The organism is Kerstersia similis, assembly GCF_965139615.1.
Classification (GTDB): Bacteria; Pseudomonadota; Gammaproteobacteria; order Burkholderiales; family Burkholderiaceae_B; genus Kerstersia; species Kerstersia similis.
Map to the genome: position 1 here is coordinate 1 of NZ_CBCSIQ010000011.1, position 57,671 is coordinate 57,671.

General features: G+C 61.6%; 46 protein-coding genes. 28 read left to right on the forward strand and 18 right to left on the reverse strand.

What is annotated here, in order from left to right:
• On the reverse strand, positions 1–699 hold a 699-nt coding region (locus ACNA1V_RS08520), incomplete at its 3' end, for a TetR/AcrR family transcriptional regulator (protein WP_415833170.1).
• Between the two features lie 552 nt (positions 700–1,251).
• Here ACNA1V_RS08520 and ACNA1V_RS08525 point away from each other — a divergent pair.
• Positions 1,252–2,562, forward strand: a complete 1,311-nt coding sequence (locus ACNA1V_RS08525; RefSeq protein WP_415833171.1) for an MFS transporter — start codon at positions 1,252–1,254, stop codon at positions 2,560–2,562.
• Positions 2,563–2,633: 71 nt separating this feature from the next.
• On the opposite strand, the gene rhuM is transcribed toward ACNA1V_RS08525, so the two are convergent.
• On the reverse strand, positions 2,634–3,440 hold the full coding sequence (gene rhuM / locus ACNA1V_RS08530) for a RhuM family protein (protein ID WP_415833172.1): 807 nt from the start codon (positions 3,438–3,440) through the stop codon (positions 2,634–2,636).
• Here rhuM and ACNA1V_RS08535 point away from each other — a divergent pair.
• Entirely contained in the window at positions 3,426–3,635 is a 210-nt protein-coding gene (locus ACNA1V_RS08535; RefSeq protein ID WP_415833173.1) for a hypothetical protein, read from the forward strand. The two genes, rhuM and ACNA1V_RS08535, sit on opposite strands and share 15 nt — an antisense overlap.
• A 22-nt stretch (positions 3,636–3,657) precedes the next feature.
• Here ACNA1V_RS08535 and ACNA1V_RS08540 read toward each other — a convergent pair whose 3' ends face one another.
• The 4 genes from ACNA1V_RS08540 to ACNA1V_RS08555 form a co-directional block, all read right to left on the reverse strand.
• The gene (locus ACNA1V_RS08540) at positions 3,658–4,497 is read right to left on the reverse strand and encodes a hypothetical protein (RefSeq protein WP_415833174.1); all 840 of its coding nucleotides are present in this window, start codon (positions 4,495–4,497) and stop codon (positions 3,658–3,660) included.
• A gap of 183 nt (positions 4,498–4,680) precedes the next feature.
• Entirely contained in the window at positions 4,681–6,105 is a 1,425-nt protein-coding gene (gene mnmE / locus ACNA1V_RS08545) for a tRNA uridine-5-carboxymethylaminomethyl(34) synthesis GTPase MnmE (RefSeq protein ID WP_415833175.1), read from the reverse strand.
• A 435-nt stretch (positions 6,106–6,540) separates the two neighbouring features.
• On the reverse strand, positions 6,541–7,089 hold the full coding sequence (locus ACNA1V_RS08550) for an SET domain-containing protein (RefSeq protein WP_415833254.1): 549 nt from the start codon (positions 7,087–7,089) through the stop codon (positions 6,541–6,543).
• 598 nt (positions 7,090–7,687) lie between these two features.
• A complete protein-coding gene (locus ACNA1V_RS08555) occupies positions 7,688–10,315 on the reverse strand; it encodes a DNA topoisomerase III (protein ID WP_415833176.1) in 2,628 nt (875 codons plus the stop codon).
• A 61-nt stretch (positions 10,316–10,376) separates the two neighbouring features.
• On the opposite strand from ACNA1V_RS08555, the gene ACNA1V_RS08560 reads away from it, so the two are divergent.
• Complete coding sequence (locus ACNA1V_RS08560; protein WP_415833177.1) at positions 10,377–13,208, forward strand: GDYXXLXY domain-containing protein; 2,832 nt, start codon at positions 10,377–10,379, stop codon at positions 13,206–13,208.
• 71 nt (positions 13,209–13,279) lie between these two features.
• Here ACNA1V_RS08560 and ACNA1V_RS08565 read toward each other — a convergent pair whose 3' ends face one another.
• Together ACNA1V_RS08565 and ACNA1V_RS08570 are read right to left on the reverse strand one after the other, a co-directional pair.
• The gene (locus ACNA1V_RS08565; RefSeq protein WP_415833178.1) at positions 13,280–14,071 is read right to left on the reverse strand and encodes a bestrophin-like domain; all 792 of its coding nucleotides are present in this window, start codon (positions 14,069–14,071) and stop codon (positions 13,280–13,282) included.
• 202 nt (positions 14,072–14,273) lie between these two features.
• A complete protein-coding gene (locus tag ACNA1V_RS08570; RefSeq protein ID WP_415833179.1) occupies positions 14,274–15,260 on the reverse strand; it encodes a sugar-binding transcriptional regulator in 987 nt (328 codons plus the stop codon).
• Positions 15,261–15,450: 190 nt separating this feature from the next.
• On the opposite strand from ACNA1V_RS08570, the gene ACNA1V_RS08575 reads away from it, so the two are divergent.
• The 6 genes from ACNA1V_RS08575 to ACNA1V_RS08600 all read left to right on the forward strand — a co-directional run bounded on the left by ACNA1V_RS08575 (position 15,451) and on the right by ACNA1V_RS08600 (position 21,533).
• Positions 15,451–16,212 carry a 5'/3'-nucleotidase SurE gene (locus tag ACNA1V_RS08575; protein WP_415833180.1) on the forward strand — a complete coding sequence of 254 codons (762 nt, stop codon included), beginning with the start codon at positions 15,451–15,453 and terminating at the stop codon, positions 16,210–16,212.
• Positions 16,209–17,294: an ABC transporter ATP-binding protein gene (locus tag ACNA1V_RS08580; RefSeq protein ID WP_415833181.1), complete on the forward strand. Its 1,086-nt coding sequence runs from the start codon at positions 16,209–16,211 to the stop codon at positions 17,292–17,294. The genes ACNA1V_RS08575 and ACNA1V_RS08580 overlap by 4 nt, the downstream gene beginning before the upstream one ends.
• Before the next feature lie 54 nt (positions 17,295–17,348).
• Positions 17,349–18,647, forward strand: coding sequence for an ABC transporter substrate-binding protein (locus ACNA1V_RS08585; RefSeq protein WP_415833182.1), 1,299 nt, complete (start codon positions 17,349–17,351; stop codon positions 18,645–18,647).
• A gap of 122 nt (positions 18,648–18,769) precedes the next feature.
• Positions 18,770–19,645 carry a carbohydrate ABC transporter permease gene (locus ACNA1V_RS08590; protein ID WP_415833183.1) on the forward strand — a complete coding sequence of 292 codons (876 nt, stop codon included), beginning with the start codon at positions 18,770–18,772 and terminating at the stop codon, positions 19,643–19,645.
• Positions 19,642–20,628 carry a carbohydrate ABC transporter permease gene (locus ACNA1V_RS08595; RefSeq protein ID WP_415833184.1) on the forward strand — a complete coding sequence of 329 codons (987 nt, stop codon included), beginning with the start codon at positions 19,642–19,644 and terminating at the stop codon, positions 20,626–20,628. The genes ACNA1V_RS08590 and ACNA1V_RS08595 overlap by 4 nt, the downstream gene beginning before the upstream one ends.
• A gap of 59 nt (positions 20,629–20,687) precedes the next feature.
• Positions 20,688–21,533 carry a metallophosphoesterase gene (locus ACNA1V_RS08600; RefSeq protein ID WP_415833185.1) on the forward strand — a complete coding sequence of 282 codons (846 nt, stop codon included), beginning with the start codon at positions 20,688–20,690 and terminating at the stop codon, positions 21,531–21,533.
• 120 nt (positions 21,534–21,653) lie between these two features.
• Here the strand turns inward: ACNA1V_RS08600 and gluQRS are convergent, their stop codons facing one another.
• On the reverse strand, positions 21,654–22,568 hold the full coding sequence (gluQRS, locus tag ACNA1V_RS08605; protein ID WP_415833186.1) for a tRNA glutamyl-Q(34) synthetase GluQRS: 915 nt from the start codon (positions 22,566–22,568) through the stop codon (positions 21,654–21,656).
• A gap of 23 nt (positions 22,569–22,591) precedes the next feature.
• Positions 22,592–23,050 (reverse strand): Smg family protein, encoded by a 459-nt coding sequence (locus tag ACNA1V_RS08610; protein WP_415833187.1) that lies wholly within the window; start codon positions 23,048–23,050, stop codon positions 22,592–22,594.
• 309 nt (positions 23,051–23,359) lie between these two features.
• Here ACNA1V_RS08610 and ACNA1V_RS08615 point away from each other — a divergent pair, with 309 nt between their 5' ends.
• Positions 23,360–24,553, forward strand: coding sequence for an acetylornithine transaminase (locus tag ACNA1V_RS08615; RefSeq protein WP_415833188.1), 1,194 nt, complete (start codon positions 23,360–23,362; stop codon positions 24,551–24,553).
• 99 nt (positions 24,554–24,652) lie between these two features.
• Here the strand turns inward: ACNA1V_RS08615 and aceK are convergent, their stop codons facing one another.
• Complete coding sequence (aceK, locus tag ACNA1V_RS08620; RefSeq protein ID WP_415833189.1) at positions 24,653–26,500, reverse strand: bifunctional isocitrate dehydrogenase kinase/phosphatase; 1,848 nt, start codon at positions 26,498–26,500, stop codon at positions 24,653–24,655.
• A 179-nt stretch (positions 26,501–26,679) separates the two neighbouring features.
• A complete protein-coding gene (locus tag ACNA1V_RS08625; protein ID WP_415833190.1) occupies positions 26,680–27,054 on the reverse strand; it encodes a MerR family transcriptional regulator in 375 nt (124 codons plus the stop codon).
• Between the two features lie 221 nt (positions 27,055–27,275).
• On the opposite strand from ACNA1V_RS08625, the gene ACNA1V_RS08630 reads away from it, so the two are divergent.
• The gene (locus ACNA1V_RS08630) at positions 27,276–28,340 is read left to right on the forward strand and encodes an MBL fold metallo-hydrolase (RefSeq protein ID WP_415833191.1); all 1,065 of its coding nucleotides are present in this window, start codon (positions 27,276–27,278) and stop codon (positions 28,338–28,340) included.
• A gap of 80 nt (positions 28,341–28,420) precedes the next feature.
• Here the strand turns inward: ACNA1V_RS08630 and ACNA1V_RS08635 are convergent, their stop codons facing one another.
• The gene (locus ACNA1V_RS08635; RefSeq protein WP_415833192.1) at positions 28,421–28,822 is read right to left on the reverse strand and encodes a helix-turn-helix domain-containing protein; all 402 of its coding nucleotides are present in this window, start codon (positions 28,820–28,822) and stop codon (positions 28,421–28,423) included.
• A 308-nt stretch (positions 28,823–29,130) separates the two neighbouring features.
• Here ACNA1V_RS08635 and metC point away from each other — a divergent pair, with 308 nt between their 5' ends.
• Complete coding sequence (gene metC, locus ACNA1V_RS08640) at positions 29,131–30,291, forward strand: cystathionine beta-lyase (protein ID WP_415833255.1); 1,161 nt, start codon at positions 29,131–29,133, stop codon at positions 30,289–30,291.
• Positions 30,292–30,429: 138 nt separating this feature from the next.
• On the opposite strand, the gene ACNA1V_RS08645 is transcribed toward metC, so the two are convergent.
• The 3 genes from ACNA1V_RS08645 to argS all read right to left on the reverse strand — a co-directional run bounded on the left by ACNA1V_RS08645 (position 30,430) and on the right by argS (position 33,811).
• Positions 30,430–31,062, reverse strand: a complete 633-nt coding sequence (locus tag ACNA1V_RS08645; RefSeq protein WP_415833193.1) for a thiol:disulfide interchange protein DsbA/DsbL — start codon at positions 31,060–31,062, stop codon at positions 30,430–30,432.
• A 343-nt stretch (positions 31,063–31,405) separates the two neighbouring features.
• Positions 31,406–32,116: an SPOR domain-containing protein gene (locus ACNA1V_RS08650; protein WP_415833194.1), complete on the reverse strand. Its 711-nt coding sequence runs from the start codon at positions 32,114–32,116 to the stop codon at positions 31,406–31,408.
• Between the two features lie 9 nt (positions 32,117–32,125).
• Positions 32,126–33,811: an arginine--tRNA ligase gene (gene argS, locus ACNA1V_RS08655; protein WP_415833195.1), complete on the reverse strand. Its 1,686-nt coding sequence runs from the start codon at positions 33,809–33,811 to the stop codon at positions 32,126–32,128.
• A 391-nt stretch (positions 33,812–34,202) separates the two neighbouring features.
• Between argS and ACNA1V_RS08660 the strand changes: the two genes are divergently transcribed.
• Positions 34,203–35,435: an acyl-CoA dehydrogenase family protein gene (locus ACNA1V_RS08660; protein WP_415833196.1), complete on the forward strand. Its 1,233-nt coding sequence runs from the start codon at positions 34,203–34,205 to the stop codon at positions 35,433–35,435.
• 37 nt (positions 35,436–35,472) lie between these two features.
• Here ACNA1V_RS08660 and ACNA1V_RS08665 read toward each other — a convergent pair whose 3' ends face one another.
• Entirely contained in the window at positions 35,473–39,360 is a 3,888-nt protein-coding gene (locus ACNA1V_RS08665) for a phospholipase effector Tle1 domain-containing protein (RefSeq protein WP_415833197.1), read from the reverse strand.
• 153 nt (positions 39,361–39,513) lie between these two features.
• Here ACNA1V_RS08665 and ACNA1V_RS08670 point away from each other — a divergent pair, with 153 nt between their 5' ends.
• The 14 genes from ACNA1V_RS08670 (at position 39,514) to ACNA1V_RS08735 (ending at position 53,962) form a co-directional block, all read left to right on the forward strand.
• Positions 39,514–39,852, forward strand: a complete 339-nt coding sequence (locus ACNA1V_RS08670) for a DUF1840 family protein (RefSeq protein ID WP_415833198.1) — start codon at positions 39,514–39,516, stop codon at positions 39,850–39,852.
• A 146-nt stretch (positions 39,853–39,998) separates the two neighbouring features.
• Positions 39,999–40,742, forward strand: coding sequence for a TetR/AcrR family transcriptional regulator (locus ACNA1V_RS08675; protein WP_415833199.1), 744 nt, complete (start codon positions 39,999–40,001; stop codon positions 40,740–40,742).
• Positions 40,743–40,969: 227 nt separating this feature from the next.
• Complete coding sequence (gene torT / locus ACNA1V_RS08680; RefSeq protein ID WP_415833256.1) at positions 40,970–42,001, forward strand: TMAO reductase system periplasmic protein TorT; 1,032 nt, start codon at positions 40,970–40,972, stop codon at positions 41,999–42,001.
• A 12-nt stretch (positions 42,002–42,013) separates the two neighbouring features.
• Positions 42,014–43,588: a sugar ABC transporter ATP-binding protein gene (locus tag ACNA1V_RS08685; RefSeq protein WP_415833200.1), complete on the forward strand. Its 1,575-nt coding sequence runs from the start codon at positions 42,014–42,016 to the stop codon at positions 43,586–43,588.
• Complete coding sequence (locus tag ACNA1V_RS08690; RefSeq protein ID WP_415833201.1) at positions 43,585–44,574, forward strand: ABC transporter permease; 990 nt, start codon at positions 43,585–43,587, stop codon at positions 44,572–44,574. Before ACNA1V_RS08685 ends, ACNA1V_RS08690 begins: the two co-directional genes overlap by 4 nt.
• Complete coding sequence (locus tag ACNA1V_RS08695; RefSeq protein WP_415833202.1) at positions 44,571–45,569, forward strand: ABC transporter permease; 999 nt, start codon at positions 44,571–44,573, stop codon at positions 45,567–45,569. Before ACNA1V_RS08690 ends, ACNA1V_RS08695 begins: the two co-directional genes overlap by 4 nt.
• 56 nt (positions 45,570–45,625) lie before the next feature.
• Positions 45,626–46,384 (forward strand): maleate cis-trans isomerase family protein, encoded by a 759-nt coding sequence (locus tag ACNA1V_RS08700; RefSeq protein WP_415833203.1) that lies wholly within the window; start codon positions 45,626–45,628, stop codon positions 46,382–46,384.
• A 49-nt stretch (positions 46,385–46,433) separates the two neighbouring features.
• Complete coding sequence (locus ACNA1V_RS08705; RefSeq protein WP_415833204.1) at positions 46,434–47,243, forward strand: alpha/beta fold hydrolase; 810 nt, start codon at positions 46,434–46,436, stop codon at positions 47,241–47,243.
• A 110-nt stretch (positions 47,244–47,353) separates the two neighbouring features.
• A complete protein-coding gene (locus ACNA1V_RS08710) occupies positions 47,354–48,424 on the forward strand; it encodes a M29 family metallopeptidase (RefSeq protein ID WP_415833205.1) in 1,071 nt (356 codons plus the stop codon).
• Positions 48,421–49,044: an isochorismatase family protein gene (locus ACNA1V_RS08715; protein WP_415833206.1), complete on the forward strand. Its 624-nt coding sequence runs from the start codon at positions 48,421–48,423 to the stop codon at positions 49,042–49,044. Before ACNA1V_RS08710 ends, ACNA1V_RS08715 begins: the two co-directional genes overlap by 4 nt.
• A 555-nt stretch (positions 49,045–49,599) precedes the next feature.
• Positions 49,600–50,793, forward strand: coding sequence for a mandelate racemase/muconate lactonizing enzyme family protein (locus tag ACNA1V_RS08720; RefSeq protein ID WP_415833207.1), 1,194 nt, complete (start codon positions 49,600–49,602; stop codon positions 50,791–50,793).
• Between the two features lie 92 nt (positions 50,794–50,885).
• On the forward strand, positions 50,886–51,890 hold the full coding sequence (locus ACNA1V_RS08725) for a Bug family tripartite tricarboxylate transporter substrate binding protein (protein ID WP_415833208.1): 1,005 nt from the start codon (positions 50,886–50,888) through the stop codon (positions 51,888–51,890).
• Between the two features lie 38 nt (positions 51,891–51,928).
• Entirely contained in the window at positions 51,929–52,459 is a 531-nt protein-coding gene (locus ACNA1V_RS08730) for a tripartite tricarboxylate transporter TctB family protein (RefSeq protein ID WP_415833209.1), read from the forward strand.
• 9 nt (positions 52,460–52,468) lie between these two features.
• Complete coding sequence (locus tag ACNA1V_RS08735) at positions 52,469–53,962, forward strand: tripartite tricarboxylate transporter permease (RefSeq protein ID WP_415833210.1); 1,494 nt, start codon at positions 52,469–52,471, stop codon at positions 53,960–53,962.
• A 264-nt stretch (positions 53,963–54,226) separates the two neighbouring features.
• Here the strand turns inward: ACNA1V_RS08735 and leuA are convergent, their stop codons facing one another.
• Positions 54,227–55,930: a 2-isopropylmalate synthase gene (leuA, locus tag ACNA1V_RS08740; protein ID WP_415833257.1), complete on the reverse strand. Its 1,704-nt coding sequence runs from the start codon at positions 55,928–55,930 to the stop codon at positions 54,227–54,229.
• 1,156 nt (positions 55,931–57,086) lie between these two features.
• Here leuA and ACNA1V_RS08745 point away from each other — a divergent pair.
• Positions 57,087–57,662 carry a TetR/AcrR family transcriptional regulator gene (locus ACNA1V_RS08745; RefSeq protein ID WP_415833211.1) on the forward strand — a complete coding sequence of 192 codons (576 nt, stop codon included), beginning with the start codon at positions 57,087–57,089 and terminating at the stop codon, positions 57,660–57,662.
• The last annotated feature ends 9 nt before the right edge of the window (positions 57,663–57,671 follow it).

Genomic DNA, 57,671 nt, shown 5'->3' on the forward strand with positions numbered 1-57,671 from the left:
GTCTGTGTCTGTGCTGGCGCTGGTGGCACGTTTGCGTTTGGCAGGGATGGCAGGCGTTTGGCTGGCGTCTGCCGCGGTCGGTGCCGGGGCGCTGGGCTGCGCCAGCAGGCCCCATAGATAGTCCAGCAGTTCGGTGTCGCTGGGCAGTGCCGCGCCGGTGACAGCCAGGGCGTCGGAGGCTTCGATGTCACTGTGCAGGAAGTATTGGACGAGGCCGCCCATGGTGACGAGCAGCAGGCCCGGTGGGACGTCGGCACGTAAGACGCCAGCGTTTTGTGCCGCTTGTACGACCGGTACGAAGAGTTGATTCAGTTGCTGCGAGCGCGATTTGCGTTCCTGCCGGGGAGCCCCCAGTACTCGCCAGAGCTGGAAGCGCAGGGATTGCGGGTGCGCGCGCCAGTACCGCATGTAGGCCGCCAGCATTTGACGCATGCTGGTGCCGGTGTCCTGTTGCGGGGGCGCCAGCGCGGCTTGCAGGGCTTCGATGAACTCATCGGATATGCGCTGCCCCACCAGGTTCCACAGGCTTTCCTTGTCTTTGAAATGGTGGTGGATCAGAGCGGCGGAAACGCCGGCCTCGGCGGCAATCTCGCGGGTGGTGGCGCCATCGAAACCGTGCTTGGCGAAAACGGTCAGCGCCGCCGCAACAATGCGGTCGCGGGCATCGACGGTTGTGTAAACCTTGCGGAGTTCGGGCATGTGCATCATTCCTGCAAAAACATAGCCAGGGGTGCCGGCCAAGCATTCGTTCCGGCCAGTCTGCCTGCGTGCCAGCGTGCCAACAGGTCGCCCGGCGTGTGTGCCGCATGGCTAATCGGCCGGGTATGCGCTGCTAAGTGGCTCAAGCCATCAATCATAGTGGAGGACGCCGCATTGTCACAGCTGGGGGCGGCCCGCCGATGGCGCGCGAGGCCATGCGCTTGCGCTACTGCCCGGCATGCTGCCGACCTGGGAATACGCCTTGTGGGGCAGCGCCGGGGGCAGGCCATGAATGGTCGGGTCGCTCGTTCTCCCTGATTCGGCAAGACAGGCGTTCCGGAAAATTTGACGATGTGACGATGGCACTGCGATGCGACGCGATTGACGATCTGATTGATTGGTTGATAGACTGATCAAATGATCAGTGCGGGTAATGGAGGATCTGTTGCCGGTATTGATGCGCGGGTTTTAGGCGCAGACGCGGGCAGGCGCCCGGATTTTCTCGGGCGCGTGCCCGGTGCTTTTCACAGTGACTGACTTCACCCGGTTCCCATGACATCCCAGCATCAGCTCTCGCGAACGGATAGGCCGTCGCAGCGTCAGGTCACGCGTGCCCTGCTCAGCATTTACCTTGCGTTGTTTGCGGCAGCGGCAGCCATGTCCTGCGTGTTTGCCATTCTGCCGGCGGTCGGGCGCGGGCTGGGCTTGAGCGAAACCCAGCTGGGCTGGGTGGTTGCGCCTGCGGCCCTGGCGTTTGTGTTGTTTGGGCCGGTATGGGGCAGGCTGGGGCAATATCTATCCGCCAAAGCCATTTGTACCGGTGCATTGCTGACCATGATGGTTTTCAATCTGCTGTTCGGCTACACCATGGCCTGGCGCAGCGCAGGTGTCATTTCGCTGGCGGCCTGCTTTGCCATGCTGGTATTCAGCCGCGTGATGCTGTCGCCTTTTTCCGCTGCCCTATTGCCTACGGCGCAGGCCTATATTGCCCGCGTGACGGAAGGGACGGCCCGTTCGCGGGCGCTGGCAGGGATGGGCGCCAGCTTCGCGCTGGGCCTGGTTGCGTCGCCGGGGCTGGCGGCTGTGGCTACCCGTGCGGGCTTGCTCGTGCCGTTCTATGTGGTGGCCGCCCTGCTCCTGCTGGCTGCGGGCGCGTGCTGGCTGTACCTTCCAAGCGGGGCGCAGCAGGCGGCTGGCGGGCATCAGGCGGTAACAGCCGCAACATCCGAAACTTCTGCTGCGCAGGCGCAAAGGGTGCACGCGGCACCGTCGGCGCAACCGAGGCATACGGCTTGGGCCGATCTTTGGCAGCCGTTGTCGGTATTGACCTTGTTATATGTCATCTACGGCATTCTCATGCAGGTCACTGGCTTTCGCATGCAGGATCAGTTTCATCTGGCTGGCACCCAGGCGACCCAATATGCGGGGGCGGCCTTGATGGCGACCGCTGCGACGCTGGTTGGCGCGCAAATGGCGCTCTCGAAAGTCTCCATTCCCAACCCGCGCACGCAGCGCCGGCTGGTTTTGATTGGCGGTCTGCTCGGGGCGTTGGGGCTGGCCGTGCTGATCACGGATGCCGGATTTACCTTACAGCTGGCCGGCATGGGCCTGTTTGGGCTCAGCCTGGGCACCTTCCTGCCCTTTCTGCTCAGTCTGCTGACCCACCGTGCCCAGGACGCCGGCGATCAGGCGCGAGTCGGTGGTCTGAGCGGCGCCGCGCAAGGCCTGGGCATGATGATAGGCCCGCTGCTGGGAGCGTCCAGCTACCGAATGAGCATGCATCTGCCCTATTGGATTGCGACGGTCGCAATTGTGCTGGCCGGTGCGATTTATGCTCGGACTAGCCGGGTGCGGGGGGCATGATCGCGGGAAGTCTGCTGAGGACGTTTTGCGTCATCTCACGGTGGCGTTTTCGAGTGGTTGTTCATTGATGTTCACATCTTCTCGCCATCCTCGGTCTTAAGCAGCACGAAGTGCTCAATCAGCCGCACCATCAGTTCTTTCTGGTCCGGCAAACTCTCGGCCACCAGCAGCGCCAGCGCCACCAGCGTGTTGTCGTTGATGAGCTGCTCCACCGGCCGCGCCAGCAGATGCTGGTTCAGTCGCAGATACCACAGGAACAGGAACGACCCCGTGCGCTTGTTGCCATCGGCCAGCGGGTGGTTCTTGATGACGAAGTACAGGAGATGCGCGGCGCGGCTGGCCACGTTTGGGTAGAACCATTCGTCGCCGAAACCCTGCTCGATGGTGGCGATGGCGGATGCCAGCCCGTCCCCGCGTAACTGGCCGAACAATTCCGTCGCTTCGCCTTTGGTGATCAATTCCGCCTTCAATTGCGCCATCGCCGTTAACGCATCGTCCAGCGCCAGTCCGCGCATATCATGCTGGCGGGTGTCCAACGCGCTCAGGCTCTGCTCGTCATAGCCTTGCAGCAAACTCCAACTGCGGGCGTAATCGCCAATTACCTGTAATACCGCATGACCTTCATCCGACACCAACTGCTGGTTGGCTAGCGTGCGCGACAGCAGGCTCACCGCCTGTTCGAATTCGATGCCGCGCTCGACCAGGCGGCGCTGGTTGAGTGTGTAGCCATCGACCAAATGCTGGCGCAGCACGTGGGTGGCCCACTTGCGGAACTGCACACCACGCGGCGATTTGACCCGGTAGCCCACCGAGATGATCACATCGAGGTTGTAGAACCGTACTGGCTTGTCGGAGCCAGCAATGTGCAAATTTTGCACATTGCTTATTTCATCCAACTCACCTTCTTTGAAAACGTTGCCGATGTGGCGCGTGATGACCGAACGGTCGCGACCGAACAGCTCGGCAATTTGATCCTGGCGCAGTCAGACCGTTTCATGATCCAAGGAAACGTCCAACTGAATCTGGCCGTCATCCGATTGATAAATGGCAAGGTTTGCTTGGCGCATTTTTAAGGCAGCTCCTGCTTGGGAACCATCAATGAAAATCTTGCTGCATCTTGGCAATCAATCGCTTTGTATATTCCTCGGACTGCCAGTCATATTGAGAACATGGAGATGTCGAAGGATGTTTGCGAGTCCACAAGAAGTGCTGATGATTTTCTTCATAAAAACCATAAATGCCGTCTAGCAGTGCAGAATTCGTCAAAGGGTTGCGCGACACATCCATGGTTTTAGGAAACCAAGTGTCACGCGCCAAAGGATATGCAGAGAAATGGCCTAATAGTGGATCCGGGCAATTGCGAATCAGGCGGCCATGTGAACGGTGCATCAAATCTGCAGGGAGCATGTCGTGTCTGACGCTTTCCAATAGCGCGCACTGACCACTGTCTGCATCGAGTATTTTTGTCATTTGCAGTTCTCGCCATGCTTCTTTTGGACTCTGATCGGAAACAATCAAGTGTCCCACGGCTACATAAGGGAAGCCGACAGCCAGTAAGCCTTTGGCCTGCGAAAATCCGTATTGATTCGGCGATTTTTGCTGTTGCAAAAAACGGGCTCGAATGATTTTCACCTCTATGGCGAGCGTATGCGAAAGCACTAACTGATCCCCTTCGTAGGGGATCACCAGGACATCTATATCGCCCGGAAACCGAAGGCCGGGCAATACTTTTTCACTGGGGATGAAGGTTCCAATCATAACCCCACTGTCTATTGGCATGTTCTGGAAGAAGGTTGGAAGCAAGCCGCGGTACACCTCACCAAACAATGGCCGATTGCCAAGCCACGCGTAGGTCACGCAACGTTCGTCATGCTTGGCCGACTGGCCCGAGGCCAGCGCATGCGCCATGCAGCTCACTTCCGGCACCAGTGCCATCTCATCCTCCGTATGTCCAGGTAGAGGGAAGAAAGCAATCCGCCAGCTACTTGGAGCGGAACTTGGACATAAAAATGAGGTGTCTTGACTGTATCACCGAATCCGTTAGAGGAAAAAAATCCCTCTATTTATCAGGCTTACAGGCACATCAGCAGACTTCAGTGGATGTCCCTGGACCCCACATCACTTCCCGATGCAGAAGCTGGAGAAAATCATCCCCAGCAAGTCATCGCTGCTGACTTTACCGGTGATTTCCCCCAGCGCGTCGTGCGCCAGTCGCAATTCCTCGGCGAACAGGTCCAGTACGGTGTCGTTCTGGGCGGCGTGCAGGGCTGCTATTTCCAGGTGGGCGCTGGCGAGATTCAGGGCTTCTACGTGGCGGGCGCGGGCGAGCCAGGGGGAGGCTTCGCCCGGCGTCCAGCCGGCAAGCTGCAGCAGTTGCTGGCGCAGCGCGTCCAGGCCGTCGCCACGCTTGGCTGAGATGCCGATGGTAGTCAGGGCATGGTGCGTGCCTGTCTGGCCGTTCTCGGGCTGCACGGGGACTGTGTCCGGGGCGGGCTGCCAGGCCGTGCCGCTTTCCTTTTCCACGAGGTCGATTTTGTTGAAGACCTGCAGCACCGGCACGCCCGGACGACAGTGGGCCAGGATGCGCGCGCTGATGGCCTGTATCGGCAGGCGGGCATCCTGCAGGTGCAGGACGATGTCGGCGTTGGCGATTTCGTTCCAGCTGCGCTCTATGCCCAGACTTTCCACGATGTCGTCGGTGTCGCGCAGGCCGGCAGTGTCGATGATGTGCAGCGGGACGCCATCGAGGTGGATTTCCTGGGTGACTTTGTCCCGCGTGGTGCCGGCGATGGGGGTGACGATGGCGATGTCTTCGCCCGCCAGGGCGTTGAGCAGGCTGGATTTGCCGACGTTGGGTTCCCCTGCCAGCACGACTTTCAGGCCGTCGCGCAAGGCGACGCCCTGGCGGGTTTTGGCGAGAATGTCCGCCAGCTCCTCGCGCAGGCCCGCCAGCGTGGCGGCGGCCTGGTATTTTTCCAGGAAGTCGATTTCTTCTTCAGGGAAGTCCAGCGTGGCTTCCACCAGGATGCGCAGATGAGTGATGCGGTCAGCCAGATCATTGACCTTGGCCGAGAACACGCCAGATAGCGAGGCGACGGCGCTGCGCGCCGCTGCTTCGGAGCTGGCGTCGATCAGGTCGGCGACGGCTTCAGCCTGCGCCAGATCCAGGCGGCCATTGAGAAAGGCACGCTGGGTGAATTCACCAGGCGCAGCCAGCCGCAAGCCATGCACCCGGCCTGCCTCCAGGCAGCGTTGCAAAAGCCGGCGCAGCACGGCCGGCCCGCCGTGGCCTTGCAGTTCCAGCACGTCTTCCCCCGTGTAGGAATGCGGGCCGGGGAAATGAATGGCAATGCCTTCGTCGATGGTGCCGCCGTCGCCATCCCGGAAAGGCAGAAAGTGCGCGTGGCGCGGTTTCAGATCCTGCCCCAGCAGGGCGTGAATCAGGGGCCCGAGTGCCAGACCAGACAGGCGGATGATGCCGATACCGGCGCGGCCTGGCGCAGTGGCGATAGCGACTATGGGCTTGGCATCGAGAATAGACATGGCAATGGCTTGTGGATAACTCTGTTGATAAAGCGTCTGGCCTGCTGGCGGCCTGCATATTTCCGCGCCTGGCCCCGCTTGATACGGCTGGATTCGGCCAGCGTCCTGTGCCGGATCAAACCCCCATGCTAGAGGCGAGTTCGGCTTCAGACGCTGCCAGAACCAGCATTGACGCGGCTTGGCGGCGTGATGACGAGGCCGGGACAGCTCGCATCGTACCCGGCAAAAGCCGGTCTTGCACGTTTCGCCTTTGCCACGCGCTGTCGTCGCCGGCTGTTACAGCAGCGGGAGAATTGTGGATATGTTTGTGGACGACCGGAAGATCGGCCTCGGTTGGCACGGCAATTTGCGCTGCGGAACCCGGCAGAATTCTACGAAATTTCCGGGCCTTGCCGCTATTTTTGAAAGCGCGTTCTTAAGCCAATCATGGACGGGCTAGGCGGTGGGCGCTGCCGGTTTGCCGTCCACTTTCTTGCTGCGTTTGCGTTGTGGGGGGGCGAGCATGGTGCCGCGGCAGTTGGCTGCGCCGCAGAGGCAGTGGTACTGCTCCTTGAGCTTGCGCGTCTGCCGGCCTTCGATCACCAGGCCATAATCGTAGTTCAGCTCTTCGCCGGCACGGATGTCGCGCAGCGTGACGATATATACCCGTTTGCCGTGGCGGCCTTCCTGGGTTTCGCAATTGGGCGCGCAGGCATGGTTGATCCAGCGGGAATCATTGCCACCGACACCACCGTCGATCACGATGCCGCTGCTGAGGGCGAAAAAGAAGGTATGGAAGGGGTCATCGGGATTGACGGGGTGGCGGCGGTCCGCTTCGTCCTGGTCAATGCGTTCACCCTGGTATTCGAGAATTCTCGTGCCGGCAGGGATGTCTCGGGCAGCGAATACGCCCTTGCCATGTACCGGAGAGTCCGCCAGGCGATGCCAGGCGGGCGCTTCGTTGCCCGTTCGGCCAGCCGTCCGTACAGCCGCTGGTGTATCCAGGCGCTTGTCCTTGGCTGGGGAACGGGGCTTGCTACTCACGCAATCTGGCCGTTCTTGCTGCTCGGCTGCCGGGCATGCTCATGCCCGTCTTGCGGCGTTTCATTACGAGGATTACAGGGAACAAACTCACGGCGGCTAGGACGCCAGCCCAGGGATGTACGCGACGGCGCGCGGTGCTGAATCATGATGATGAGGAACGTGAAAGACAGGCAATGCCCGACCGGGCGAATTATAGGCCTGCGTTTTTGCACTTGCAGCATTCGCGGTTCGCAGGGAGTCAGACCGTTCCGAAAAGGCAACAGATCACAGGCCGGGGTACTGATTTGCCTAACCGGTGTTGTTGCGTGCGTGGCCCTGTCGGCGCTGGCAAAAAGCCAGCTGCGCCAGATCGCGTAAGTGCCGCTACGCGTGTCAGTTCCTCATCCGATCCGCTTGCATCCGGTGCCGGGCAAGGCACGCCCTCTTCCTGGCTCTGCGCATGGATGTGTCCGGGCGTTCCTGGCTCAGCCGGGGCCAGTTGCACAAGCCCCGCGTGCATGGCAAATAAAAAAGGCGTGGGAATATTTCCCACGCCTTGCTGGCACGACACAAGCCGTGTTTACTCGTCAGCGGCGCTCTTCTTGCTTGCAGTCTTGCGGGCAGTCTTGGTGGCGGATTTTGCCGCCGTCTTGGTTGCTGCTTTCGTTGCAGTCTTGCTCGCCGTTTTCGTTGCCTTCCCGGCCGTCTTGGTCGCTGTCTTGGCGGCAGTCTTGCCCGCCGCCTTGCCGGCTTTCTCAGGGCGCGGCTCGAACTCGAACCCGACCTTGCCGTCCGGCTGCAACACTAGGTACGCCTTGAACTTGCGATTCGTCCGGCTGGACACAAAACCGTCAAGCAAATCGGTCCGGCCATCGCGCAACAGCTTGGCGACCTGCTCGCGGGAAATCTCCTGCTGCAGAATCACCTTGCCGCAGCGGAAGTCCGCCGGGTTCTTGTTCGGGCCGACGCCATGTTCGCTCACGTAATACATCCCGTGCTCGTACACCTTGCCGCCGCTGATCGGGCTGACCCCTACCGGTTCCTGCTGTGAAAAATCAGCTTCTTCTTCGTCATCGTCGTCATTCTGGCCGAAATCAAAATTCAGTTTGAATTCGTCGTCGATACGCAGAATGGCGGCAAACGGGCGGCCCATCTTGCTGATGAACCCTTGCAAGGGGCCGATCTCCCGCTTTTCCAGCAGCGTTTCCACTTCCGGCAGTTCGAACGTTCGGCCACCGGGGTGCTTGCTGATGGAAAAATCGCATTGCGTACATGCAAACCGGCGGTAATTCTCTTTCACGACCCCGCCGCACTTCGGGCAGGGAGTCGTCAGGGTTGCGTAATCACCCGGTACCGTGTCGCGCTCATATTCCTTGGCGCGCTTGACGATGACCTGCGTCATCTGCGCAATTTCGCGCATGAAAGCATCGCGATCCAGCTTGCGCTGCTCGATTTGCTTGAGCTTATGCTCCCATTCGCCGGTCAGTTCGGGCGAAGTCAGCTCGCGCACATCCAGGCCGGCCAGCAGCGTCATCAGCTGGCGCGCCTTGGCGGTTGGAATCAGATCACGGCCTTCACGGCGCAGGTAGCCTTCATTGAGCAGGCCTTCGATAATGGCAGCACGCGTGGCGGGCGTGCCCAGGCCGCGCTCGGACATCGCCTCGCGCAACTCTTCGTCATCGACCAGCTTGCCTGCGCCTTCCATGGCCGACAGCAGCGTCGCTTCGTTGTAGCGGGCGGGCGGCTTGGTGGCCAGGCCGACCGCTTCCACCTCTTCGGTGCGAACCTTCTCGCCTTCCGCGACGGCGACCAGATTGGCTTCATCGCCTTGTGCCTGGCGGCCGTACAGCACCAGCCAGCCGGGCTGCACCAGCACCTTGCCTTCGGTCTTGAACCGGTGGCCGTTGACTTCTGTCAGGCGGGTTGTCACGCGGTATTCGGCGGCAGGGAAGAATACGGCCAGGAAGCGGCGTACCACCAGGTCATAGATCTTGGCTTCGGCTTCGCTCAGCTCGCGCGGCACTTGCAGCGTCGGGATGATGGCGAAGTGATCCGACACCTTTTTGTTGTCGAAAATGCGCCGGTTCGGGCGAATCCAGCCTTCCTTCAGAATGCGTTGCGCATGCGGATGCACGCCGGCTGCGGCGGATTCGCCCTGGGACAGTGCATCGACGACCTCGCGGCTCGTGGCGACATAGTCTTCCGGCAGGTAGCGCGAGTCGGTACGCGGGTAGGTCAACGCCTTGTGGCGTTCATACAGCGACTGGGCCAATGCCAGCGTGGCCTTGGCGGAAAAGCCGAAGCGCGAGTTGGCTTCGCGCTGCAGAGAGGTCAGGTCGAACAACGCCGGCGACAGCTGCGTGCTGGGGCGCGATTCTTCCGTTACGGTGCCAGGCTGGTCGCGGCAGGCCGCCACTACGCTTTGCGCGGCCGCCAGCGACCACAGGCGCGACTCGCGCTTCTCGGGGTCGCGTTCGTCTTTCTTGAAGTCCGGGTCTATCCAGCGGCCTTCGTACAGGCCGGCGGCAGCCACGAATTGCGCGCGCACTTCCCAGTAGTCACGGGACACGAAACGGCGGATGCGCTCTTCCCGCTCGGCCACGATGGCCAGCGTCGGGGTTTGCACACGGCCTACCGGTGTCTTGAAAAAGCCGCCATCCTTGCTGTTGAAGGCGGTCATGGCACGGGTGCCGTTGATCCCGACCAGCCAGTCTGCCTCGGCACGAGAGCGTGCAGCGGCTTCCAGCGGCTGCAGGTCCACATCGTCACGCAGGTTCTCGAAGGCTTCGCGGATCGCGGCCTGGGTCATGGACTGCAGCCACAACCGTTTGATCGGCTTCTTGGTGCCCGCATACTGGGTGATGTAACGGAAGATCAGTTCGCCTTCTCGTCCGGCGTCACAGGCGTTGATGATGTCACCGACATCCTTGCGCTTGATCAGCTTCACCAGCATTTTCAGCCGTTCCGTCGATTTTTTGTCGGCGGGAGCCAGTTCGAACTGGGGAGGGATGACCGGCAGATGGGTAAAACTCCATTTGCCCCGTACCGGATCATTGGGCGCGACCAGGCCCAGCAGATGCCCGATGCTGGAACTCAGCACGTAACGATCGCTTTCGAAATAATCGCCCTCACGCTTGAAACCGCCGAGGGCGCGTGAGATATCAAGGGCTACCGAGGGTTTCTCGGCAATAATCAGCGTTTTTTCCATGTGTTTCCAAGGAGCGCCTGGCGCCAGGTTGCGGGGAATCATACGGTTGGAGAATCAAGACATGCAAGCGATCCGCCAGGATGAGATTGACACAGCAGGCTGGAATTGGCAGAAACTGCTGTCCTCGCAGGCGCTTTGGCTAGGTGCCATCCTGCTTTCCAGCGGGTTGATTTGTCTGTTGGCCGCCAACTGGACGTCCTTGGGCAAATGGACCCGTCTGAGTGGTTTGCAAGTGTTGCTGATTGCAACGGTCGGTCTCGCATTCTGGTGCGCCCGGCGGCGCGGAACGCAAGGAAATCTGTTCCTGGCGCTGGTGATGCTGGCGGCGGTCGGGGTCGGTGCCTTGCTGGGACTGGTCGGGCAGACGTATCAGACGGGCGCCCAGAGCTGGCAGTTGTTTGCCTGGTGGACGGTATTGCTTCTTCCCTGGGCATTGACGCTGCGGCGTCCGGGCCTGTGGCTGTTCTGGCTGGTGATCATGAATTTCGCCCTGATGCTCTGGTTGGCAGTGGGCAACAGTTTCCTGATGATCGGCGTGCTACATGACAGCCTGGGAACCTGGCAGCTGGCTTTGCCGAACCTGGTTTGCCTGGTGCTCTGGCATGCGTACGGAGAGCGTTTTGGCGCCTATGGCAAAGCCGGCATGCGTTTGCTGACGGCGCTGGCGCTCTGGCCGCTGGCGGCGGAGGTTGCAGTGGGTATCGCCCAGGCCCAGGACTACGGATATGGCTATCCGTTGAGCCTGTTGGCCGTGTTTGCAGCCATCTGGCTGCTGGCGTCAGTGGTGCTGTGGCGGCACTTTGGCCGCAAGGAACAGGCGGATCTCTGGGTATTGGCGATTGTCGGTCTGGGGGCAATCGGCGTGAGCCTCACGCTGGTGCAGACCATTCTGTCGGATAGCGGCTCGCTGGAAGCCACGTTGAGCATGCTGAGCATCGTCGTGGTGCTGGAGGCGGCCTGGGTGGCGTGGCGCCTGTTGCGCCTGCATGAGGCCGTTACCGGGCAGGCAGCCCGCAGCGGTGAAGACATTCCATTGTCCGTTCAGATCATTCTGGGCATAGGCGCATGGCTGGTGACGCTGTTCGTCCTGGGTTTGCTGTTGTTGCTGGGGATAGTGGAAAGCGAAGAAGGCGCCTTGGTCTTCGGTTTCGTCCTGATGCTGGTTTCGGCATTGGTTCTGCGCCTGGGGCAGGCGGCGGAAAAGAGCCGGCAACAGGCAGGGACCGAGACTGCGCAAGCGGAGGCAGGCAGCCGGGCGGCGCCCGTGCAGCGTGGCGGCCAGTTGGCCAATATGGTGGAACAGATCGGCGTGGCCGCCGGTGTGGTCGGAATGGGATTTTTTGGTTTCGGGCTGGTGATGCTGGTCCCGGATCCCTACGGCTATATCGGGCTGGGCCTGGCCGCCAGCGCGCTCTATGCCGCCGGGACGGGCCGCATCATCCGGTTCCTGGCCGCGCTGGTGCAGGCCGCCTGCCTGATGGTGGTCGTGCAGTGGCTGTTCTGGGTGAAGTTGCAGGGGGAGGATTCGCTGGGCGACATCATCTGGTGGCACATGGAGCAGGGTTGGAGCAGTCTGATGCCTTTGGCGCCCGATGTCTGGCTGCTGACGATAGGTGCGGTGCTGGCTTTCATCCTGGCCTATGGCGCCAGGCGGCAAACCTGGCTGTTGCCGGCTGCACTGGCCTGGATGCTGGTGGCTCAGGGCACGATTTTCGGCATGGGAGGTGTGACCTTGCGGAGCCTGCCCACCCTGCTTGGCCGGGACGCTTTGTTTGGCGGCATTACCCTGCTGTATGCGATCCTGCCCGCTGCCGTGGCCCTGATGGTGCTGCGCAGCCTGCCGCAGCGGCCCACGTTGGCATGGCGCTCAGGCCTGACACTCATGACTCTGGCGATATCGCTGGTCTGCCTGTCGGCGCCGGCGGTATTGATCGCCTTGATCTGGGTCTGGCTGGGCATAGCGGTGCAGCGGCGCTGGCTGCGCGTTTTTGGAACGCTGGCGCTGCTGTTGGGCCTGTTCGATTATTACTATGGCTTGCACGTGCCCCTGCTGGAGAAGGCGCTATGGCTGGTTGTGGGAGGCTGCCTGGCACTGGCGGTTGCAGCGGCGCTGCAGCGCAGCTATCACCGCCTGGGCGTGCTGCAAGTGCATGACACCGGCGTGCAGGCGGGTGGCAGCCGAGGGTGGCAGGCCGGCCTGGCAGGTGGCTTGCTGGCCGTGCTGGTCGTGGCCAATGCCGGGGTGCTGCGTTACGAAAACATCCTGACGCATGGCAAACCGCTGTTGTTGGAACTGGCGCCGCTGGATCCCCGCGCATTGCTGCAGGGCGATTATATGGAGTTGGCCTATGCGGAAGACCGAGGCCTGCGTTGGGGCTCGGGGGACGAGGCGCTGGCTGGTTATGCCGTATTTGCCGCAGGTGAGAGCGGCCCTGCGCAGGTATTGCGCCTGCAGCCGTCAGCGCAGCCCCAGGCCAGCGACGAAGTGGTGATTCCCTTGCGCGCTAATCGCTGGGGCACGAGCAGTCTGGCCTTGACCGGCGCCTATTTCTTTGCCGAAGGGCTGGAACCCTACTTTTCTCCGGCCCGTTATGGTGAGTTCCGGGTCGATGAGGCGGGCCGTTCCGTGCTGCTGCAATTGCGGGATGAGAACCTGCAGCCCATGTCTGCCGCCAACGCCAGGGAGCATGCGGATGCGGTGCGCTCCGCACCACAGGCCTTGCCGGCACCGGTCAATCCTGTGTCTGATGGCGATGAGGCCGTGTCCAGGCCCGCCGCCTTGCCTCAGGACAAGGCAGCGCAGCAGGCGGAGCGGGCGACGGCCGCCGCCGTGGATGCGGCTGCCGCGGCGACGGAAAGCATGCAAAGCGATGGGAATGCCGCCGATAGATAAGGCTGACGGATGGGGCGACGCTGGCAGGGCTGGCGGGGGCGCGAAGGCTGCCCCCTGCCGGCCAGGCTGGCTCAGGGGGCCAGCCCCCCATGCGCCAAGGTGACGGTGATGGCCTCCAGGTTGCTGGGCACAACCTGGATCAGTCCGCGGCCGGGTACGTCGATTTCCGCGATGAGGAACAAGGCCAGTGCGGTAATGACGGGGAAGGTCAGGATCAGCAGATTGCTGCCTTCCCTGCCCCGGATGTTGTAGCCGATCATGAAGCTGGAGCACAGCCCGAACATCAGCAGGATGGCCCAGGCGGCATTGGGGACCTGGCGCCGCCAGCTGGACATGGTTTTTTGTTGCGAGGTGTAGAGGTTGCTGCTGGCGTCCAGGGCGGTTTTGAAAATGGTATTCGGGTGCGCCAGTGCAATCTTGCTGATCGCGGTCCACATCCGTGTCTGCAGCTGGATAGCTTGCAGGCGCAGTTCCGCACGCTGTGCATCGTCGTTGGTTTCAAAGAACTGAATGCGCAGCGCCAGGTACTGCCTGAGCATGGCTTCTGCCTGTTCTTGCTGAGACTCGTCCAGCAGGGTCGTATGCTGCAGGGCATTGCCGATGGCGATCGCCTCGTTTTCCTCCGACATGACACGCTGGTTGTAGCCATTGATGGCAAACGACAGGATGAAGCCGATCAGGAGTGCAAACAACGATAGCGCGGCACCCAATACGACTTTCAGTTCGTCGTCGGTGGTATTGGTATGTTTGAACCGGCGTCCCCAGGTGTACTTGCCCAGCAAGGCAGCCAGCGACAGGCTGCCCAGCAGGGCGAGCAGTGTGGCCCAGGAATAGATGTCAACGGCAAGAAGGTTTTCGAACATGTCGATGCGGGAATCTTCCAGAAGGCGGCGAGCGGATGCAGGCAGGCCGGGATGGCTTGGGCCATCTCTCGTATTTTAGGTCGGCTGGCGAAAAATAGCCGGTGCTGCACGCTTGTCCGCCCGGCTGTTGGCTGGGGGCCACAACGCGCCGCAGCGCTGCCCCGGCTGTAGGGAGTGGCCCGGTCTGCGGGCGTTTGGTGGCTCAAGCCGCGCCGGCCAGCCTCAACATGGCGCGAGCCGCCGTTTCATCCACGATCAGCGTGTGGGCGCGGGTGGCGGCAATGCCGGCGATTATGGCCTGTGCTTTGCGTGCGCCGCACGAGGAAATGACGGTGCGCGGGACATCGGAGAGGCTGGCGGGGGGAATCGCCATGACGCGCTGGTTGGCAGGGTGATCCACGATCCGGCCGGCGGCATCGACGAAATGGCACAGCACATCGCCGACGGCGCCGGCCGCCTTGAGACTATCGGCCGTATCCCAACTGAGCAGGCCGCGCCGGAAAATGGAGGCCTGGCGGCTCAGGTCTCCCACACTCAGCAAGACCAGGTCCAATGCCTGCGCACGGGCCTGCAATCTGGCCATGTCGTCGATGTTCCAGAGTGCCTGCGCCAGCGCCGGATCCGGTACGAAAACGGGTGCCGTGATCTGATACAGCTCGGTGCGATAAAAATGGGCCAGCTGCCAGGCCACCGCAGAGGGGCTGTCGGGGCCGGCATGCGTGACTTCGCCCAGCAGGGAAACGACGGTCGCATCGCGCACATGGCGCCATGCCAGGGAGCGGATGGCGTGATGCAGGGTCGCGCCCCAGCCGACGCCGATGGAAATGCCGTCTTGCATTTGGTCTGACAGATAGCGGCCCGTCGCATGGGCGACGGCCTGGATGGACCGCGCTTCCGACAGGCCGGAGACTGGCACGACGATGGCCTGTTGCAGGCCGAAGCGCGCCGTCAGCGCCTGTTCCAGCTGCAGCATGTCGCTGCCGCGGCCATTGATGGAAATCTGCACCAGCCCTTCTTCCCGTGCCGCAGCCAGCAGCCGCAGCACCTTGCTGCGGTTCAGGCCGAGCTGGCGGGCGACTTCTTCCTGGGTGAGCTGCTCCACATGGTAGAGCCATGCTGCGCGCAGTTTCACATCATGGGTATCGGGTGACAAAAAATCGCTGGCAGTAAGAGGGCTGGTTTCGGACATCGCTGCGGGAGGCAAGGGAATGGAAGCGCAGGATAACCTGCTGCATATGTCATTTTCCAGCACGGCCGGCAGATCGGGAACGGTGTCGTTGGGAATGAATAAATGTCATTTTAGAGAAACTTTTGTTCAATAGACTTGCTTGCATTGCCGGGGAGTTGCCCTGGGAAATCCACAGACGAAAAGCGGATATATGCGAGTTCTCATTTCTAATGACGATGGTATCGACGCGCCTGGCCTGGCGTTGCTGGAGCGCGCAGCGCTGCTGTTGACCGACGATGTCTGGGTGGTGGCGCCGGATGGCAATCGCAGCGGCTATGGCCATGGCATCACCCTGCGCCGCAGCTTTGAAGTGACGCAACGCGGGCCACGTCGCTATGCATGTAGCGGCACCCCGGCTGATTGCGTGATTGCGGGTGTTTCCTGGCTGTTCCGGAACGATAGGCAGCCGGATCTGGTGTTGTCCGGCATCAATGAAGGCCGCAACGTGGCTGAGGATGTGGCCTATTCCGGCACCATGGCGGTGGCCCGCGAAGCGGCGCTGTGCGGCATTCCCGCCGTGGCTTTTTCCCGGCCCCGTGACAGCAGCGGTGACGAGGACGGCGAACGCTGGCTGGCCGACCGCCTGCATGGATTCTGGCTGGCGCGAGAACAATGGTCGCGTGACGGCCATTGGCTCAATGTCAACCTGCCGCGCCGCTTGCCTGCTGCCTTGCGTGCGGCACGACGAGGCAGCGACAAGGTCGCAACGCAGGTCATTATCCATTCCGAACGCGAACGTGAGCATGCCCTGATCGAACCCCTGGCGCTGCGCCGCTACCTCGCTGGCGATGGGGATGAAAACGCCTTGATCGACGCGGGTTTCGCCACGGTGACTTGCCTCAACTGGCATGGCCACTCGCCGGTGCCGGCGGAAATCCTGCATGAAAGCAGCACGCTGGAGCAAATCCGATGAGTGCCTTGTCGATCCGGTCGCTCAAGCGTGGCTGGGGCGGCGAACTGGCGGTTAATGATGTGTCTTTCGAGGTGCCGGCAGGCAGCATGACGGTATTGCTGGGGCCTTCGGGGTGCGGCAAGTCCACGACCTTGCGCCTGCTTGCCGGGCTGGAGCGCCCGGACAGTGGCCGTATCCTGCTGGGAGGCCGTGATGTGACCGACCTGCCGCCGGCAGCACGTGGCCTGTCCATGGTGTTTCAGAACTATGCCCTGCTGCCGCATCTGAGCGTGGCGGAAAATATTGTCTTTGGCCTGAAGATCCGGCGCGTGCCGCCCGCTGAGCGCGCCCAGCGCCTGCGCCATGCGGCGGAAGTGCTGGGGCTGGAAGCCTTGCTGCTGCGCAAACCCGGGCAGCTTTCGGGTGGGCAGCAGCAGCGTGTGGCCTTGGGGCGTGCCATCGTGGCGCGTTCTTCCGTGTGCCTGATGGACGAGCCGCTGTCCAATCTGGATGCGCAACTGCGCCATGAAATGCGCCGCGAGATCCGTGACCTGCAACAGCGCCTGGGCATGACCATGGTGTATGTCACTCATGACCAGACGGAAGCCATGAGCATGGCTGATCAGGTGATTCTGATGCGTGGCGGCCGTATCGAGCAGCAGGCTGCGCCGGGCGAGCTGTATCACCGTCCCGCCACGCATTTTGCGGCTCGCTTCATCGGCGTGCCGCCCATGAATCTGGTGCCGCTGGAAAGCCGCCTGGCGGGTGCATTCCTGCCTGGGACGGACATCTGTCTCTGGCCAGGCCAGGCGCCGCAGTCCGTGACGCTGGGCCTGCGGCCGGAAACGATCCGTCTGGTCGCGGCAGGGGGCATCCCTGCGGTGCTGGATCACGTGGAGTACCACGGCGCCGACCATATCCTGAGTTGCCGCATTGGTTCGGCCACGTTGGCGGTCAGGCATGACAGCCAGTTCTCGGGCAAGCCGGGTGATGCGCTGCTGTTGTCCTGGCCGGAGCAGGCCTCCCACTTTTTCGATAGTGCATCGGGCCTGCGTCTGGCCGGCCCCGGCACGCTGGATGTACGGCAGTCGCTGGCAGCCTGAGCGGCTGGTGCGGATGCCTGTGTATTTTCCCTCAACGTTCCCCTGGATACGTAAATGATTCTGCATATTTTGAAGAAGCGCGCCGGTGCTGCCGGGCTGGCATTGGCCGGCTTGATGGCGGGTGCCCCGGTCATGGCTGCGCCGGTGGATATTTCGTTTTACTTCCCGGTTGCCATTGGTGGCCCGGTCACGAAGATCATTGATGACATGGTGGCGGATTTCCAATCCGAGCATCCCGATATCCGTGTGCAGGCGGTGTATTCCGGGACCTACAACGAGACGGCGGCCAAGTCGCTCACGGCGGCGCGCAGCGGCAAGCCGCCAGCGGCAGCCATCATGCTCTCGACGGAGATGTACACCCTGCGAGACCAGGATGTGCTGGTGCCGATAGATGCGCTGGTGAAAACGGATGAGGATCGTGCCTGGCTGCAGGGCTTCTTCCCTGGTTTCATGCGTAACAGCCAGAGCGACGGGCAGACCTGGGGCATTCCTTTCCAGCGTTCGACATCGGTATTCTTCTGGAACAAGGATGCGTTCCGCGAAGCCGGGCTGGATCCGGAGCGCGGCCCGCAAACCTGGGACGAAGTGATCGAATTCGCCGGCAAACTGACCAAGAAGGACGACAAGGGCAATGTCGTGCGCTGGGGCATGCAGGTGCCTTCCTCATTGACGGCTTACTGGCTGCTGCAAGGCTATGTGGCGCAGAACACCGGCAAGATCGCCAGCGACGACGGCACGCAGACTTATTTCAATTCCCCCGAGGTGGTCGAGGCCATGCAGTTCTGGGTGGATCTGGGCAGCAAGCACAAGGTCATGCGCCCCGGTGCCATCGAGTGGGCCACCACGCCCAAGGACTTCTTCGAGGGCCGTACCGCCATGATGACGACCACGACGGGCAACCTGACCAATGTGCGTACCAATGCACCCTTCCCGTTCGGTGTGGCGATGCTGCCCGCAGGCAAGCAGCGTGGCACGCCGACAGGGGGTGGCAATATCTATCTGTTCAAGGATGCAACGCCCGAACAGCAGCAGGCCGCGTTCACCTTGGCCAAATGGCTGACCTCGGCAGAGCGTGCGGCGCAATGGGGTATTCGCACCGGTTATGTGGCCGTACGCCCGGATGCCTGGGAAACGCCGGCCATGCAGGCTTACGTGTCTGAATTTCCGGCCGCTGCCGTGGCGCGTGATCAGCTGGAATATGCCGTGGCGGAGTTGTCCACGCATGACAATCAACGCGTGGCGCGCCTGATCGACGACAACATCGAAGCTGCCCTGACGGGCCGCAAGACGGCGCAGCAGGCCATGGACGACGCCCAGGCGGAGTCTGAACGCATTTTGCGCCGCTATCGCTGACACCGGGAATCGGCGCGGGCCCGGTGCCTGCCGCACCGTGGCCGGAACACCATGTTGCGGCATGGGAACCGGCCACGCAACGGCAAGAGACATCCGGCCCGCCTGCCTGAAAGAGACTCTCCATGAATTTGCGCTTTGCTCCTGTTCAGGGCTGGCTGCTGTTGTTGCCGGCAGTCGTGCTGCTGGTGGCGTTCACGCACTATCCGGCAGTCGCCACGTTTATCCACAGCTTCTTCAGTACGCCGGTCGGCGCACGCCCGGCGGTGTTTGTCGGGCTGGAAAACTACACCGTCATGCTGGACGATCCGGTTTTCATGACCTCGCTCTGGAACAGCACTCTCTACGCGCTGGTGACGGTGCCTGCCGCGATCGTGCTGGCGCTGGGGCTGGCGCTGATCGTCAATAGCGGCATGCGCGGCCGGGCCTGGATGCGCTTGTCCTTTTTCCTGCCCACGATGTTGCCGATGATTGCCGTCGCCAATATCTGGCTGTTTTTTTATACCCCTGATTATGGCCTGCTGGATCAGCTGCGCGGCCTGTTCGGCCTGAGTGAAAAGAACTGGCTCGGGGATCCTTCCACGACACTGGCGTGCCTGATGGTGCTGGCGGTCTGGAAGGAAGCTGGGTTCTTCATGATCTTCTACCTGGCTGCGTTGCAGCAGATGGATCCTGCGCTGCGTGAAGCCGCGACGCTTGAAGGGGCCAGCCGCTGGACTTTTTTCCGTCGCGTGACCTGGCCGCTGCTGATGCCGACCACCCTGTTCGTGATGATCAACGCGTTGATCAACTCATTTCGGCTGATCGACCATGTCATCGTCATGACGCGGGGCGGCCCGGACAACGCCAGCAATCTGTTGCTGCATTACATCTACAACGTCGGCTTCAAGTACTGGGATACGGCCTATGCATCGGCCTTGACGGTCGTGTTGCTGGCCTTGATGGCGATCCTGGCATTCGTGCAGTTCGCCTGGTTGGATAAAAAGGTGCATTACCAATGAAGATAAGCACGCAAATCGGCGCGCAAACCGGGCCAGGTGCCGCCCTGGCTCAAGGGGCAGCCGCCACCGTGGATGCCGGCCTGCCGGAGTCCGCAAGCCGCCGCCTGGGCCGGGCTGGCCGTGTGGGCGATGCAGGCCATCCAGGTCATACGGGCGGGCTGGCGCGCCTGCAGGCCGTGCTGACGGCTGCCTGGTTGGAAACCGCTGGCGCGTGGCTGCTGGCGCTGTTGTGGCTGCTGCCTTTTGCCTATGTCGTCTGGACCGCCATTCACCCGGTTGCCTATGAAGTCCGCTTCAGCCTGACCGCGCCCCTGACGCTGGAAAACTTCCGCGCGGCCTGGAATGCTGCACCCTTCGCCACGTACATGGTGAACACCGCGTTGCTGGTGACGGTCATCATGGCGGTGCAGTTCGTGCTGTGCACCCTGGCGGCTTATGCCTTTGCCCGCTTCCGGTTCCCTGGCCGCAATCTGCTGTTCTACCTGGTGCTGCTGCAGCTCATGATCATGCCGGAAATGCTGATGGTGGAGAACTACCGCACGATCAGCAATATGGGTCTGCTGGATACGCTGCTGGCCATCGGCATGCCCTACTTTGCATCGGCCTTCGGGATATTCCTGCTGCGCCAGACCTTTCTTGCAACGCCGCGTGCGCTGGAAGATGCCGCACGCATCGAAGGGGCCAGCACGCTGGGCATACTCTGGCGTGTTTATGTGCCCCTGGCGCGGCCGGTTTATGTGGCGTACGGCCTGGTGTCCATCAGCTACCACTGGAACAATCTGCTGTGGCCGCTGATCGTCACGAATTCGGTTTCCACCCGGCCGGTAACGGTCGGACTGCAGGTGTTCTCTTCGCCGGATCAAGGCACCAGCTGGGCCATCATTTCGGCCGCCACCCTGCTGACTTCTGCCCCTTTGCTGGTGGCATTCCTGCTATTCCAGAAACAGTTCATCCAGAGCTTCATGCGCGCCGGCATCAAATGACCGGGCGTTGCCGTCTTGCCGTTTCTTGAACTCTACCGTCAATCAGGAATTCTCTTTCCATGTCTTCCGCTGCTTCTTTCCCGCCCATTACCTTCATCCACCTGACAGACCTGCACATCGGTGATCAAGGGGCCGATCCAGGGCTGAAGTCAGACACGGCGAGTCGTTTGGCTGCCGTCGTCGCAACGATTCAGGCCATGCAACCGGCGCCTGCCTTTGTCCTGGTCAGCGGTGATCTGAGCAATCGTGGCGATGCGGCGAGCTATCGCAAGCTTGCCGGTTTGATGGCGCCGCTGCCTATGCCGGTGCTGTATGCCGCCGGCAACCATGACGAACGCGCAGCATTGCGCGCAGAGCTGCGCTTGCCGCATGCTGAATCCGGGGCCCAGGCGCCCTGTCACTATGATCAGGTGGTGGCAGGCGTGCATGTGATCGTGCTGGATACCAGTGTGCCCGGCCAGATTGGCGGTGCGCTGGATGACAGCCAGTTCGGCTGGTTGCGCCAACGCCTGGATGCGTATCCTGCCATGCCGCGTTTGCTGGTGGCGCATCATGCACCGGCGCTGGATGAAGCCGATGAAACCGGGCAATGGGAAACGCTCAGCCTGGCCGATACGCGCCGCCTGCGCGACCTGCTGCGAGGGCATCAGGTGGCTGGCATGTTCTGCGGCCATATCCATTACGACCGCGTATCGAACTGGTATGGCACGATGCTGGCGGTGGCGACCGGCCTGCATCATGCCAAGGATATTCTCTGTCAGGACCATCTCAGCCTGGTGCAAGGGGCAGGCTTTGCCGTCTGCACCTTGCGGCCCTCGGGACTGACGGTGGAATATGCGCCCTTGCCCGCCACGCGGCAGGAGGTGCAGGCGATAGACTGGGCGCGGCTGCGCGCCAAGCGATAGCTTGCATATGGCGCCAGAACGGGTATGGGGCAGAACGGGCCAGGTTCGTGTGGGCCGAATCGGCTAAATCGGCCAAATGGGCCAAGTGCGTCAAGTGGCCTATCCTGGCAGGTGTGGCGTTCAGCGGGCGATATGCCAGCGTGCTGCCCAGCGTGCCGTGGCGGTTGACCAGAAGGTGGCGACATCGGTGACGGACAGGGTCTCGAAGCCCAGCGCGCGCCAGGCGTGCATCAGGGTAGCCAGCGGTTGCGTGAGATCCAGTGCCGGCGCATGGTTTTGCTTGGACAGCTTGAGGCCGGTGGCAGGGTCGAGCACCAGTGGTACATGCATGTAGCGCGGTATGGGGTAGCCCAGCAACCCGGCCAGCTGGATCTGGCGCGCCGTGCTGGTGAGCAGGTCTGCGCCGCGTACGATGTCGGTGATGCCCTGCTCGCCATCATCGACGACAACGGCCAGTTGATAGGCCCACAGGCCGTCTGCGCGCCGCAAAACGAAGTCGCCGACATCGGTTTCCACATCTTGCTGCTGCGGCCCCAGCCAGCGGTCTGTGAAATGTACCGTACCGGGATCGACTCGCACGCGCCAGGCGCGCGCGCTGCGTCCAGGGGCCAGGCCGTGGCGGCACATGCCCAGGTAGGGACGTTCGCCATTGTCGCCCAGGCGGCCGGCTGCGCTGGCGGCGTCTGCAATCTCACGGCGGGTGCAAGCGCAAGGGTAGAGCCGGCCCTGCGCACGCAAGCGCGCCAAGGCGTCAAGATAGGCCGCTTCGCGCCGGGATTGCCAGATGACGTCGCCATCCCAGCGCATGCCCAGCGTTTGTAGCTGCTGCATGATGCAGTGATCGGCGCCGGGGATCATTCGGGGGGTATCGACGTCTTCGATGCGTAGCAGCCAGCGGCCTTGGTGTGCACGCGCATCCAGCCAGCTGGCCATGGCAGCCACCAGGGAGCCATTATGCAGCGGCCCGCTGGGGCTGGGTGCGAAGCGGCCGACATAGCCGCCGGCAGCCTGCTTGCAGGGTGGCGTGGCGCCCATGGTGTTTGTGCGGTGGCGGATGCCTAGTGCAGCAGCCGGGCGCCGCCCTGCTCCAGCAATTCTTCCAGGATGAAGCGGTCAATCTCGGCTTCCTGGCTCCAAAGCACCATCAGCGCAATGATCTTGATGGTTTCCAGCGAAACCGGGGATTCCGAGCACACCATCGCGCGGTCGATAACAATCTCGCGCAGCGCGGCAGGCAGAACCCCTGCGCTTTCCAGGAAGGAGATGAAACCGATGGCCTGGGTACCCAATGCCTGATACTCCGCATCGCTGTAGATGCGGGTGCCGGTGATGGGGCTGTCCGTCAAACCAACACAGCGAGCCGTGCTTTCCGCCAGGCCGCCCAGCCATCCCAGGGCCTCGTCGATGTCCTCGTCCTCGAAGCCGGCCGCCGCCAGACGGCGTGCCAGTACATCCGCGGCAGGACAGGCCTGGGGGGTGTAGTAGTTCTCGAACAGATAAACCAAAATGTCGTACATGAGCAGCGTAGTTCGCCTGTATGGGTCCGGATCCGGGCCGAGATAGCCATGGCGGGGGTGCCGCCGCTTTCCGTAATCGTATAGGCCAAGCCTGAGGCCCAGTTTACTCCAAGAGATGAGTACGTATGCCAGCGGCGGTATTTTCGCCCTGCGGGCAGGGCTCAGAGAGGGTGGTTTTGCCCGCATGAGACAAGGCTGGGCGCTTCCGCGGAGGAATGTCGGGCAGCACATGGGTTTGTCGCGAAAAAACCCGGTAAATGCGGCATACTGTCGGCTCCCCTTTACTACTTTTTGCGGCAGGTGGCCGAAATGGAATTTTCTCAGTTCAGAGTGCAGGCAGTCATGGAAATCACGCAACGTCCCGAACTCGTCTTCGTGCGAGGTGAGGGTTCGTGGCTGGAGGACCATGCCGGCAAGCGATATCTGGACTTCGTTCAGGGCTGGGCCGTCAATGCGCTGGGTCACAATCCCGAAGCCATCCGCACGGCGCTGCATCAGCAAGTGGATCGTCTGATCAACCCGTCGCCGGCGTTCTACAACGAACCGTCGATCGCACTGGCCGGCCGTCTGACGGATGCCTCGTGTTTTGACAAGGTCTTCTTCGCCAACAGTGGCGCGGAAGCCAACGAGGGGGCGATCAAGCTGGCCCGCCGCTATGGTCAGATCCACCGCAACGGCGCCTACAAGATCATCACCTTCACCAACGCCTTCCACGGCCGCACGCTGGCGACCATGTCGGCCTCGGGCAAGCCGGGTTGGGATACCCTGTTTGCGCCCCAGGTCGATGGGTTCCCCAAGGCGACCTACAACGATATCGCCTCGGTGGAAGCGCTGATCGACGACCAGACCGTTGCCGTGATGCTGGAGCCTGTGCAGGGCGAGGCCGGTGTCGTTCCGGCAACGGACGAGTTCCTGCAGCAGCTGCGCGAACTGACGCGCAAGCATGGCCTGCTGCTGATCGTTGATGAAGTGCAGACCGGCATGGGTCGTACGGGCAAGATGTTCGCCTACCAGCATGCCGGCATCGAGCCGGACATCATGACGCTCGGCAAGGGCATCGGCGGTGGCGTGCCGCTGTCGGCATTGCTGGCGCGTGAGGAAGTCAGCTGCTTCCAGCCCGGCGATCAGGGGGGGACCTATAACGGCAACCCCTTGATGACGGCAGTTGGCGTGGCGGTATTCGATACGCTGGCGGCACCGGGCTTCCTGGACAACGTCGTCAAGCTGGGTGAGTTGCTGTCGCAGCGTTCGCTGGCGTTCTCGGCCAAATGGGGCATGAATGGCGAGCGTGGCCGTGGCTTGTTGCGTGCCCTGGTGCTGGATCGCGATGATGGCGCGCAGATTGTCGAAGCGGCTCGTGATATGTCGCCGGTCGGGCTGCTGCTCAACTCGCCGCGCCCCAACCTGCTGCGTTTCATGCCTGCCTTGAACGTGACGCCGGAAGAAATCGACCTGCAATTCGAATTGCTGGAGCAAGTGTTCCGTCAGGTGCGCGGCGCGTAATCCTGCGGTCAATCCGCTGCCTGGCGTTGAGCCGGGCAGCGTGCCTGAGACATCGCCCGCCGGCCTTGCCACCGGCGGGCGATCTTGTTTCTGGCGGATTCAGCGCTGTTGCGCCAGTTCATCCGCTGCCGGCGCGGCATGGCTGGCGAAGCGGCTGCCGGGGTCATAGGGAAAGATATCGGCGACGCCGCCACGCGCGATCCTGGCCTGGCACGCGCGCCACCATTCCGGTTGCAGCAGCGCGGCATGTCTGGCCACGAAAGGCAGGCGCAGTGCCGGATCGCTGAAAAGGAAGTGCTCGAATTCCTCCGGGAAGACATCATTGGGGCCGGTGGCGTACCAGGTATCGGCACTCATCTCGGCGTCGTCATCCGGGGCGTCGGGGATATGGCGGAAATTCATTTCAGTCATGGACTGGATTTCGTCGTAATCGTAGAACACCACCCGTCCCAGGCGCGTCACGCCGAAATTCTTGAAGAGCATATCGCCGGGGAACAGGTTGGTTGCCGCCAGTTCCCGGATGGCGTTGCCATATTCCTCCAGGGCGGCCGCCCGCGCTGCGGCGCCCGCTTGCCAGAGATAGAGATTGAGCGGCGTCATGCGGCGCTCGATATAAACATGGCGCAGTATCAGCGTATCGCCCTGCTCTTCGAGCTGTGAGGGAATGTGGGTGCGCAAGGCCTGCAGCAACTCGTCGGAAAAACGGTGGCGCGGCAGCGCGACTTGCGAGTATTCCCAGGTATCGGCCATGCGTCCGGCGCGGTCGTGCAGTTTGACCTGCTGGTATTTGCGGCGCACGATGCTGGCCGTCATGCCGTCTTTTTCTATGTGATCGCGGATGATCTTGAACACATAGGGATAGGACGGCAGCGTGAACACGAACATCACCATGCCAGGAATGCCGGCGGCGGTTTCAAAGGCGTCGCCGGATTGCGCCAGATGCTGCAGAAAGTCACGGTAGAACAGCGTCTTGCCCTGCTTTTGCAGGCCTATCATGGTGTATAGCTCGGCCAGCGGCTTGCGTGGCAGCAGCGTGGAGAGAAAGCGCACGGTGGCCGAAGGCGCTTCCATGTCCACCAGGAAATAGGTACGGGCGAAGCTGAATACGCGGCTCAAGGCGTCTTGCCCATGCAGCAAGGCATCGGCATAAAGCTGCCCGGATGGCAGCCGCAGCAGCGGAATGCAAAACGGATAGATGGCGCCCTGGTTCACCAGCCGGCCCAGCAGGTAGGCGCCTTTGTTGCGGAAAAAAAGCGTGCCATGCACATGCACCTGGCAGTCTTGTCCCAGCCGTGGCCCTTGGCCCTTGGGTAATGCCTGGCGCAGCAGACGGGTGGCAGCGCGTGCCAGCAGGCGCACATCGCGCGGCAAGTCCTCGAACGGCGCAGCCAGCCCGAAATCACCCAGCATGCGCCGGAACGTGGCGCGCAGGCCGGTGCGTGTCGGATAGTAGGCGCGGAAGGCAGGACGTTGGCCCTCCAGGTAGTCGGTGGCGACGGCCGGGCGCACGAACAGGCAGGCATTGTTGAAGTACTCACGTCGCAGCACGCGGCAGGAAACGGAGTTGAAGAAGGTTTCCGCGCACTCCGGCTGCGGGTGCCCGTCGAGCAGCGCCACAAATTCCTGCTTGATGGCCTGCCAGTGCGGGCTGGGATCGGCATCGCTGCCCTGCCCGTCCAGGCGCTGCGCCAGGGTATGCGCGCATTCCCGCACGCGTTGATCGTAGTAGTCGATGCGTTCGCGGGAAAGTTGCTGCATGCCGCGCCAATCCCCGGCTTCGAACAGGGCTTTGGCGCGCTGCGCGCTGTAGCGGAACAGCGCGTAATGCCGATTGAATCCTTGCAGGATGCTTGCCGCTGCCTGGCGCGCCGGCAGGAGCCGGGCTATGGGTTCGACACGCAGGGGCGCGTCGCTGACGGGAAAGGGCATGTGGCGATTGCTGGACATCGTGGCCGGGTTCCTTTCTGCCATGTCGCTGCCTGAACGTGTGGCCGGAGCCGGAAGATGGCGGCTTCTCCGGTGCTTCTCCGGCACGGGCGGATTTCCAAAATTACCGCTGTTTTCCTGATGGAATTGCCAGAAAATTATTTTACGTTAACGTAAGCGGCTATTGAGAGAATCTGTACTTATTTGTCTATTTTGTTCAGGCAATCCTGAATTTGATCTTCTACACGCTCCAGCATCAGTTCCAGTTCCTGACGTTGGGACAGCAGGAACTGCCTATGCAGTTCCAGCTTTTCAGCGCAGGCGCGTATCTGGGCTTGTGTGCTGTCCGGGCCGGTATAGATATCCAGCAGGCTGCGGATATCGTCCAGGGCCAGGCCTACTGCCCGCGCGCGCAGCGTCAGGACCAGCCTGGCCCGGTCGCGGGCGCCATAGATGCGGTGGCGGCCATGGCGGGTGGGTGCGAGGATGCCCTTGTCTTCATAGAAGCGGAGCGTGCGCGGCGTGATGCCGAACTCGCTGGAAAGCTCGGAAATACTCCAATTGGGTGCGGGCATGGGAATGAAACTTTAATTTCCGTTTACGTCAACGTAAGGTATAGTAACCCAGCTTTACTGTCTGATTTGTTATCTATGCTGTCTGTCGTAGCCGCCGTTGCCGGAGCGCCAGTCATGCTCCGGGCCTGTAATGCCGTCATGGTGGCAGCGCAGTGCCGGCGCCTGGCGGCATGTTGACGGCAGGGGTGCGGGAGGTGGCCTGGATGCTTCCCGGAGTCCCGATGAATAAGAATGAAATGGCGCTGTCCTACCCCTGGAATGATGCGCTGCCAGAACCCGGACGGGCCATTACCCTCGTTGACGGGGTGAAATGGGTGCGCCTGCCCTTGCCGTTCGCGCTGGATCACGTGAACGTTTGGCTATTGCGCGATACGGTGGATGGCCGCGACGGCTGGATGGTGGTGGATTGCGGCATTGCGCGCAGCGAGGTACAGGCCCAGTGGGAGTCGATTTTCGAACACGAACTGGAAGGCTTGCCCGTTCTGCGCGTACTGGTGACGCATATGCACCCTGACCATGTCGGCCTGGCCGATTGGCTGTGCCGGCGCTGGGATGCGCGGCTGCTGATGAGCATGAGCGAATACACCCAGGCGGTCATTGCATCCGGGCGGCGCGATGCCAGTGCCGGTGCCGGGGGCGCAGCCGCCGCTGCGCATTTCCGCCGTAACGGACTGTGTGATGAGGCCTCTCTGGCGCAAGTGCGTGAGCGTTCAGGCTACTACGTCAATATGGTGCCGGCGGTGCCGGCGACCATGTACCGGTTGCTGGGGGGCGATACGCTGCGCATCGGCGGCCGAGAATGGCTGCAGATCGTCGGCTACGGCCACGCGCCTGAACATATCGGCCTGTACTGTGCGGAATTGGATGTGTTGATTTCCGGCGATATGGTCTTGCCGCGCATTTCCACGAATGTCAGCGTATTCGATTTCGAACCCGAAGCGGATTCTCTGCGCCTGTATCTGCAATCGCTGGACGCGTACCGTGATATGCCGGAGGACACGCTGGTGCTGCCGTCTCATGGCAAACCCTTTCGTGGTCTGCATGAACGCATTCGCCAGCAGCGCGAACATCATCGCGACCGCTTGCAGGAAGTGATGGACGCCTGTACGGCGGCGCCATGCAGCGCGGCAGATATCGTGCCCATCATGTTCCACCGCAAACTGGATTTGCACCAGCTTACATTCGCGCTGGGCGAAGCCCTGGCCCACCTGCACCTGCTCTGGCACGCGGGCCGGCTGGCGCGCCACATAGATGACAACGGCGTCTTCCGCTTCGCTCCGGCCTGAATGAAGCGCATGCGGACGGCCGTGGTGCTGGCCGCTGCGCTTCAGCCCAACTGCCGCCCGCACTTTTACCGTCGCCGCAGTCAGCCCTTGTGCTGAGTCCGCACCAGGGTTTTGATCAGTTCCACGGCGACGCGCTGGTTCTCTGGTGTCAGATTACGGAACCAACGGCGCAATTCCATGTAGTCATCGCCTGCGGCAGGTTCTTGCTGCTGTCCCTGGCCCTGGGCATAGCTGCGCAAGGCCTGGTCATTGTCGGCGACCACCTGTTGCGCGGTATCCGTATCCGGGGCGCCGGCAAACAATTCACCGATGCCGACTTGCAGGCTATTGGCGAGACGAGTGAGCATATCCAGCGAGGGCGTGCGCTCGTCATTTTCGATGCGGGAAACGGTACTGGCGGCAGTGTCCAGTTCCAGGGCCAGCTCTTCCTGCGTCAAACCGCGCTCGCGCCGGAGTTTCCGTATTTTTTCACCTATTTTCATGTAATCCATTTTCCGGGGCATTTTGCCTGAGGGGCAAAGCCTTCAAGGCAAAAATGGCAGGCTTTCATTTGCCTGAATGGCACGTTGCCGCAGCATGGATCGTCATGGATGGATTGCCGTAGTGGCAGAATCGCAGCAATGGCTGTGCTGATGCATACAAGCGGCAGGCACGCGATAATGGCAGGGTTGCCGTGGCGTGTACCGCCGCTTTTCCTGGAGCTTCAAGAATGTCCAAACCTGCAAGTGCCGCACCGGAAGATCCCGCTGCAGCCGTCCCCGCGTCCGAATGCAGCTTGCGTACCCGCCTGATGCATATCGGCAGCGCGCCCTTCGACGCCGATGGCGTCGCGCCTGTCAGCCTGCCCCCGATGCGTGCCAGCACGGTGCGTTTTGCGGATCTGGCGGCCTTGGAAAATGCGCAGCGGCGCAAGGCAGCAGGTGAACGCGCCGTGACATACGGCCGTTCCGGCATGGATACGCATCGGGCGCTGGAAGATGCCTTCATGGTCATGGAAGGCGGCAGCTATTGTGTGCTGGCGCCTTCCGGGCTGGCCGCATTGACCTTGGTGTTTTTCACTTTGCTGGGGGCGGGCGATCATGCCCTGGTGGTGGACACTGTCTATGGGCCGGTGCGTCATTTCGACAACGTTCTGTTGAAGAAGCTGGGTGTGGAAATCACCTACTTCACCCCTGGTGTCGATGATCTGGAAAGCCTGATCCGGCCCAATACCCGGCTGCTGTACCTGGAATCGCCGGGTTCCCTGCTGTTGCGCATGCTGGATCTGCCCGCCTTGGCGGCGATCGGGCATCGCCATGGCTTGCTGGTCGCTGCGGATAATACCTGGGGGTCTGGCCATGCCTATCATCCGCTGGCCTTGGGCGCGGATATTTCCATGGTGGCTGGCACCAAATACGTCGGCGGTCATTCGGATTTGATGCTGGGCGCCGTCGTTACCCGTGATGCAGCGCTGGGCGACCGTCTCAGCCGTACCCAGTATGCGCTCGGCTATGCCTTGAGCGCGGATGATGCCTGGCTGGCTTTGCGCGGCTTGCGCACCCTGCCCTTGCGCATGACCGAACAGGCTCACAGTGCCTTGCGTATTTGCGAATTCCTGGCTGCCCGCCCGGAAACGCGAGCCATCTATCACCCGGCCTGGCCTGGTGATGCCGGCCATGCGCTCTGGCAGCGTGATGCCAGCGGCTCGAACGGTTTGTTGAGCGTCGCGTTCAATCTTTCCCATGACGCCGGCCGGCGTTTTGTCGATGCCCTGACTTTGTTCGGCATCGGTTTTTCCTGGGGGGGATTCGAGAGCCTGGTGCAATGGGTGGAGCCATCCCTGGCTGCCTTGCAAAGTGATGGTGCCGTCTTGCCTGGTGACACCTTGATCCGCTTGCAGATCGGCCTGGAAGAGGTGGACGATCTGATCGCGGATCTGGGCCGGGCGCTGGATGAGGCGGGTACGGTCTGAGTGCTGAACCCCTGATTCCAGGCGTTTGCAGCAGGAAAAAGGAAATGGCCAGCGGCAAATGCCGCTGGCCATTTTTTTGCTGGTTCGCATCAAGGCATACGCCCTAGCATCGCGGTGCTGGGGCGTATGCCTGCCGCTTTACTTGGCGAGCTTGGCGCGTTCCTGCTGTACCAGGCGGTCGGTTTCCTGCACGCTTTCCTGGTAGCCGCCAGCCTGCGCGGGCGAGGTCTGGTAACGGCCGTTGACGATGATGGTGGGTGTGCTGTTGACGTTGTAGGCCTTGGCCAGTTCGTCGGCGCGGGAAACCTGGCTGCTGACGCCCATCGAATCGAAGGCGGCTTCAAAGGCCTTGCGATCCACGCCCTGCTCGACGGCCCAATCCGTCATGTCCTTGCGGGTGAATACGCGTTTGCGTTCATCGTGCAGGGTGGTGAAATACTTTTCATGCAAGTCCGGGCGGTTCAGGGCTGCCAGCGTGTAATACATCTGCTGCATGGGGCGGCTGCGGCTGTCGCCGCCCAGCGGCACGTGTTTGAAATTCACATCCTGGGGCAGATCCTTGGCCCAGGCGTTGATCATCGGATCGAGCAGTTTGCAGTGGATGCAGGTGTAGGCGAAGAACTCCAACACTTCAACCTGTCCCGGGCTGTCGGTACGCTGGGGTGACTGAAGCTCGACGGAACGGGCGGTTTGGGCCTGGCTCAACGGAGCAATGGCAGCGCCGAGCATGAGCGTAGCGGCGGCAAGCAGACGGGAAAACGAGAAGGTCATGTTGGACAGTTCCTGGCTGAGTGAAGGAGGAATGATACGACAGGAATATGGCGGCACAAGTGGGGGGTGCGTGCATGCCGGAGGCAATTGGACAGCCGCTGCCAGCCAGGGTTCCCATTGAGGAGGCCGCCTGTGGCCGTTGTCACGGTGGCGAACGGCCAGGGAAATCCATGGCGGCGAGGTATGCAGCGGTTCAGCCCTTGGGTGCGGGCGTGTTGGGCGGCAGCCGCCTGGCGTGGCCGCCGTGCTGCGACGCCAGGCGTGGGTGTGGCCGACGCCGCGCGCGTACGGTGCTGAGCGTTGTTGCCGGTGTTGCGGCCAGCGCCTATGGCTACTGGCGCTGTTATTGGCGCACGACGGTCGAACTGACGTTTTCTTCCGTCAGGCGGGCCCGGGTGAGATTCATTTCATCCAGGCGCGTATAGGGGCCGACTCGCACACGGTTGACCTGCAGGCCGTTGACTTCGGCACGCTGGATTTGTACCGGCAGGCCCAGCAGCAGCATGCGGGCGCGCAGCGCCTCGGCATCTTCGAGAACCTGGAAGGAGCCGATCTGCAGGAAATAGGCGCTGGCGGCTGCGCCGTTGGCGGGCTTGGGCAGCGGCGGAGCGGGTGTCGGGTTCGGTTGCCGTGCCGCGGATTGGCTGGGTAACGAGGCGATCAGCGCGCCCAAGTCATCGCCATTGCCGTTGGCAGCAGGCGTGGCTGGCGCCGTGACAGGGCCTGGCGTTGCCGGGCGGATGGCGGCGGTCTGGGTTTCGTCCGGCGTCGTGACGCTGGGCGGCTGGATACGGATATCGGGTGGCGTCAGGTTCCCGTTCTGCAAGGCCCGGTTCGGATCGGGCAGGTTGAGGCTGCCGCCAGGCGTGGCGGTTTGCAGCGGCGTCGCGGCAGGTGCGGGCGCACGCCCGGCACGATCAACGAAAGGTACGGGGGCCTTGGTCACGTAGAACGCGACGACAGCGGCCACGACCAGACCCAGCAACAGCCCGGCCAGCAGCCCGTAGATGGTGCTGCCGCCTTGGCCGGAAGAACGGGAAGAGCGTTTTGCCATGAAGACTCGTTACATGCGTTTGGGGGCTTCGACACCCAGCAGGGCCAGGCCATTGGCCAGTACCTGGCGCGTCGCATCGGCCAGGCGCAGGCGGGCGTCGCGCAGCGCCGCGTCATCGACACGGACGCGTTCGGCGTTGTACCAGGCGTGGAAGTCTGCAGCGCAGTCGCGCAGCCAGAAGGCGACCAAGTGCGGAGACAGCTCCTGCGCAGCCAGGGCGACCAGCGCCGGAAACTCGGAGAGCCGCTGCAGCAAGGCGATTTCCGTGGGCGCGACCAGCGGTGCCACATCGGCCTGTTGCAGGGTGCTGGCGTCAGCCTGAGCCTGTTCCAGCATCGAGCAGATGCGTGCGTGGGCGTATTGAATGTAATAGACCGGGTTCTCTTCGCTTTGCGAGCGTGCCAGGTCGATATCGAAGGTGAATTCGGTATCCGCGCGGCGCTGGATCAGGAAGAAGCGCACCGCATCGCGGCCCACCCAGTCGATCAGGTCGCGCAGCGTCACGTAGCTGCCGGCACGCTTGGAAATCTTCACTTCCTGGCCGCCACGTACCACTTTCACCATCTTGTGCAGGATGTACGCAGGGAAATCCTTGGGGATACCAATATCCAGCCCTTGCAGGCCGGCCCGTACCCGGGCCACGGTGCCGTGGTGGTCGCTGCCCTGGATATTGATGGCCTTATGGAAACCGCGCTCCCATTTGGCCTCGTGATAGGCCACATCCGGCACGAAGTAGGTATAGCCGCCTTCTGCCTTGCGCATGACGCGGTCTTTGTCGTCACCCGTGCCCAGTTCGGTCGTGCGCAGCCAGAGCGCACCATCCATTTCATAGGTGTGGCCTTTGTCGATCAGGCGCTGCACCGTGTTTTCCACCCGGCCGCTGGTGTAGAGCGAGCTTTCCAGGTAGTAGTTGTCGAACTTCAGGCCAAAGGCCTGCAGGTCGAGATCCTGTTCGTTGCGCAGATAGGTAACAGCGAAGCGGCGGATGGCGTCGAGGTCATCGAGGTCGCCCTTGCCTGTCACGGGAACGCCGTCGGACGCTTGCACCGTCTTACCGGCCAGGTAATCGTTGGCGATATCGACGATGTAATCGCCGCGGTAGCCGTCTGCCGGGTAGCTGGCATCATCCGGAGAGATGCCACGGGCGCGGGCCTGCACGCTGATGGCCAGGTTGTCGATCTGGTTGCCGGCGTCGTTGTAGTAGAACTCGCGGGTGACATCGTAGCCGTGGGCATCGAACAGGCGGCACAGGGCATCGCCCAGCGCAGCCTGGCGTGCGTGGCCGACGTGCAGGGGGCCGGTCGGGTTGGCGGAGACGAACTCCACCAGGACTTTCTCGTCGCGGCGCGGTGCGCGGCCGTATTGTTCACGCTGCCCGGCAATGGCGCCCAGCACGGCCTGATGCGCGGCCGGCGACAGGCGGAAATTGATGAAACCGGGGCCGGCGACTTCGGCGCCAGCCAGCAGTTCCGCAGCTTGCGGATCGGCCAGCAGATGATCGACGATGGCTTGTGCCAGTTCACGCGGATTGCGGCGCGCCGGCTTGGCGAGCTGCATGGCGACGTTGCAGGCGGCATCACCGTGCGCGGCGACTTTCGGACGCTCCAGCTGGATGCTGGGCTGCGCTTCGGGCAGCAGCGCGCTGACGGCTGCCTGGATGCGGGAGATCAGTAGATTCTGTTGCTCGGGGAGCATGGGAGCGGATTCGAAAAAAGAGAAGTGCAATCCGGGAATGATAGCCTGATTCCCGCAGCGGGCGTGAAACAGGGAAAGACAGAATGCCAAGGAGCGTAAGGAGTGTGTGGTGGCTTCAGACGTTCATGCGTGAAATGTGAATGATCAAATACAAAAAGCATCGTTTGAAATGCGGGCAGGTGTTTCTACTATGGAGAGCGATACGCCCATGCATGCATCCGGCCTGCAGGGCGCGGCTGGCGTTTGCCTGACAAGCGCAGGCCAGGCGCTGTTGCGGGCCGGTGGTCATTGCGTGCCCGTCATGGCGCGCGACTTGCAGGGATTTTTCGGCAGGGCATGGGTGGATGGCTTGGTGATGGTCGGCCCGATGCTTCATTCTTGGATATGTTCTATGTCTTTTCTCCCGGCTTCGAAACCTGCTGGCAGTGCTGGCGACGCCACGACGGCACCTTTGGATCTGATCGAGTTGCGCCGCCGCACGGCGGCGTTGCTGCCGGCGTTGCGCGCAGCCGCGTCCGGCAGGGAGCGTGAGCGGCAGCTGCCACATGAACCGGTCCGCCGCATTGCAGCAGAGGGCCTATATACCTTTCGCATTCCCCGGTCTTATGGTGGCACCGGTGCGACGGTGCAGGATGTGATCCGGTTCGTGATAGATGTGGCTGCCGTGGATTCGAATGTCGCCCAGGCGCTGAGGCCCGGTTTCCTCTTTATCGAGAACCTGTTGTCCAGTGACGACGAAACAGGACGCCAACGTTGGTTTCCGCGCTATCTGGACGGGGCTGTCGTGGCCAATGCGGGCTGGGAACGGGGCGGCGCGAGCGGCGCCATCAGCAGCATACTGGTGCGCGAGGATGGGCATTACCGGGTCAGTGGCACCAAGTACTACAGCACGGGTGCCCTCTATGCCGACTGGATCCAGGTTACGGCACTGAACGAAACCGGGCAGGAAGTCCGGTTCATCGTTCCCACGGACCGCGAGGGGGTGGAACGCCTGGATGATTTTGATGCCATGGGGCAGCGCCTGACGGCCAGCGGCACGACACATCTGCGCAATGTCCGTGTGGAAGAAACGGAGATCATCCGCTCACCCTTGTTCCGGGATGGCAAGGCGCAGCGTACCATCGTGACGCCGTTTGCTCAGTTGTTCCTCGGGGCGGTGGAGGCGGGCATTGCCCGCAATGCGCGGGACGATGCCGTGGATTTTGCCCGCCATCATGCGCGGCCGATCAAACACAGCAGCGCCAGCCGTTCGGTGGACGATCCTTATGTGGCCCATGCGGTCGGGGAGATTGCGGCGCAGGCGTTTGCCGCAGAGGCCGCGGTGCTGCAGGCGGCGGCGTCGATAGATCAGGCCTGGGCGCTGGGCCTGCCCCATGATGCCGTATTGCAGGCATCCATTGATGTTGCTCAGGCGCAATACATTGCGGCGAATGCCGCGCTCAAAGCCGCAGAACGGGTGTTTGATGTCGGCGGTGCCTCCGCCACGGCACGCACCCATAATCTGGATCGCCACTGGCGTAATGCTCGTACGGTGGCCAACCACAATCCACGCGACTGGAAGGCGGCCGTGGTGGGAAGCTTTCACTTGACCGGCGCGGAGCCGCCACTGTCCGGCCTGTTCTGAGCTTGCCGCACAGACCGTCATGGCGCAGCCTGGCGGGTCAGTGCGGCATCTGCTGCTTCAGCCATTGTTCATAGGCCGCCATGTCCACGGTGCCGACGACGTTCCCCGGTGCGTGCATCCAGTCCGGCAGGCGTTCGATGAAGGCTTCCACCGCTTGCCGTGAGGCCTGGCCCAGGCGGGTATGTTCAGCCTGGCTATCGAGCCAGGCGCTGCCATCGGCCCGGTGGACCGCCCTGTCCTGGCCGGTCTTGCGATAGAACACGTTGCGCTCGTCGTGCAGCAGGGGCTGGGTGATGCTGGCGTGTGCTGAGGGCAGCGGCGCCAGCGGCACGCCTGCCGCCAGGGCTTGCCAATGCATCCAGGCCAGGGCGACGTCGGACAGGTCTCCCTGTGAGTGGGCGGGCGTGGCGGATGACAGATAGCCGCCACCGATATCGGCATGAGCGCCGATGAACGGAAGCTCGACGACATTGCCTTGTCCCTGATCCAGACTGTTGAGCGGAAACAGATAGCGTTGTTCATTGAGCGCCACGGCATGTGCAATCCATTGCCAGGCCGGGCTGGGACCGAGCTGGTAAGCGCCATTGTCGCGCCCGTTCACGCCGAATTGAGCCACGGTATCGAACAGGCCCATGAAACGCAGGTCAACGCAGGCGGACACGGTGCCCATGACAGGGTCATAGGCCCAGAAACGCTGATTGCTGACATGCGCGGCGATCTGGTTGGCGAAATGCTGGGCCAGTGCTGCGCCGCGGGAGTAGCCCAGCAGGTCGATGGCTGCGGGTTCTTGTTGCCATTGCCGCCCTGCGGCGGCGAGGTCGGCCAGCAAACGTTCCCATTGCGTGTTGATGATCCGTGTGGCGCGGCTGGCGGTGGCTGCATCCCAGGCGGTCTGACCAGGGCCGGGCTGGTAATGGCTGTCGCCAGGATACAGTTGATGCAGCAGCCAGACGTTGGTGCGTGATGCCGGCGTATTGCGGGTACCGTCAAAGGCGTACAACAGCATGCCGCTGGGGTCGGCATATTGGCGCGGGCGCTGGGCGGCATAGCCGTAGGCAGCATGGCCGGGCAAGGGCCCTAGCGGGTCGGGTTCAAGAAAGCTGCCGGTAAGCGGGTCATAGGTGCGCATGCCGTTGTCATACCAGGGCAGGCGCGGATCGGCATATTGGCCAGGATAGCGCAGGGCGGGCCCTGTCCCGCCCTCCTCACGCAGCAGCAGGCCGAAGGCGTCGAATTCTGCGCGCCAGCTCAATTGGCCACGTGTGTCGCTGAGTGCACGCGGCAGGCCTTGGGCATCGGCATGAATGAAGTACAGCCGCGCTTCGCCGGCATGGTCATAGCGCAGCCAGGCGACCGGCACCTGGCCGGCATACAGATAGCGCTCGGTGACTTGCATATGCTGGTCGGAGCGGGTGCGTGCCTGTGCGAGACGCTGGCCCTGCTCGTTATACAGATAGTGCGTGATGTCAGGCCCGTCGGCGCGAAGGATGCGCTGGCCGTGAGCATTGTGGCGGTATTCGATGCGTTGGCCGCTTGCCGGATGGACGGCGAGTTGCAGACGGCGTTGCGGGTCGTAAGACAGGCGCCAGCCGTTGTGGTGCCGTGGCAGGCCGCTGGCGTCCGCGCTGGAGATCGGCTTTGGAGGAGTGACATGGGCAGCAAGTTTTTTTCCCGATGGCGCAGCGGGATCGGATGCGGTGTGACGACGCTGCAGGCTGCCATCAGCCGACCAGGCCAGATAGGTGCGCGGCTGCTGGTGCGCAGGTAGGGCTGGCGCAGGTGTATGGGTATGCGCAGTGAGGTCTGCGGTGTGTCGGGGTGATGCTGCGGCATCTTCAATCATCGCCAGCCGACCTGTTGCATCGTAGCCATAGCGCTGGTGCTGGCGCCAATCGCCGGTCTGGATGTGTTCTTCGGCAATGCGTCCCAGGCTGTCCAGGGTGATCGCCTGTGCCAGCAGCGGGGAGCCTGCGCCGGGCAGCGCGCTGACCAGCGCGCGCAGGCCGCGTTCGTCGCGCAGCCCCAGGGTATGTACGCCATTGCCGAAGACATAGCCCGCCTCTCCGGGTAATGCGCGCAGGATGGGATGGCGCTGGCCATGGCGATCCTGCCAGTCCAGGCGGTGCAGGCGTCCGTGTTGCCATTGATAGGCCAGCAAGCCTCCCTCCGGCAGATAGTGGTGAGCCAGCCGGCCATCAGGGTGGTAGTCGTAGCGATCGGTCAGCTGGATGGCCGGTGCATGGCTGTGATCGGGCCGTTGGATATGGCGCGCTTGCAGTCTGCCAGCCGCGTCGTAGTCACGCTGTTCGGCTTCATGTGGGTGTGTCAGGGCGAGCAGGTGGCCATGTTGTGGATGCCACTGAAGGCGTGCCTCCAGGGCCGCGGGCGGCGGGGTGGCTGTGCCCGGCGCGCCGGCATTCGCCGGGAAGCGGGATGCCGTGACCTGTACGGGCCGGCCCAGGGCATCATGCATGGCGTACCAGCGGTCGCCATTGGCATAAAGGATGGATTGTTGCGAGAGTTGCGCAGCCTGCGGCTGGATGGAGGTGGGCGAGTGGTGCCGGGCATATTGCCATCGGGTCAGGCCGGTGCGTTGGCTGTACCAGGCAGTTTGCCGGCCATGGTCATCAAAGCGCAGGCGCAGGCCGGGCCAGCCGCTGTCCGGTACATCCAGTTCGCGCACGGCGCCGCCAGGGTGGCGGGTCAGGCGCAGGTGGTTGAGCGCGGCCAGACGGCCAGCGCTGTCGTATTGCGCATGCAGCCCGGGGGCGGGGCAGCCTGGGCAGCCGGTACCGGCAACCTGGGCCAGCAGGTAACGGCCCCCGTGCTGGATAAAGCGGATGTCGGTAGCGCCCTGAGGGCCATGCACACGGGTCAGGCCGGCATGGATGCCGTAGGCGGGTTCCAGGTACTCCAGTTGCCAGGAAGCACTGACCTGGCCGTCTGCATCCAGATGCTCCAGCCGTACGACACGGGCATCGTGATCGTAGTGCCAGCGTCGTTGCCAGCGGACCGGCTGCCCGGAGGCCGCTAGCCCGCTGGCGGTGATGGCGTGAGGATGACCGGATTGCAGGGACGGGTCATGCGCGTAATGGCGCTGCATGCCATCAGGGCGCTCGACGCGCGTTAGTTGCCAGCCTTCGGGCCCGGCAGCGTGATGGTAGTGAAAACGGCCCATGGGGGTTTCGACACTGTGCAAGCGGGGGGAAACGTATGGGGGGTGTGCATGTTGTTCGTAATGGAAGACCAACTGTCGCTCGGGCGCCATGCTGCGCACGATCAGCAGCCGGCCATCCGCAGCGCGCGTGATCCGTGCCAGCGGTACGCCATCCGGCCTGCGTATGGCGACCAGCCATCCATCCTGGCGGAAGTCCAGCTGTGAACCATCTGGCCAGTGCCACTGCCAGCCATCGGGCTGGGCATGCAAGCTGCCTTGGCCCTCATGTTGGCAGAGGGTCTGGCCAGGGAGGCAGGGGAAGCGCAGGCGGCTGCCATCGGCCTGGATCAGTTGCAGGCTATCGCCGAGGCGATACAGCCGCAGATCATAGGAAAACTGCCAGGCGGTGCCGGGGCCGGTATGGCGGCGGGGATCGGCGCTGTTGTAGTAGCGGACAAGCTCCAGGCCGGGGGCAAGCGGATGGGCGGGCAGATCCGTGTCACGCAGGAATTTCCGTCCGCTGGCGAGATGGACGGGATTATCCAGCCCCAGATTGAGCGCCGGTTCGGCAGTGCCCGGCGAGGTCAGGCCTGGGCCGGCGCAAGGCTGGCCCAGCTGCGTGGCTGTGCAGGACAGCGTGGTGGCATCTTGCGCGTGGCTGGCGTGGAGGACGACGGACATCAAGGCGCATTGCAAGCCGGTCAGGATATGATGGCTATATCGGGTGCGGCGGCGCGGCATGAACCGGATGACAGGCTGGCGAGGCATGGTGATGTCGTGAGAACTGGGCTGAAGGGGCGTGCCACCGATCATCAGGCGGCAACTGCCGGTGCGGAATGTGGCGACGCATGCACATCATGCGGCCGCGGTGCCTGCAGCAGGTTCATGAATGAATGGATTCATCCACGGAGGAAAATACCCATGCTGGTTACATTTCAATCAAAGGCGGCATCTGATGTCCTGATGCTGGATAAGCACGCGCTGGAAGTCTTGCAGGCGGCAGGGCGTCAGGTCAGCGATGCCGACCTCAAGCGCGGCGTATTCAGCGTGGAACAGTTGCCGGGCGCGATTGCCGCGCTGGAAGCCGCCATCGCTGCCGAGACGCCTGCTCCCGAATCGGAGGATCCGGACAAAGAACCCGTGCATCCGCTGGCCCAGACCGTGCACTTGAAGCAACGGGCTTTCCCGTTGCTGGATATGTTGCGCAAGGCCAGGGATACCGAAGTTCCGGTATTGTGGGAGGCAGGTTCAGCCTGGTAAGACCGGGCTGGACAGTACTGTCGGCAGGAGGCGGCGGCACCGTCGTAGGGCGGGGCCGTTTCCTTGCACACTATCGGTGCGAAATCTGTGGATATTCGCTACCATGCGACGTTATCCATACTCCGGATGCACTGAAAGATAGCGACATGACGACTTCAACTCACCGTCGAGGCCCCGGGCGTCCGGCAGGCGAACGTGATACCCGTTCCCTGATCCTGGATGCGGCTGAGCAGTTGTTTGCCAGCCAGGGCTATGCATTGACATCGACGCGCGAGATCGCTGCGGCGGCTGGCGTTCGCCAATCCATGATCGCCTACTACTTTCAGTCCAAGCAGGTGCTGTTTGAAGAAGTGTTCACGCGCCGCGGTAGCTGGCTAGGCGAGCAGCGCATGCAGAATCTGGATGCGTTGCTGGCACGGACGGGCGGGGTTCCGGCAGTCCGAGAACTCCTGCATGCCTATTTGCAACCACAGTTCGACATGAAAGCCAGCGGCCCGGGAGGATTGGCTTTTGTCAGGTTGCAGGCGCGTTTGCACAATGAGCCGGAAGAGCTGGCTTTCCAATTGCGGCGCAAAGTCTATGACGCCTCTTCCAAGCGGTATATTGCATTGCTGGAACAGCTCCTGCCGGATGTGGACGCTGAAGATCTGAATTGGCGTTTTGTGTTCCTCATCGGTGCTTATCTGTACATGCTGTCAGATGTGGATCGTCTGGCAGATTTGTCTGACGGACGTTTCCAGCATAAGGGCGACAACAGCGAGTTGCTGACGCGCTTAACGAATTTCTTGTCTTCCGGCATGATGGCGCCTACGACGGTCTTGCCAGCGCAGGCTGGTGCGTCTGTTGTCCGCGCCAAGTCCAGGCGCAGTAAGGCGACACTGGAAGGTTAAGCAAGCGTCGCTTATTTTCCTATACCTACCTGTCTGTAGCGTCAATGCATGCATATCCGTAATGAGCTCGCCGGCATTTTGGCTTTTAATTGGTCGTTCGAATGAACAATTAATTGCGAGGCCGTATCGCTAAGCTGCATCGCGGCCGGCTCTCATCCTTTTGTTTCCTGTCTGTCTTGATGATGAAGGTGAACACGATGATAAGAAAATGGCTTGCTACGACCGCGATGCTGCTTCCAGGTTTGGCCTGTGCTCAGGCCGGGGCCAATTGGTGGCCGGTGACAGTGGAGGATCTGAGTGCTGGACAGGCGCGTCAGATGCAATATACGCCTCAGGAACATGCATCCCGTCCCTGGAAGATTTGCGCGTTGTTCCCGCACATGAAAGACACCATCTGGCTGGCAGTGGATTACGGCATTGTCGAAGAAGCAAAACGGCAAGGCGTTGGCGTGACGGTGTACCAGGCTGGCGGATATGAAAATTTGCCCAAGCAATTGTCGCAATTTGATGATTGCATGGCTTCTGATTTCGATGCCCTGATTGTGGGGGCGATTTCCGAGGCAGGGCTGGCACGCAAGTTCCGGGAGGCGCAACGAGCCGGAAAGCCGGTGATCGCCGTGTTGAATCCGGTGGACAAGGCGCCAACGGCAGCCAAGGTATTTGCCGATAACACCATCATGGGCGAGCAGACTGGCCGCTATCTTGCCAATAGCCTGGGAGATGCGAAGGCACGTATTGTGGCTTTGCCAGGCCCGGCCGGCTCTGGCTGGGCAGAGCAGTTTGCCACGGGTTTCAAACGTGTCGTTGATGCCAGCCCCAATCTGGAGTTGCTGGACGAAAAATATGGGGATACCGGGGTGGCGGTGCAGTTGCGTCTGGTGCAGAACGCTTTGCAGGCCTCTCCGGATTTGAACGTGTTGTGGGGCAATGCAACGATGGTTGAAGCTGCCATTGGCGCAATACGCGAAGCGGGCAGGGCAGATGTGAAATTGCTCTCTGCTTATGAGAACCAGGCCATGCTTGATGCCCTCAATAAGGGCGAAATCTCGGGTTTTGCAACGCAGTATCCGGTGCTGCAGGGGCGCATGGCAGTGGATCTGGCGGTACAGGTTCTGGAAGGGAAAACGGTACCTGCCTATCTTAGTCCGATTCCTCGAATGGTGTCGCGTGAAAGCCTGCCAGATATCCGGATGGATGAGGTTCTGGCGCCAGCCGGTTTCCGTGCGGAATATTCGGTGACTGCGCCAGCAGCCCGCTGACAGGACAATGTCATGAGCGAAGCCGAAACCAAGGCCGAGACGCCCCTCCTGCGTTTGGAGGGGATTGTCAAAACCTTTCCGGGCGTACGTGCGCTGGATGGTGTGGACTTTGAACTGCATGCCGGTGAAGTCCACGTGCTATTTGGTGAGAATGGCGCGGGTAAATCCACAATCATCAACATCATTGCCGGTACGTTCGGGCAGGATGCTGGACGCTACCTGTTTGATGGTGCAACGCTGGCGCAGCTGACGCCGGTGCGTGCGCGGCGCCTGGGCATTCAGCCGGTATTCCAGGAGTTCAGTCTGGTGCCGGAACTGAGTGTGGAGCAGAACCTGTTTCTGGGACGGGAGCCTGCCCGGTGGGGCATGCTTGACCGTGCAACCATGCGCAGGCGCGCCGATGAGGTGCTGTCGCGGCTGGGGTTCGAATTAGATCCCGCCTGCCCAGTCAATCGCCTGTCCCGTGCACGCCAGCAGATGGTCGAGATTGCCAAGGCAATGATGGTAGCTGAGCCTGGCGTTCAGGGGGGCGTACCAGGTGGCAGCGCGACTCGTGTGCTGATTCTGGATGAGCCGACAGCGTCATTGACGGATGCCGAGGCTGAGAACCTCTTCGGTTTGGTAGATCAGTTGCGCGAGCAGGGCGTAGCGATTATTTACGTTTCGCACCGCATGCGTGAAATTGCGCGTTTGGCGGATCGTGTGACGGTCTTGCGGGATGGGCGGCACATTGCAACGGTCCGCTGGCAGGACACCAGCGAAGAGCAGTTGATCGAGCTGATGACCGGGCGCAAGGTAGGGGTGCTGTTTCCGGAAATTCCCGCAACGCCTGGGGCGGTGACTCTGCGCACAGAGGGGCTGACGCTGGAAGGTGATCGGGTACAAGGCGCCAGTATTGAAGCACGATCTGGCGAGATTGTTGGTATTGCGGGCCTGGTGGGGTGCGGCAAGTCCGAGTTGATCCGTGCGGTGTATGGCCTGGAACGCATCACCCGAGGCAGGGTCATGCAAGGCGATACTGTCATTGTGGCTCCAGATCCGGCCAGTTCACTGCGTCGGGGTGTGTGCTATTTCCCGTCAGATCGGGCGCGAGAGGGGTTGGCGTTAAGTCGGCCTATCCGTGAGAACGCGTCGATGGCGGCGCTGGATACCCCCGCGTACGCCCAGAGCGGTGTTTTGAGGCTGGGGGAGGAGCGCAGGAGCATCAGTGACATTCTGACGCGGTTGCGGTTAAGGCCGCCACAGATTGAACGAGCCGTCGGCGGTCTGTCTGGGGGCAATCGCCAGAAGGTTCTGCTGGCGCGTGGCATGACCCGGCCCATGGAAATTTTCATGTTTGACGAGCCAACCGTCGGCATAGATGTTGGCGCCAAGCTTGAGGTGTATGGCTTGATGCGCGAACTGGTGGAAGCGGGCAAGACGGTGGTGCTGGTGTCGTCTGAACTGCCGGAGGTCATGGGGCTGGCGCATCGTATTTATGTCATGCATGAGGGACGGGTGGTGGCGCATTTGCAGCGCGATGAATTTTCGGAGGCTGCAATCCTGGCGCACTTTTTTGCACGTTCCGCGCAACGGGAGGCAGCATGACTGCGATCGCACTGCAGGGCGCCTGGCGGCGTGCCGCGCGTATGGATCTGTTGACCATGGCAATGGTGCTGGTGGCAATTGTGCTGGCCTTGGCCGAGCCACGATTTTTAAGTGGCCAGAATTTGCTGAACCTGCTGCGCGGTGCCGCCTTGCTGATGATCGTTTCCATCGGCCAGATGCTGGTGCTGGTATCTCGTGGCTTTGACCTGTCTGTTGGATCGGTGATGGCATTGGTCAGTGTGGTCAGCGCCAGCGTGATGGTACATGCCACGGCGGTGCTTGGGCCGGAAGTCGGCGTGTTTGTAGGCGTGCTGGCAGGGCTGGGCGCAGGGGCGGTGGTCGGCCTGGTAAATGGGCTGTGCGTGGCCTGGCTGGGCATTGCGCCGTTCATGGTGACACTGGCGACGGCGTCTATGGCAGGTGGCCTGGCCTTGCTGCTGACCAATGGGATTCCGGTGTATGGGTTGCCAGAAGGATTCGTGGAGTGGGGGCGCTCTTTGTGGTGGGGAGTGCCGGCAGCCGTTTATCTGGCGGCCTTGGTGATCGGCGTGGTGAGCTGGGTACAGGGCCGGACGGTGTTGGGTCTGCATCTGTACGCCGTAGGTGGCAACACACAGGCGGCGCGGGTGTCGGGTCTGCCTGTGCGTCGCTGTCAGGTGCTGGTGTATGTCGCCTGCTCACTGCTGGCTGCAATCGCCAGTTTGTTGCTGACTGCACAGCTGGGTTCAGGGCAAGGCTCTTTAGAGGACACCATTGCCTTGCAGAGCATAGGGGCAGCAGTGATTGCAGGCGTCAGCCTGCAGGGTGGGGTCGGCAAGGCCGTGCGTGTGGCCCTGGGTGCACTTTTTCTGCTGTTACTCAATAACGCGATGGATTTGCTGCGTATCCACAGCAAGGCACAGGCCATTGTGATGGGTATTTTCATTGTGCTGGTCGTCGCGTTGGAAGAGTTACGAAAGCATCGCGCTCAAGGAGGTCGTTCATGATTCGCACCTTGCAAACGGGCGGTGTGGCCCAACGCTGTCGCGCAGGTGTGGCGTGCGCCAGCAGGAATCTGTTCTGGCTGCTGGCGCCTGTACTGTTGCTTGGGCTGGCCCTGGTTGAACCGCGCATCGTGTCTGGCCGAAATCTCTTGAATCTGCTGATGCAGACCAGCTATATGGCGATTTTTGCAACGGCACAGATGGTGGTCATTCTGGCGCGCGGCTTTGATCTGTCGCTGGGCGCTTGTGTGTCGCTGGTCAGCGTATGTGCCGCCCTGGCGATGAGTGCGCTAGGCAGTACCGGCATTCCGGTTGGCTGGGTCGTCTTGGCAGGCGTGGCAGCGGGGCTGGCGGTGGGCGGCTTGCTGGGCTTGTTCAATGGCTGGTGTACGGCACGACTGCGCGTGAATCCGTTCATTGTCACGTTGGGCTCAATGAGTGCAGCCTTCGGCATTGCTTCCATGGTGACTGGGGGGCGGCCTGTCTTCGATCTGCCGGACGCATTCAGCATCGTGCTGTATGAGGCGAGTTGGATGGGGCTGTCGGTACCGGTCTGGATCGCCGTCTTGCTATGCCTGGGTACACATCTGATGCTGCGGCGTACCGTTTTCGGACGCAGCATTGTTCTGGTAGGTAGCAATCCGGTGGCAACGGCCGTGGCGGGCATCGCTGTGCGGCGCACAACGGTGCGGGTGTACTTGTATGCCGCTTTGTTAACAGCGGTAGGCGCTCTGATGTTGACGGCGCGCACGGGATCGGGTGAGCCGGGCATGGGTAGCAGTTTGCTGCTACCCAGTATTGCAGCCGCCGTAGTTGGTGGGCTCAGTTTGCAAGGCGGGGTGGGCGGTGTGTTGAATGCCGTGATGGGGGCGTTGTTTATTTCCGTGCTCTCCAACGGGATGAATCTGATCGAAGTCGATGGCTATTTGCAGGACATCGTGCTGGGAGCGGTGATTCTTCTGGCTCTGTATCTGGATCGTTTTCGGAGTCGCGCCTGAGATCCCAACGTTTCGCAAGCTGAAAACCGAACCATTCCTTTTGAAAGGAGTAACGCATGTCAGTCAAGCAATACCGGATCGGCCAGATCGTGCCGAGTTCTAACACCACCATGGAGACGGAAATTCCCGCGATGCTGCGTTTGCGTGAGCAAATCAGGCCAGCTGAGCGTTTCACCTTTCATTCGGCACGTATGCGCATGAAGAAGGTGACCAAGGAAGAATTGGCGGCGATGGATGAAGAGTCTGATCGCTGTGCGCTGGAATTGAGCGATGCACGGGTGGATGTCCTGGGCTATGCCTGCCTGGTGGCCATCATGGCGACGGGCAAAGGCTATCACCGTCAGTCAGAAGTTCGGTTGCGCCAGCGTACGGCGGATAACGGAGGAACGGCACCTGTGATTACCAGTGCGGGTGCGTTGGTGGATGCGTTGCGCGTAATAGGTGCGCGTCGCATTGCACTGGTAGCCCCTTATATGGTGCCGCTGACGCAATTGGTGGTGGATTACATCGAACACGAAGGCGTGGAAGTTGTGGTCTGGCGGGCTTTGGAGATTCCCGACAACCTGGACGTCGGTCGGCATGATCCGGCTCGCTTGCCGGGCATTGTGGCGGAAATGGATACCAGCGATGTAGATGCAATTGTGCTGTCGGCTTGTGTGCAGATGCCCTCGTTACCGGCTGTGGCGATGGTTGAGGCACAGACTGGCAAACCGGTGCTGACAGCGGCTATTGCGACGACCTACGCCATGCTCAAGGGCTTGGGGCTGGAGGCGGTTGTGCCAGGGGCGGGAGCATTGTTGTCTGGCGCGTATTGAGTTGATAGCAGCCTGGCCGTTGGGATGCCAGGCAAGTGAGGAGGATGAGATGAATCAAAGCCGCATGCTGTATGGGGCAAATGTCCGGGCGAACGGGATACGTCAGCACTACTTGCGTTTTGGTGGTAAAGGACAAGCGCTGGTACTGGTGCCTGGCATCACCAGCCCGGCAGTGACATGGGCATTCGTGGCTGAACGTCTGGCCCGTGATTTTGATACCTATGTGCTGGATGTGCGCGGACGGGGCTTGTCGGAGACGACACCCGGTATGGACTACAGCATGGAAGCCTGCGCGGCAGATGTTGCGGCGTTGACCCAGGCGCTCGGGCTGCAGGATTACATATTGCTGGGACATTCGATGGGAGCACGCATTGGCGCATTGGTCGCTGCTCGGCCAGACTGTGTGGCCGAGCGGCTGGTGATGGTGGATCCGCCGGTATCGGGTCCGGGGCGACGGCCCTATCCGGCTGCGCTGCCTTGGTATATGGACTCTATCCGCTTGATGCGGGAAGGCCAGCCTTGGGAGCGGCTGAGAGAATTTTCGCCGACCTGGACACAAGAGCAGTTGCAGTTGCGTGCCGAGTGGCTGCACACCTGCGACGAGGAGGCTGTGGTGCAGGCCTTCCAGAGTTTCCAGACCGACGATTTTCATCGGGGGCTGCCTGATATTCGGATTCCCGCGCAGTTGGTGGTGGCTGGTCGCGGAGGCGTGATTCAGGCCGATGACGCAGCGGAACTATGCCGTTTGATGCCTGGGTTGGTGGTGACGCGGGTGGAAAACGCGGGACACATGATTCCGTGGGATGACTACGAAGGCTTTTTTTCGGCATTGCGCGAGTTCCTGCCCGTGGCGGGGTGAGCGCTGCCAGAGCAGGGCCGCAGGCCTGGCGCTTTGGCCCTTGGTGGTGCAGGTGCTGATGATGCCGCTGCAACTAGGGCGGCCGGTGACATTTTTTCTAGGAGTATGACATGGCTGTTAGCGATGCCGATCTGATCCGGGCGTGGACCCGTGTATTGACGCTTTCCCGCGTAAAAGCCGGGACGATGGTGACGGTCCTGACCAGCGACGGGACTCATCCGCAAACCCTGCGCACAGCGGAAACTGCGTTGGCTTTGCTGGGTGCCGTGAATAGCCGCTTGTATTTGCCGCCGGTAAATGCGGAAAAATCCCTGAGCCGGGATCCCCTGGCCTATCTGGGCACGACACCGCTGACCGGGAATCCGGCAGCGATCGCTGCATTGAAGGCCAGTGATCTGGTGCTCGATCTGATGACCCTGTTGTTTTCACCCGAGCAGCATGAAATTCTGGCGTCTGGCACACGGATCCTGCTGGCGGTCGAGCCGCCCGAAGTGCTGGTGCGGATGGTGCCAGACGAAGAAGACTACCGTCGTGTGAACGCCGGTGCTGATATCCTGCGTGGTGGGCGTACCATGCGCGTGACATCGCCCGCTGGCACGGACCTGGTGATGCCGCTGGGCGAGTATCCCGTGGCCACGGAGTATGGCTTTTCTGATGAGCCGGGACGCTGGGATCATTGGCCCAGCGGTTTTGCCTTTACCTGGCCCAATGAGGGACAGACCGAAGGCCGTATTGTCATTGATCGAGGCGATATCCTGTTGCCGCAGAAATGCTACGTTCAGGATGCCATTACGTTGACCGTAGAAGCCGGATTCGTAACGCGTATCGACGGTGGCGTTGACGCGGATTTACTGCGTGAATACATGGGGTCTTTCAACGATCCGGAGGCCTATGCGATTGCGCACATCGGTTGGGGTATGCAGAAACGTGCCTGGTGGTCAACTTTGGGTCTATATGATCGGGAAGCGACACTGGGTATGGATGCCCGAGCCTTCGACGGCAATTTCCTGTTTTCGCTCGGGCCCAATAACGAGGCTGGCGGTAACCGTACGACGCCGTGCCACATTGATGTGCCGCTGCGCAATTGCGATGTCTATGTGGATGAGCTACGCGTGGTACATGCCGGTCGGGTAGTCGAAGAGACCTTGCAATACGAACGAGGGGCACGGGAGGCCGCATGAGTACTGATGCAGAGGTCTATGCGCGGCAAGGGTTTGGTGAGCGTCTTGAGCTGGTGGCGCCTATGGGCCTGCTGCTGATCGACTTCGTCAACGGCTTTGCTGATCCGGCCGTGTTCGGCGGTGGCAATATTTCTGCCGCCATCGACCGCAGTGTGGATTTGCTGGCATTGGCCCGCCGTTTGGGCTGGCCGGTAGCACATAGCCGGATTGTCTATGCCGATGATGACGCCGATGCCAACATTTTTTCCGCCAAGGTGCCTGGCATGCTGAAGTTGAAGGAGTCATCTCCGGCCAGTCAGATCGTATCGGAGCTGGCGCCTTTGCCGGGGGAACGGATTATTCGGAAAAATGTGCCGTCAGCGTTTTTTGCGACGGATCTGGCGTCCTGGCTGACCCAGCGCGGTGTACGTACCTTGGTTGTCGCAGGATGTGTGACGAGTGGGTGCGTCCGTGCCAGTGTGGTGGATGCGATGTGCTGGGGGTTTCGGCCCGTGGTGGTCTCAGACTGTGTAGGCGACCGGGCGTTGGCGCCACACGACGCCAGTCTGTTCGACATGGCGCAGAAATATGCAGCGCTGATGTCTCTCGCGCAACTGGAGCATGCGCTGGCGGCAGGCTAGGATCTTCCCCTGTTGTGCTCAGGAACGCCGTCCGGCAGTGTTGCGGATGGCGTTTTTTTATGTCCCTGCGGTTTTTGGCGTATTGCCCCTGAGCGCATGCACCCCATTTCTATTGGCGTATCTAATATCGCTTATAAGCTTCATGCTATTGAATAATGATTGGTCGCTGCATAGACTGAACTGTCCTGTATGAATTCGTCTAAACAAGGGTTCGACAGGACAGGCCGGTTGTTGTGGCCTTGCATAAAAAACATGAGCTGTCCGAGGTTCAGAAAACATCGAGACACGCCAGGGAGACAGACATGCATGACACCAATCCGTCGCGCCATCGGCGCGGGCACGCCGTAGCCATTCAGTTCGATGATCCGGTACCGGACCGCATCCGGCGTTGCAGCCTGCCGTCATGTGCGGCTGCCTGAGCCCTTATCCCTTTCAGCGTTATCTATCGGCGTTTGCCAAGCGTTACTGCAGCCAGGCGATTCCTGCGGGAAGGCCTGCGCGCTGGCAGGTGGCGAGCCGTCTATCGGCATTCAATAGCATCAGGAGAAAGACAGTATGAATACGGCAGTGGAAGCAGGCGCGTCCAGCCGACGCGACAGCATTGCGCGGGTGCAGGCCACCCCGGTCTATGTGGATTGCAGTCTGGATATCGGCCCCATCTCCAAGCCAGCGCGCTTGTCTGGCCTGGTCCTGGAAATCGAAACCGCCGATGGTTTGCTTGGGCACGGGTTTACGGCGATCACTGACGAGGAGATCGTCGCGGCGGCGCTCAATGAAGTCGTCGCGCCCAATCTGCTAGGCAAGGATGCCATGGCGCGTGAACAGATTGCCGAGGCCTTGTATTGGCTGCTGTCGCCACGCGGCCAGACCGGCTATGCCAGCCATGCGATCTCTGCCGTGGACATTGCGCTGTGGGATATCGCAGGCAAGCGGCTGGGGCAGCCGGTATGGCGGTTGCTGGGGGGCGCCAGGCCTGCGGTCACGACCTACACCACCTTTGGATTCGGTGTACTGGATCGTGATGAACTGGCGGCCGCTGCGCGGCATCTGGCGGAACGCGGTCATCGGCGGCTGAAAATGGTGGTTGGCCAGCATGCACTGGCTCGACGGGATGAACCTCGGCCCCTGGATACCGTGATTGCCGAGGACGAGCGGCGTATCCGTGCCGTGCGCGAGGCCATCGGGCCGGAGGTGGAGCTGTATATCGACGCCAATTGCAGCCTGGATGCGTTTCATGCCTTGCGCTTGGCGCAGCGTGTGGCCGACTGCGATATCGGCTTTTTCGAGGAACCGCTGCGCGGCAATGATGTGCAGCGTTTGGCGGATTTCCGCCGTCAGGCGCCCATGCCGGTCGCTGCCGGGCAGAACGAAGGCCAGTTGTTCCGGTACCGCGACATGCTGGCGGCTGATGCGCTGGATATCTTGCAGCCCAATGTTTGCATAGGCGGGGGCTACAGCGCCGGGATCAAGGCAGCAGCCTTGGCGCAGGCGCATGGCATCACCATCGACAACGGTGGCGCTTTCCCCTTCCATAACATGCATTTGCATGCCGGCCTGGCCAATGGCGGGCTGGTGGAGTGGCATCTGGTGTCGGTGTCCATGTGCCATCAGCTCTTCAAGAACTTGCCGAAGCGGGAGGTGGACACCCTGGCGCTGCCCGTGCAGCCGGGGCTGGGCTATGAACTGGATCTGGATGCCGTGCGCGAGATTGGCAAGCGCCCGGCGTCACGAGGCAAGGGCAAGGGCTGATCACAGCCCGGAGCAGGGCAAGGCGATGCCCTGCGGCCAGGCGTTCAGGCCTGGCCCATAAAAAACGATCAATAAAACCGAGGAGACAAACCATGAAAACCAAATACATGAGCATGCTGGCAGCGGCAGCCGTGCTGGTCACGCAGGGCACGGCCATGGCGGCCGGGGCAGGCTGGGCGCCGTCCAAACCGATAGAGTTCGTCGTGTCGGCAGGGCCTGGCGGCGGTTCAGACCAATTTGCACGTGTCGTGCAATCCATCGCGGAAAAGCACAAGCTGCTGAACGTGCCGGTCGTGGTCAGCAACAAGGGGGGCGGCGCCGGGGCCGAAACTTTCATGGCCGGCCGCGCATCCCGTGGCGACACGCATAAGCTGCTGTTCGGTAACAACAATGCCTGGCTCCTGCCGATGAAGGCCAAGGTGGCTTATGGGATGAATGACCTGACACCGCTGGCTGTGATGGCGGGCGATGATTTCGTGCTGTGGGTGCCGGCGGCCTCTCCTTACCGGACCGTGGAGTCCCTGCTGGCGGCAACGCGTGAGCAACCCCGTCAGCTCAAGCTGGGTGGCACGCAATCCAAGGACGGCGACCATATCCTGACCGAACTGATCAATGAGGCCAGCGGCGGCCAGTTCACCTATGTGCCGTTCAAGAGCGGCAGCGAAGCGGGCGTGCAGCTGGCGGGCAGCCATCTGGATGCGAATACCAACAATCCCAGCGAGAACATGGGGCAGTGGAAGGCGGGTGGCGTGCGCCCGCTGTGCGTGTTCTCGTCCAAGCCACTGCAGGATGACCGCAAGGTGGCGGGCGATATGTCGCTGGCCGATATTCCGACCTGCGCGTCCCAGGGCTTGCCCATCGAAGATTATGTGCTGCCGCGCACGGTCTTCACGCCAGGCAACGTACAACCGGAAGTCGTGGCTTTCTATATCGACTTGCTGGCCAAGGTGCGCGACACGGACGAGTGGCGCCAGTACCTGGCCAATACTGCGCAGTCGGATATCTTTGCCACCGGCAGTGAGCTGGATGCGCTGATCGCGGCCGATGCGGCCATGGCACGCCGGGTCTTTGAAAACCAGGGCTGGCTCGTCAAGTAAACGGGGCCGCCGGCCTTGTCCCTTTCTGGACAGAAATTATGCAAACAGAACATATCCCGGCCGGCGGCGAGGAGGCGGGCGACCGCCCCTGGCTCACCCGCCGCCAGGCGGAATGCTTTACTGGCCTGAGTGCAGCGGTTTTCGGATTGCTGGTCATGTTTGGCGCGCTGGAAAACGAAATCGGCTGGACGGATTTCGGCCCGGCGGCAGGCGCCTTTCCTTTTTACGTCGGTCTGGTCATCGTGCTGGCCGCACTCTGGATGACCTGGCAGGGCTGGCGCCGTCCCGCCGCGCAGAACGAAGTCTGGCTGATGCGTTCGCAAGGCCGCCGCATGCTGTCTTTCTTCCTGCCAGTGGTGGCCTACATCGCGCTGTCCCTGGTGCTGGGCCTGTATGTCGGGTCGGCGCTTTATCTCGGCACTGTCATGTGGCGCCAGGGCGGTTACGGGCCGCTGCGCTCCTACGCGGTAGGCATTGGTGTCGCCCTGGCGTTTTTCTTTGTTTTCGAGATCGGTTTTCAGATGGCCTTGCTCAAAGGGCCGCTGGAAGACTGGCTGGGCGTGTACTGAGGAATCTCGATGAGTAACTTTGATTACCTGTTGCATGGCTTCGGTATCGCCTTGAGCGGCTACCATGTCCTGCTGATGCTGGCGGGTGTCCTGCTGGGCATTCTGGTCGGGGTATTGCCGGGCCTGGGGGCGCCAAATGGCGTGACCTTGCTGCTGCCGCTGACGTTCACCATGGAGCCCATCTCCGCCATCATTCTGTTGACCAGCATGTATTGGGGGGCATTGTTCGGCGGCTCCACGACGTCCATCCTGTTCAATATTCCGGGCGAACCCTCATCGGTGGCGACCACCTTTGACGGCTATCCGATGGCCAAGCAAGGCAAGGCGGCGCAGGCGCTGACATTTGCCTTCTGCTCTGCTGGCATCGGCGCGCTGGCCGGGGTGATTCTGATCACGCTGGTTTCCGGCTGGGTGGCCAGTTTCGCCATGCAGTTTTCGCCGGTGGAATATTTCGCCGTCTATCTGCTCGCGTTCGCCAGTTTTGTCGGTCTCAGTGGCGCTGCGCCAGCCAAGACGCTGCTCTCCATCGGTATTGGTCTGGCGTGCGCGACAGTGGGCATGGATACGATATCCGGCGCCATGCGGCTGACTTTTGGCAGCGATGAACTGGTGCGCGGGATCAGCTTCCTGGTGGCGGTGATCGGTATTTTTGGCATCGGTGAACTGCTGCTAACCATGGAAGAAGGCTTGCGTTTCAATGGCGTGGCTTCCCGGCTCAGCTTGCGGGCGATTCTGTCCACCGTGTTGCAGCTGCCGCGTTATGCCGTGGTCTATGTACGCTCCATCGTGATCGGTTGCTGGATGGGCGTGACGCCAGGTGGCCCGACAGCGGCCTCGTTCATGAGTTACGGCATTGCCAAACGCTTGTCGCGGCGCGGCGCAAATTTCGGCAAAGGCGAGCCGGAAGGCGTGATTGCACCGGAAACGGCCGATCATGCGGCGGGCAGCAGCGCGATGTTGCCTATGCTGGCACTGGGTATCCCGGGTTCCGCGACGGCAGCCGTGATGATGGGCGGGCTGCTGATCTGGGGCCTGACGCCCGGGCCGACGCTATTTGCCGAGCAGCCTGACTTTGTCTGGGGCCTGATAGCCTCCATGTACCTGGGCAATGTCGTTGCTGTATTCACCGCCCTGCTGACGGTACCTATCTTTGCGGCCATCCTGCGCATTCCCTTCGCGGTGATCGGGCCGGTCATCGTGATTGTTTGCGTGACGGGGGCTTACACCGTTGCCTCTGCGCCGTTTGATCTGTGGCTGTTGCTGATTTTCAGCGTCGTGGGCTATGTCTTCAAGAAGCTGGATTTTCCCTTGGCGCCGCTGGTGCTGGCGATGATCCTGGGCGACAAGTCCGAAGATGCCTTCCGCCAATCCATGCTGCTATCGGATGGCTCGCTGGGTGTGTTCTGGTCGAATCCGCTGGCGGGCAGCATCATGACCTTGGCTGTCATCATGCTGTTGCTGCCGGTTATCGGCCCGTTGTGGCGCCGCATCCGGCGTCGCTGAGCGCGTTGTTGCACATCCTGGGCCGGTAGGCAGGCGCCGGCACGCGGATGGTGTTTGCAGCAGGTGTCTTGAAACAGGTGTCTCCGTGCCGGTAACTGGCTTGTGGCCGGTGCCGGTCGGCAGGCCGGGATAGGCCGGTCTGCCGTCGCGCGTCGGGCTGCCGCCCGACATGCGCACAGGGAGCGGATCCGGCGCGTTTGGCGCCAGGGCTCCGGCGGGCGGCGGTAGCCGCCCTTCAGTCTTCCATGGAAATCAAAGCATGGCTCAAATCGCGTTGGCGGTCGCAGCCAGTTCGGGGTTTTCGGCCAGGTGGCGGTTGACCGCACCCAGCACCGCAAGGAACGATGCCGTCACGATGTCACGGTGAATGCCGACGCCGAAACGGGTTTGGGATTCGCCCAGGCGAACTTCCACATAGCAGGCGGCGCGGGTGTCCGTGCCGGTGCCGATGGCGTGCTCGTGGTAGTCCATGATGCGCACCGGCAAGCCCAATGCGGCGACGAATGCCGTAATGGCGCCTTCGCCTTCACCGGTGACGGTACGCGTCTCGCCGTCATGCTCCAGCACGGCTTCCACGCGGAAATGGCGCTTTTCTTCCTGTGTCGGGTCGCCTTCGATACGGTGGCGCACCAGCTTCCAGGGCTTGGTGCGGTCCAAGTATTCCTGGCTGAACACTTCATATACATCTTCGGCCGTCACTTCCTTGCCGGTGGTATCTGTTACGTGCTGGATGGCGCGGCTGAACTCGATCTGCAAGCGGCGCGGCAAGACCAGGCCGTGATCGTTTTCCAGCAGATAGGAAACGCCACCCTTGCCCGACTGGCTGTTGACGCGAATGATCGCATCGTAGCTGCGGCCGACGTCGGCCGGGTCGATCGGCAGGTAGGGGACTTCCCAGAGCGCATCGGGCTGCTGCACCGCGAAGCCCTTCTTGATGGCGTCCTGGTGGGAACCGGAGAAGGCCGTAAAGACGAGGTCGCCGGCATAGGGGTGGCGCGGGTGCACCGGCAACTGATTGCAGTATTCGGCACAGCGGCGGACTTCGTCGATATCGGAAAAGTCCAGGCCCGGATGCACACCCTGGGAATAGAGGTTCAGCGCGAGCGTCACCAAATCGACGTTGCCGGTGCGCTCACCGCTGCCAAACAGGCAGCCTTCGATACGGTCGGCACCGGCCATGACGGCGAATTCCGCGGCAGCCACGGCCGTGCCGCGGTCATTGTGCGGGTGCACGCTCATGATGATGCTGTCGCGGCGTTCCAGATTGCGGTGCATCCATTCGATCTGATCGGCGTACAGGTTGGGCGTGGTCGCCTCGACGGTGGCCGGCAAGTTGAGGATCAGCTTCTTTTCCGGTGTGGCATCCCAGGTGCGGGCCACGGCGTCGGCCACCATCAGCGCCACTTCGGGTTCGGTGGTGCTGAACACTTCAGGCGAGTACTCGTAGCCCCATTGCGTCTGCGGGTACTTGGCCTGGGCTTCCATGACCCACTGCGTACCGCGCACGGCCAGGTCGCGCACTTCCTCGGGCGACATCTTGAAGACGATCTTGCGGAAGGCGGGCGCGCAGGCGTTGTAGAGGTGGATGATGGCTTGCTTGGCGCCAGCGGCGGCTTCGGTGGTGCGTTCGATCAGATCCTGGCGCGACTGGGTCAGCACGATGATGCGGACATCATCGGGAATGCGTTTTTCGTCGATCAGCTTGCGCACGAAGTCGAAATCGGTCTGCGATGCGGACGGGAAGCCGACTTCGATCTCCTTGAAACCGATCTTGATGAGCTGGTCGAAGAAACGCAGCTTGCGTTCTACGCTCATGGGTTCGATCAAGGCCTGGTTGCCGTCGCGCAGGTCGGTGCTCATCCAGATCGGGGCTTTCTCGATGCGACGGCTGGGCCAGGTGCGCTCGGAGAAATCACGCGTGAACGGGACGAAGGGACGGTACTTGGTAGAAGGATTGGCAAGCATGATGCACCTTTGGATCAAGGAGACAGCCGCTGAGGGAGTGTGAATCACGGCCTGGCTCCCGCCCACGGCGGACGCCATGGGTGCCGGTTGTGCCGGCGAAATTGAACGGGGAACGGGTATAGGCGTGGCGACAGGCTGCCGAACTGCCACTGAGCACTAGGCTCGGCAACCGATCGGTAGTAGTAGCGATTGAATGTGCAGCGAGGCAATGGATGCGCCGATGGACAGGCGCAGGCCGGCACGCAGAGCAGAAATGCTTGCGTGGAAGTCGAGAGAGGGGATCGACGTATTGGCCATAGTGCCTATAGTCCAACATGTTTGACGGGAAAAGTCAATGCATATGTCTTGAAAGGTGCGCAGGACCCGGTTTCGGGGAAGAACATGTCGGGTACGGGCAACTTTGGCAGGCTGTGTTGTGTGAGGGGAACGGGTCGGCCGGGAGTGTCAGCGCTGGCCTGGCTTTGTAGTTGTTGTATTCAGGTTCTGGGGTACAAATGGATGGGCGGCTATTTCAGATATAAGAAAATAAATAGCTGTGTATTAAAAAAAACTGTAATTCGATCTGCGCTGTGTCCTTGTGCATGCGGGATGCGGGACAGGTGATTGCACAAGGTGCCGTAGCGTAAATGATCGTTCTATGTTGCGCGATTTGTATGACTAATTGGGTGGCGATTGGGCTGGATAAGCAAATTATTGTGATGACAGTGCGTTGCACCCGCCATTGGTGAATACCTGGGTTTTGGGATTGACATTGCCGGGTATGTCAAAAATGATGATTTTTTGGCTTCAAATAATTTCGGCTTTTTGGGGTAAATCCGTATATTGAGGATGAGGATCGCAAGTGTCAGGAAATCATGCGTAATTCCCTGGTAGTTGTCCTTCTATGTGCGTGAATTTTCTGAAATGCCGCAGTCAATCCCCCGAGACTTCGCCTTTCGTAGGGGTTGGAATTTCTTTTGCAATGCGGCATGATGCGATCTAATGCATTGGTGGAAAACCAGGCGAATTATTATTTTGATAGCATTGCTCTTGTGAACGGTAGTGACAGCGGTGCTGTCAGGCAAGATTTGTTGGATGTATGCCATTCGCATTGAACTTTGTTGTCTGGCCTGAGAGATGACAATCAGTCATTTTCGGAGTTGGCCGTAGGGGATCTGATATGGATATGCGCGCACACATTATTGAAGTCGCGGGCAGCTTGTTTTATGCCGAGGGCATTCGGGCCGTGGGGGTCGATCGCATCATTGCCGAGGCGGGTATTGCCAAAGCGACGCTATACCGGCATTTCGCCACCAAGGAAGCATTGGTGGTTGCGTATCTGAGAGACCGATACGAAAGGATTACGCAGTATCTGCGTGAACAGGTGCTGGAAAGCGGAGAGCAGGATCCGGCGGAAAAGGCGGTGCTGCCTTACCGTATTCTGCAGGAAATGGGCGCACGTACGGAATATCGCGGTTGCGCCTTTTTGCTGGCCGTGGCGGAAAACGAGGGCTGCGCACCGGTTTTGGAGGTGGCGCGCGAGTATCGCCGTTGGCTGCATCAAATGTTTACGGAATTGGTTGCCTGCCTGACGGATGATGCCGAGGCATTGGCGAACGAATTGACGCTTTGTTATGAAGGTGCGATGGCCGCAATGGCGATTCATCGCGAGCCCGCTGCGGCGGATGTGGCGCATCGCTGTGCCTTTGCGCTGATTCGCGCCCGCCAGCCTGTTCCGGTTGCCAGCGCAGCCTGAACAGGCATT

Bases quoted from the DNA above. Each gene is read 5' to 3' on its own strand.
- ACNA1V_RS08525 (WP_415833171.1), top strand. From the start codon at position 1,252: ATGACATCCCAGCATCAGCTCTCGCGAACGGATAGGCCGTCGCAGCGT.
- ACNA1V_RS08540 (WP_415833174.1), bottom strand. From the start codon at position 4,497: ATGGCACTGGTGCCGGAAGTGAGCTGCATGGCGCATGCGCTGGCCTCG.
- mnmE (WP_415833175.1), bottom strand. From the start codon at position 6,105: ATGTCTATTCTCGATGCCAAGCCCATAGTCGCTATCGCCACTGCGCCA.
- ACNA1V_RS08555 (WP_415833176.1), bottom strand. From the start codon at position 10,315: ATGGAAAAAACGCTGATTATTGCCGAGAAACCCTCGGTAGCCCTTGAT.
- ACNA1V_RS08560 (WP_415833177.1), top strand. From the start codon at position 10,377: ATGCAAGCGATCCGCCAGGATGAGATTGACACAGCAGGCTGGAATTGG.
- ACNA1V_RS08565 (WP_415833178.1), bottom strand. From the start codon at position 14,071: ATGTTCGAAAACCTTCTTGCCGTTGACATCTATTCCTGGGCCACACTG.
- ACNA1V_RS08570 (WP_415833179.1), bottom strand. From the start codon at position 15,260: ATGTCCGAAACCAGCCCTCTTACTGCCAGCGATTTTTTGTCACCCGAT.
- ACNA1V_RS08575 (WP_415833180.1), top strand. From the start codon at position 15,451: ATGCGAGTTCTCATTTCTAATGACGATGGTATCGACGCGCCTGGCCTG.
- ACNA1V_RS08580 (WP_415833181.1), top strand. From the start codon at position 16,209: ATGAGTGCCTTGTCGATCCGGTCGCTCAAGCGTGGCTGGGGCGGCGAA.
- ACNA1V_RS08585 (WP_415833182.1), top strand. From the start codon at position 17,349: ATGATTCTGCATATTTTGAAGAAGCGCGCCGGTGCTGCCGGGCTGGCA.
- ACNA1V_RS08590 (WP_415833183.1), top strand. From the start codon at position 18,770: ATGAATTTGCGCTTTGCTCCTGTTCAGGGCTGGCTGCTGTTGTTGCCG.
- ACNA1V_RS08595 (WP_415833184.1), top strand. From the start codon at position 19,642: ATGAAGATAAGCACGCAAATCGGCGCGCAAACCGGGCCAGGTGCCGCC.
- ACNA1V_RS08600 (WP_415833185.1), top strand. From the start codon at position 20,688: ATGTCTTCCGCTGCTTCTTTCCCGCCCATTACCTTCATCCACCTGACA.
- gluQRS (WP_415833186.1), bottom strand. From the start codon at position 22,568: ATGGGCGCCACGCCACCCTGCAAGCAGGCTGCCGGCGGCTATGTCGGC.
- ACNA1V_RS08610 (WP_415833187.1), bottom strand. From the start codon at position 23,050: ATGTACGACATTTTGGTTTATCTGTTCGAGAACTACTACACCCCCCAG.
- ACNA1V_RS08615 (WP_415833188.1), top strand. From the start codon at position 23,360: ATGGAATTTTCTCAGTTCAGAGTGCAGGCAGTCATGGAAATCACGCAA.
- aceK (WP_415833189.1), bottom strand. From the start codon at position 26,500: ATGTCCAGCAATCGCCACATGCCCTTTCCCGTCAGCGACGCGCCCCTG.
- ACNA1V_RS08625 (WP_415833190.1), bottom strand. From the start codon at position 27,054: ATGCCCGCACCCAATTGGAGTATTTCCGAGCTTTCCAGCGAGTTCGGC.
- ACNA1V_RS08630 (WP_415833191.1), top strand. From the start codon at position 27,276: ATGAATAAGAATGAAATGGCGCTGTCCTACCCCTGGAATGATGCGCTG.
- ACNA1V_RS08635 (WP_415833192.1), bottom strand. From the start codon at position 28,822: ATGAAAATAGGTGAAAAAATACGGAAACTCCGGCGCGAGCGCGGTTTG.
- metC (WP_415833255.1), top strand. From the start codon at position 29,131: ATGCATATCGGCAGCGCGCCCTTCGACGCCGATGGCGTCGCGCCTGTC.
- ACNA1V_RS08645 (WP_415833193.1), bottom strand. From the start codon at position 31,062: ATGACCTTCTCGTTTTCCCGTCTGCTTGCCGCCGCTACGCTCATGCTC.
- ACNA1V_RS08650 (WP_415833194.1), bottom strand. From the start codon at position 32,116: ATGGCAAAACGCTCTTCCCGTTCTTCCGGCCAAGGCGGCAGCACCATC.
- argS (WP_415833195.1), bottom strand. From the start codon at position 33,811: ATGCTCCCCGAGCAACAGAATCTACTGATCTCCCGCATCCAGGCAGCC.
- ACNA1V_RS08660 (WP_415833196.1), top strand. From the start codon at position 34,203: ATGTCTTTTCTCCCGGCTTCGAAACCTGCTGGCAGTGCTGGCGACGCC.
- ACNA1V_RS08665 (WP_415833197.1), bottom strand. From the start codon at position 39,360: ATGCCTCGCCAGCCTGTCATCCGGTTCATGCCGCGCCGCCGCACCCGA.
- ACNA1V_RS08670 (WP_415833198.1), top strand. From the start codon at position 39,514: ATGCTGGTTACATTTCAATCAAAGGCGGCATCTGATGTCCTGATGCTG.
- ACNA1V_RS08675 (WP_415833199.1), top strand. From the start codon at position 39,999: ATGACGACTTCAACTCACCGTCGAGGCCCCGGGCGTCCGGCAGGCGAA.
- torT (WP_415833256.1), top strand. From the start codon at position 40,970: ATGCTGCTTCCAGGTTTGGCCTGTGCTCAGGCCGGGGCCAATTGGTGG.
- ACNA1V_RS08685 (WP_415833200.1), top strand. From the start codon at position 42,014: ATGAGCGAAGCCGAAACCAAGGCCGAGACGCCCCTCCTGCGTTTGGAG.
- ACNA1V_RS08690 (WP_415833201.1), top strand. From the start codon at position 43,585: ATGACTGCGATCGCACTGCAGGGCGCCTGGCGGCGTGCCGCGCGTATG.
- ACNA1V_RS08695 (WP_415833202.1), top strand. From the start codon at position 44,571: ATGATTCGCACCTTGCAAACGGGCGGTGTGGCCCAACGCTGTCGCGCA.
- ACNA1V_RS08700 (WP_415833203.1), top strand. From the start codon at position 45,626: ATGTCAGTCAAGCAATACCGGATCGGCCAGATCGTGCCGAGTTCTAAC.
- ACNA1V_RS08705 (WP_415833204.1), top strand. From the start codon at position 46,434: ATGAATCAAAGCCGCATGCTGTATGGGGCAAATGTCCGGGCGAACGGG.
- ACNA1V_RS08710 (WP_415833205.1), top strand. From the start codon at position 47,354: ATGGCTGTTAGCGATGCCGATCTGATCCGGGCGTGGACCCGTGTATTG.
- ACNA1V_RS08715 (WP_415833206.1), top strand. From the start codon at position 48,421: ATGAGTACTGATGCAGAGGTCTATGCGCGGCAAGGGTTTGGTGAGCGT.
- ACNA1V_RS08720 (WP_415833207.1), top strand. From the start codon at position 49,600: ATGAATACGGCAGTGGAAGCAGGCGCGTCCAGCCGACGCGACAGCATT.
- ACNA1V_RS08725 (WP_415833208.1), top strand. From the start codon at position 50,886: ATGAAAACCAAATACATGAGCATGCTGGCAGCGGCAGCCGTGCTGGTC.
- ACNA1V_RS08730 (WP_415833209.1), top strand. From the start codon at position 51,929: ATGCAAACAGAACATATCCCGGCCGGCGGCGAGGAGGCGGGCGACCGC.
- ACNA1V_RS08735 (WP_415833210.1), top strand. From the start codon at position 52,469: ATGAGTAACTTTGATTACCTGTTGCATGGCTTCGGTATCGCCTTGAGC.
- ACNA1V_RS08745 (WP_415833211.1), top strand. From the start codon at position 57,087: ATGGATATGCGCGCACACATTATTGAAGTCGCGGGCAGCTTGTTTTAT.